Source organism: Pseudomonas sp. GW821-FHT02H09 (assembly GCF_059421425.1).
This window is the reverse complement of record NZ_JBWKVA010000028.1, coordinates 1-57,671: the sequence shown is the minus strand read 5'-3', so window position 1 is coordinate 57,671 and position 57,671 is coordinate 1. Positions and strand designations below refer to the sequence as shown.

The 57,671-nt window shown below is 59.4% G+C and carries 49 protein-coding genes and 2 pseudogenes (1 of these 51 running past the window's edge); 29 read left to right on the top strand and 22 right to left on the bottom strand.

Annotated elements, in window-relative coordinates:
* Positions 1–705, top strand: the 3' portion of a protein-coding gene (locus AC07VR_RS28455) for an AraC family transcriptional regulator (RefSeq protein ID WP_494995442.1). Its footprint begins 309 nt before the window's first position; the window shows 705 of its 1,014 coding nt (coding positions 310–1,014); the start codon falls outside the window, past its left edge; it ends in the stop codon at positions 703–705.
* Between the two features lie 12 nt (positions 706–717).
* On the opposite strand, the gene AC07VR_RS28450 is transcribed toward AC07VR_RS28455, so the two are convergent.
* Positions 718–1,602, bottom strand: coding sequence for a LysR family transcriptional regulator (locus AC07VR_RS28450; protein ID WP_494995441.1), 885 nt, complete (start codon positions 1,600–1,602; stop codon positions 718–720).
* Positions 1,603–1,738: 136 nt separating this feature from the next.
* Here AC07VR_RS28450 and AC07VR_RS28445 point away from each other — a divergent pair, with 136 nt between their 5' ends.
* From AC07VR_RS28445 to AC07VR_RS28410, 8 genes are all read left to right on the top strand, one after another.
* Positions 1,739–2,887, top strand: a complete 1,149-nt coding sequence (locus tag AC07VR_RS28445; protein ID WP_495013237.1) for a muconate cycloisomerase family protein — start codon at positions 1,739–1,741, stop codon at positions 2,885–2,887.
* A gap of 12 nt (positions 2,888–2,899) precedes the next feature.
* The gene (gene catC, locus AC07VR_RS28440; RefSeq protein ID WP_419118739.1) at positions 2,900–3,190 is read left to right on the top strand and encodes a muconolactone Delta-isomerase; all 291 of its coding nucleotides are present in this window, start codon (positions 2,900–2,902) and stop codon (positions 3,188–3,190) included.
* A gap of 52 nt (positions 3,191–3,242) precedes the next feature.
* A complete protein-coding gene (catA, locus tag AC07VR_RS28435; RefSeq protein WP_494995439.1) occupies positions 3,243–4,172 on the top strand; it encodes a catechol 1,2-dioxygenase in 930 nt (309 codons plus the stop codon).
* Between the two features lie 110 nt (positions 4,173–4,282).
* Positions 4,283–5,239 (top strand): AraC family transcriptional regulator, encoded by a 957-nt coding sequence (locus tag AC07VR_RS28430; RefSeq protein ID WP_495013236.1) that lies wholly within the window; start codon positions 4,283–4,285, stop codon positions 5,237–5,239.
* A 141-nt stretch (positions 5,240–5,380) separates the two neighbouring features.
* Positions 5,381–6,739 carry a benzoate 1,2-dioxygenase large subunit gene (gene benA, locus AC07VR_RS28425; protein WP_494995437.1) on the top strand — a complete coding sequence of 453 codons (1,359 nt, stop codon included), beginning with the start codon at positions 5,381–5,383 and terminating at the stop codon, positions 6,737–6,739.
* Positions 6,739–7,227: a benzoate 1,2-dioxygenase small subunit gene (benB, locus tag AC07VR_RS28420; RefSeq protein WP_494995436.1), complete on the top strand. Its 489-nt coding sequence runs from the start codon at positions 6,739–6,741 to the stop codon at positions 7,225–7,227. Before benA ends, benB begins: the two co-directional genes overlap by 1 nt.
* 10 nt (positions 7,228–7,237) lie before the next feature.
* On the top strand, positions 7,238–8,251 hold the full coding sequence (benC, locus tag AC07VR_RS28415; RefSeq protein ID WP_495013235.1) for a benzoate 1,2-dioxygenase electron transfer component BenC: 1,014 nt from the start codon (positions 7,238–7,240) through the stop codon (positions 8,249–8,251).
* A 27-nt stretch (positions 8,252–8,278) separates the two neighbouring features.
* Positions 8,279–9,058: a 1,6-dihydroxycyclohexa-2,4-diene-1-carboxylate dehydrogenase gene (locus tag AC07VR_RS28410; protein WP_495013234.1), complete on the top strand. Its 780-nt coding sequence runs from the start codon at positions 8,279–8,281 to the stop codon at positions 9,056–9,058.
* Between the two features lie 126 nt (positions 9,059–9,184).
* Here the strand turns inward: AC07VR_RS28410 and AC07VR_RS28405 are convergent, their stop codons facing one another.
* Entirely contained in the window at positions 9,185–9,658 is a 474-nt protein-coding gene (locus tag AC07VR_RS28405) for an Lrp/AsnC family transcriptional regulator (RefSeq protein ID WP_419118732.1), read from the bottom strand.
* A gap of 220 nt (positions 9,659–9,878) precedes the next feature.
* Here AC07VR_RS28405 and kynU point away from each other — a divergent pair, with 220 nt between their 5' ends.
* The 13 genes from kynU to AC07VR_RS28340 all read left to right on the top strand — a co-directional run bounded on the left by kynU (position 9,879) and on the right by AC07VR_RS28340 (position 27,687).
* Positions 9,879–11,129: a kynureninase gene (gene kynU, locus AC07VR_RS28400; RefSeq protein ID WP_494995432.1), complete on the top strand. Its 1,251-nt coding sequence runs from the start codon at positions 9,879–9,881 to the stop codon at positions 11,127–11,129.
* A 48-nt stretch (positions 11,130–11,177) separates the two neighbouring features.
* Positions 11,178–12,590 (top strand): amino acid permease, encoded by a 1,413-nt coding sequence (locus AC07VR_RS28395; RefSeq protein ID WP_494995431.1) that lies wholly within the window; start codon positions 11,178–11,180, stop codon positions 12,588–12,590.
* 376 nt (positions 12,591–12,966) lie between these two features.
* Entirely contained in the window at positions 12,967–13,536 is a 570-nt protein-coding gene (locus AC07VR_RS28390; RefSeq protein ID WP_495013233.1) for an acyl carrier protein, read from the top strand.
* Positions 13,537–13,546: 10 nt separating this feature from the next.
* On the top strand, positions 13,547–14,821 hold the full coding sequence (locus AC07VR_RS28385) for a beta-ketoacyl-[acyl-carrier-protein] synthase family protein (RefSeq protein ID WP_494995429.1): 1,275 nt from the start codon (positions 13,547–13,549) through the stop codon (positions 14,819–14,821).
* A 1-nt stretch (position 14,822) separates the two neighbouring features.
* On the top strand, positions 14,823–15,905 hold the full coding sequence (locus AC07VR_RS28380; RefSeq protein WP_495013232.1) for a beta-ketoacyl synthase: 1,083 nt from the start codon (positions 14,823–14,825) through the stop codon (positions 15,903–15,905).
* Positions 15,902–17,197: a beta-ketoacyl-[acyl-carrier-protein] synthase family protein gene (locus AC07VR_RS28375; RefSeq protein ID WP_494995427.1), complete on the top strand. Its 1,296-nt coding sequence runs from the start codon at positions 15,902–15,904 to the stop codon at positions 17,195–17,197. The genes AC07VR_RS28380 and AC07VR_RS28375 overlap by 4 nt, the downstream gene beginning before the upstream one ends.
* Positions 17,197–18,414 (top strand): beta-ketoacyl synthase N-terminal-like domain-containing protein, encoded by a 1,218-nt coding sequence (locus AC07VR_RS28370; RefSeq protein ID WP_495013251.1) that lies wholly within the window; start codon positions 17,197–17,199, stop codon positions 18,412–18,414. The genes AC07VR_RS28375 and AC07VR_RS28370 overlap by 1 nt, the downstream gene beginning before the upstream one ends.
* Before the next feature lie 44 nt (positions 18,415–18,458).
* Positions 18,459–21,329 (top strand): aminotransferase class III-fold pyridoxal phosphate-dependent enzyme, encoded by a 2,871-nt coding sequence (locus tag AC07VR_RS28365; RefSeq protein WP_495013231.1) that lies wholly within the window; start codon positions 18,459–18,461, stop codon positions 21,327–21,329.
* 9 nt (positions 21,330–21,338) lie between these two features.
* On the top strand, positions 21,339–22,076 hold the full coding sequence (locus AC07VR_RS28360) for a 3-oxoacyl-ACP reductase family protein (RefSeq protein ID WP_495013230.1): 738 nt from the start codon (positions 21,339–21,341) through the stop codon (positions 22,074–22,076).
* Positions 22,073–22,837: an SDR family NAD(P)-dependent oxidoreductase gene (locus tag AC07VR_RS28355; protein ID WP_495013229.1), complete on the top strand. Its 765-nt coding sequence runs from the start codon at positions 22,073–22,075 to the stop codon at positions 22,835–22,837. Before AC07VR_RS28360 ends, AC07VR_RS28355 begins: the two co-directional genes overlap by 4 nt.
* A 2-nt stretch (positions 22,838–22,839) precedes the next feature.
* Entirely contained in the window at positions 22,840–24,123 is a 1,284-nt protein-coding gene (locus AC07VR_RS28350; protein ID WP_495013228.1) for a DUF1302 family protein, read from the top strand.
* Positions 24,124–24,208: 85 nt separating this feature from the next.
* The gene (locus AC07VR_RS28345; protein WP_495013227.1) at positions 24,209–25,045 is read left to right on the top strand and encodes an outer membrane lipoprotein-sorting protein; all 837 of its coding nucleotides are present in this window, start codon (positions 24,209–24,211) and stop codon (positions 25,043–25,045) included.
* A 32-nt stretch (positions 25,046–25,077) separates the two neighbouring features.
* Positions 25,078–27,687, top strand: a complete 2,610-nt coding sequence (locus AC07VR_RS28340; protein WP_494995421.1) for an efflux RND transporter permease subunit — start codon at positions 25,078–25,080, stop codon at positions 27,685–27,687.
* Between the two features lie 129 nt (positions 27,688–27,816).
* Here AC07VR_RS28340 and AC07VR_RS28335 read toward each other — a convergent pair whose 3' ends face one another.
* The 3 genes from AC07VR_RS28335 to AC07VR_RS28325 all read right to left on the bottom strand — a co-directional run bounded on the left by AC07VR_RS28335 (position 27,817) and on the right by AC07VR_RS28325 (position 29,986).
* Positions 27,817–28,200, bottom strand: a complete 384-nt coding sequence (locus AC07VR_RS28335; RefSeq protein ID WP_494995420.1) for a MerR family transcriptional regulator — start codon at positions 28,198–28,200, stop codon at positions 27,817–27,819.
* A gap of 256 nt (positions 28,201–28,456) precedes the next feature.
* On the bottom strand, positions 28,457–29,032 hold the full coding sequence (locus AC07VR_RS28330) for an NAD(P)H-dependent oxidoreductase (RefSeq protein WP_494995419.1): 576 nt from the start codon (positions 29,030–29,032) through the stop codon (positions 28,457–28,459).
* A 69-nt stretch (positions 29,033–29,101) separates the two neighbouring features.
* Positions 29,102–29,986 (bottom strand): LysR family transcriptional regulator, encoded by an 885-nt coding sequence (locus AC07VR_RS28325; RefSeq protein WP_495013226.1) that lies wholly within the window; start codon positions 29,984–29,986, stop codon positions 29,102–29,104.
* Positions 29,987–30,220: 234 nt separating this feature from the next.
* On the opposite strand from AC07VR_RS28325, the gene AC07VR_RS28320 reads away from it, so the two are divergent.
* On the top strand, positions 30,221–30,985 hold the full coding sequence (locus tag AC07VR_RS28320; protein WP_495013225.1) for a sulfite exporter TauE/SafE family protein: 765 nt from the start codon (positions 30,221–30,223) through the stop codon (positions 30,983–30,985).
* Between the two features lie 75 nt (positions 30,986–31,060).
* Here AC07VR_RS28320 and AC07VR_RS28315 read toward each other — a convergent pair whose 3' ends face one another.
* From AC07VR_RS28315 to AC07VR_RS28295, 5 genes are all read right to left on the bottom strand, one after another.
* Entirely contained in the window at positions 31,061–33,247 is a 2,187-nt protein-coding gene (locus tag AC07VR_RS28315) for a glycosyltransferase (RefSeq protein ID WP_495013224.1), read from the bottom strand.
* Positions 33,240–33,926 (bottom strand): 2OG-Fe(II) oxygenase, encoded by a 687-nt coding sequence (locus AC07VR_RS28310; protein WP_495013223.1) that lies wholly within the window; start codon positions 33,924–33,926, stop codon positions 33,240–33,242. Before AC07VR_RS28310 ends, AC07VR_RS28315 begins: the two co-directional genes overlap by 8 nt.
* A 7-nt stretch (positions 33,927–33,933) precedes the next feature.
* Positions 33,934–35,337, bottom strand: a complete 1,404-nt coding sequence (locus AC07VR_RS28305) for a polysaccharide pyruvyl transferase family protein (protein ID WP_495013222.1) — start codon at positions 35,335–35,337, stop codon at positions 33,934–33,936.
* Positions 35,334–36,644 carry an ABC transporter ATP-binding protein gene (locus tag AC07VR_RS28300; RefSeq protein ID WP_495013221.1) on the bottom strand — a complete coding sequence of 437 codons (1,311 nt, stop codon included), beginning with the start codon at positions 36,642–36,644 and terminating at the stop codon, positions 35,334–35,336. Before AC07VR_RS28300 ends, AC07VR_RS28305 begins: the two co-directional genes overlap by 4 nt.
* 555 nt (positions 36,645–37,199) lie before the next feature.
* On the bottom strand, positions 37,200–37,514 hold the full coding sequence (locus AC07VR_RS28295) for a putative quinol monooxygenase (protein WP_495013220.1): 315 nt from the start codon (positions 37,512–37,514) through the stop codon (positions 37,200–37,202).
* 200 nt (positions 37,515–37,714) lie between these two features.
* On the opposite strand from AC07VR_RS28295, the gene mdaB reads away from it, so the two are divergent.
* From mdaB to AC07VR_RS28280, 3 genes are all read left to right on the top strand, one after another.
* Positions 37,715–38,305, top strand: a complete 591-nt coding sequence (gene mdaB, locus AC07VR_RS28290) for an NADPH:quinone oxidoreductase MdaB (protein ID WP_495013219.1) — start codon at positions 37,715–37,717, stop codon at positions 38,303–38,305.
* Positions 38,306–38,468: 163 nt separating this feature from the next.
* Positions 38,469–39,380: a LysR substrate-binding domain-containing protein gene (locus AC07VR_RS28285; RefSeq protein WP_495013218.1), complete on the top strand. Its 912-nt coding sequence runs from the start codon at positions 38,469–38,471 to the stop codon at positions 39,378–39,380.
* Positions 39,381–39,650: 270 nt separating this feature from the next.
* A complete protein-coding gene (locus tag AC07VR_RS28280) occupies positions 39,651–41,120 on the top strand; it encodes an N-acyl-D-amino-acid deacylase family protein (RefSeq protein ID WP_495013217.1) in 1,470 nt (489 codons plus the stop codon).
* Between the two features lie 135 nt (positions 41,121–41,255).
* Here the strand turns inward: AC07VR_RS28280 and AC07VR_RS28275 are convergent, their stop codons facing one another.
* Together AC07VR_RS28275 and AC07VR_RS28270 are read right to left on the bottom strand one after the other, a co-directional pair.
* Positions 41,256–41,960 carry a methyl-accepting chemotaxis protein gene (locus tag AC07VR_RS28275; protein WP_495013250.1) on the bottom strand — a complete coding sequence of 235 codons (705 nt, stop codon included), beginning with the start codon at positions 41,958–41,960 and terminating at the stop codon, positions 41,256–41,258.
* Between the two features lie 201 nt (positions 41,961–42,161).
* Positions 42,162–43,040, bottom strand: a pseudogene (locus AC07VR_RS28270) (methyl-accepting chemotaxis protein); the annotation flags it as partial.
* Positions 43,041–43,579: 539 nt separating this feature from the next.
* Between AC07VR_RS28270 and pmrG the strand changes: the two are divergent.
* Entirely contained in the window at positions 43,580–44,233 is a 654-nt protein-coding gene (gene pmrG, locus AC07VR_RS28265) for a lipopolysaccharide core heptose(II)-phosphate phosphatase PmrG (RefSeq protein WP_495013216.1), read from the top strand.
* Between the two features lie 287 nt (positions 44,234–44,520).
* Here the strand turns inward: pmrG and AC07VR_RS28260 are convergent, their stop codons facing one another.
* Positions 44,521–45,975, bottom strand: a complete 1,455-nt coding sequence (locus AC07VR_RS28260; RefSeq protein WP_494995406.1) for an ArnT family glycosyltransferase — start codon at positions 45,973–45,975, stop codon at positions 44,521–44,523.
* Between the two features lie 371 nt (positions 45,976–46,346).
* Here AC07VR_RS28260 and AC07VR_RS28255 point away from each other — a divergent pair, with 371 nt between their 5' ends.
* Positions 46,347–46,952: a hypothetical protein gene (locus AC07VR_RS28255; RefSeq protein ID WP_494995405.1), complete on the top strand. Its 606-nt coding sequence runs from the start codon at positions 46,347–46,349 to the stop codon at positions 46,950–46,952.
* A 558-nt stretch (positions 46,953–47,510) separates the two neighbouring features.
* On the opposite strand, the gene AC07VR_RS28250 is transcribed toward AC07VR_RS28255, so the two are convergent.
* The 3 genes from AC07VR_RS28250 to AC07VR_RS28240 form a co-directional block, all read right to left on the bottom strand.
* The gene (locus AC07VR_RS28250) at positions 47,511–48,929 is read right to left on the bottom strand and encodes a sodium:solute symporter family protein (protein ID WP_495013215.1); all 1,419 of its coding nucleotides are present in this window, start codon (positions 48,927–48,929) and stop codon (positions 47,511–47,513) included.
* A gap of 261 nt (positions 48,930–49,190) precedes the next feature.
* Positions 49,191–50,231, bottom strand: a complete 1,041-nt coding sequence (locus AC07VR_RS28245) for an alpha/beta hydrolase family protein (protein WP_495013214.1) — start codon at positions 50,229–50,231, stop codon at positions 49,191–49,193.
* A 15-nt stretch (positions 50,232–50,246) separates the two neighbouring features.
* A complete protein-coding gene (locus AC07VR_RS28240; protein ID WP_495013213.1) occupies positions 50,247–50,522 on the bottom strand; it encodes a sulfotransferase family protein in 276 nt (91 codons plus the stop codon).
* 23 nt (positions 50,523–50,545) lie between these two features.
* On the opposite strand from AC07VR_RS28240, the gene AC07VR_RS28235 reads away from it, so the two are divergent.
* On the top strand, positions 50,546–50,983 hold the full coding sequence (locus tag AC07VR_RS28235; protein ID WP_495013212.1) for a YciI family protein: 438 nt from the start codon (positions 50,546–50,548) through the stop codon (positions 50,981–50,983).
* Positions 50,984–51,093: 110 nt separating this feature from the next.
* Here AC07VR_RS28235 and AC07VR_RS28230 read toward each other — a convergent pair whose 3' ends face one another.
* The 6 genes and pseudogenes from AC07VR_RS28230 to AC07VR_RS28205 form a co-directional block, all read right to left on the bottom strand.
* A complete protein-coding gene (locus tag AC07VR_RS28230; protein WP_495013211.1) occupies positions 51,094–51,366 on the bottom strand; it encodes a hypothetical protein in 273 nt (90 codons plus the stop codon).
* A 35-nt stretch (positions 51,367–51,401) separates the two neighbouring features.
* Complete coding sequence (locus AC07VR_RS28225; RefSeq protein WP_495013210.1) at positions 51,402–51,800, bottom strand: DUF6124 family protein; 399 nt, start codon at positions 51,798–51,800, stop codon at positions 51,402–51,404.
* Positions 51,801–52,143: 343 nt separating this feature from the next.
* A pseudogene (locus AC07VR_RS28220) lies at positions 52,144–52,242 on the bottom strand (hydrolase); the annotation flags it as partial.
* A 203-nt stretch (positions 52,243–52,445) separates the two neighbouring features.
* Positions 52,446–55,544, bottom strand: a complete 3,099-nt coding sequence (locus AC07VR_RS28215; protein ID WP_495013209.1) for an efflux RND transporter permease subunit — start codon at positions 55,542–55,544, stop codon at positions 52,446–52,448.
* Entirely contained in the window at positions 55,541–56,653 is a 1,113-nt protein-coding gene (locus AC07VR_RS28210) for an efflux RND transporter periplasmic adaptor subunit (RefSeq protein WP_495013208.1), read from the bottom strand. The genes AC07VR_RS28215 and AC07VR_RS28210 overlap by 4 nt, the downstream gene beginning before the upstream one ends.
* Positions 56,654–56,683: 30 nt before the next feature.
* The coding region (locus tag AC07VR_RS28205; protein WP_495013207.1) for a TolC family protein at positions 56,684–57,671 on the bottom strand (988 nt) is incomplete at its 5' end.

Here is a 57,671-nt window from a genome sequence, read left to right as displayed (position 1 = left end):
CGCGATCAAGGGGTGATCATTTCCCCGAATGAAAGCCAGGTGCTGGCGATCTCCGGCGACTGTCGCAAAGTCCAGGTGGTGATCACTCGAGTCGCCATGAGTGAGTCCCTGGAGGGGATGCTGCAGCGCCCGCTGGATGCGCCGCTGCGTTTCGAGTCGGTGATGGATGCGGTCGACGGGGCCTCGGCCTCATGGTGGCGCATGGCGCGTTATTTCATTGCCGAGCTGGAACGCAGCAGTGAACTGTACGAGCAGGTGGCCTTCACTCGGGACATCGAAAGCTCTTTGATCAAAGGTTTGATCCTCGCCCAGCCGAACAATTATTCCGAGGAGCTGCGGGACGTGTTGGGGGTCAAGCTGCCGCATTATCTGATCAGGGCCAAGCAGTACATTCACGACAACGCCCGCGAAGCGTTGCATCTGGAGGACATCGAAGCTGCGGCCGGCGTCTCGCGTTTCAAGTTGTTCGAGGCGTTCAAGAAGTACTTCGCGCTGTCGCCGATGGTCTACCTGAAAAAATACCGGTTGAATGCTGTGCGTCAGGAAATCCTCGAGCATGGCTCGGCGCGCAATATCTCCGAGATCGCCATGGGCTGGGGCTTCACGCACCTTGGGCGGTTTTCCGCCGAGTACCGCAAGTTGTTCGACGAATCCCCGAGCATGACCGTGCAGCGTAACGAAGCCCGGCGCATGCGTGGGCTCTGAATATCCCGGCGTCTAGGCTTGAATCAGCAACTCTTCAATCAGTTGCAGGCAGTGATTGAGGCCTGGCGACTGGTCGGCGACACGGCGACTGAGAATGATCGGCGAGGTGGCCGTGGCTTCGAGCAACGAGGTGTAGCCGATATCGGCGCGGTGCAGCACCTGTACCGAGGCCGGCACCAGCGTCACGCCCATGCCGGCGGCGACCAGACCGATGGCGGTCTGCAACTCATTGGTCCACTGGGACACCTTGATACTCAGCCCATGGGCATCGAAGAGCGCGATCACATGGTCGGCATAGCTCGGCCTGGGATTGCCCGGATACAGCACGAAAGGCTCCTTGGCCAACTCGGCGAGCGTCGTCGGCCCGGCCAGCAGCGGGTGACCGGCGGGGAGGACGGCGACCAGCCGATCCTCGATCAGTACGCGTTGCTGAATCGCCGGATCGTCAATGCGGATGCGGCCGAAGCCGACATCGATCCTGCCGGCCTTGAGTGCCTGGACCTGTTGCAGGGTGGTCATCTCCGACAAGCCCAGTTCCAGCTCCAGGGCGTCGTTGTTGCGCAAGCGGCGAATCAGCTCTGGCAGCATGCCGTATAAGGTCGAAGGGGCAAAACCGATACCCAGCCAGGTCTTCTCGCCCAAGCCGATGCGACGGGTGTTGTCGCAGACCTTGCCCAGTTGCTCGAGCAAGACGTTGGAGTGTTCATAAAAATACCGTCCGGCTTCAGTCAGTCGCAGCGGGCGACCGCGCTCCAGCAGCACCACGCCCAACTCGTCTTCCAGTTGCTGAATCTGTCGGCTGAGGGGCGGCTGAGCGATATGCAGACGCTCGGCGGCACGAGTGAAGTTGAGGGTTTCCCCCAGGACCTGGAAATAACGCAGATGGCGAAGCTCCATGGGGACTCCTCAAAGAGTGCGGATCAGTGTGCTGCATACCCTTGGGGTATGGATCGAGACCAATTCTATATTGGAACGGCTAAAAAATGGGGGGCAGAATCGGGCAAAACAAGCAAAGAACCTGACGGGTATCGACATGCACGCTAGCGCCATTGAATCGATCGAGACGATCATCGTCGATCTTCCGACTATCCGCCCGCACAAGCTGGCGATGCACACGATGCAGAACCAGACCCTGGTGATCATCCGCCTGCGTTGCGCCGATGGTATCGAAGGCATCGGCGAGTCCACCACCATTGGTGGCCTGAGCTACGGCAACGAAAGTCCGGACAGTATCAAGACCAATATCGATCGCCACTTCGCACCGCTGCTGATCGGTCAGGATGCCTGCAACATCAACGCGGCCATGCTGCGGCTCGATCGCAGCATTCGCGGCAACACCTTCGCCAAATCGGGGATCGAAACCGCGTTGCTCGATGCCCAGGGCAAACGCCTTGGCCTGCCGGTCAGCGAGTTGTTGGGAGGGCGTGTCCGTGATGCCCTGCCGGTGGCCTGGACCCTGGCCAGTGGCAACACTGAAAAAGACATTGCCGAAGCCGAACAGATGCTCGATCTGCGCCGCCACCGGATCTTCAAGCTGAAGATCGGCGCCGGTGAAGTGAGCCAGGATCTGGCCCATGTCATTGCCATCAAAAAGGCCCTGGGTGATCGCGCCAGCGTCCGCGTTGACGTCAATCAGGCCTGGGATGAAGCCGTCGCCCTGCGAGCCTGCCAGGTGTTGGGCGACAACGGCATCGATCTGATCGAGCAACCGATCTCGCGCAATAACCGTGGCGGGATGGCCCGGCTCAACCTGTCCAGCCCGGCACCGATCATGGCCGACGAGTCCATCGAATGTGTCGAGGACGCCTTCAATCTGGCCCGCGAAGGCGCGGCCTCGGTGTTTGCCCTGAAGATCGCCAAGAACGGTGGCCCGCGTGCCGTATTGCGCACCGCTGCAATTGCCGAAGCGGCGGGGATCGGCCTGTACGGCGGCACCATGCTCGAGGGCGGGATTGGTACGCTGGCGTCGGCCCATGCCTTTCTGACGCTGGCCAGACTGACGTGGGATACCGAGCTGTTCGGTCCGCTGTTACTGACCGAGGACATTCTCACCGCACCACTGGTCTATCGCGATTTTCAGCTGCATGTGTCGAACGAGCCGGGCCTGGGCCTGACCCTCGACGAGGAGCGCCTGGCGTTCTTCCGACGCGACAAATCTTCCCCTGTCACTTCACACGCCTGAGGACATCAGACCATGTTGTTCCACGTAAAAATGACCGTGAACCTGCCGGTCGACATGAATCCCGAGCGCGCCGCGCAGCTCAAGGCTGACGAAAAAGCCCTGGCCCAGCGCCTGCAACAGCAAGGCAAGTGGCGGCACCTGTGGCGGATCGCCGGGCTCTACGCCAACTACAGCGTATTCGACGTCGACAGCGTGCAGGAGCTGCATGATCTGCTGATGCAGCTGCCGCTCTATCCGTACATGGCCATCGAAGTGAATGCACTGTGCCGGCACCCTTCGTCGATTCACGAAGATGACCGCTAGGCCAGATGACCTTTGTGCTCCAACCTAATAAATACAAGATGAGGAATAAATCATGTCAGTCAGAATTTCCCACACTGCCAGCGTCCAGAAGTTTCTCGAAGAAGCCAGCGGTAACCTCAACGAGGGTGGCAATCCACGGGCCAAGGCGCTGATCTACCGGATCCTGCGTGACTCGGTAAACATCATCGAAGACCTGGAAGTGACCCCGGAAGAGTTCTGGAAAGCGGTCAACTACCTCAACGAACTGGGCAAAAACCAGGAAGCCGGTTTGCTCGTGGCAGGTTTAGGCCTTGAGCATTATCTGGACCTGCTGATGGATGCCGAGGACGAGCAGGCCGGCAAGTCGGGCGGTACGCCACGGACCATCGAAGGGCCGCTGTATGTGGCCGGTGCGCCGCTCTCCAAATACGAAGCGCGTCTCGATGACGGTCTGGATCCGGGCGTCGTGTTGTTCATGCAAGGCCAGGTCCGCGACACCGACGGCAAGCCGTTGGCCGGCGCCATTGTCGATGTATGGCAAGCCAACACCGGTGGCACCTACTCCTACTTCGATGGCACGCAGTCGGAGTTCAACCTGCGCCGCCGTATCGAGACCGATGCCCAGGGACACTATCGCTTCCGCAGTATCGTGCCGTCCGGCTACGGCTGCCCACCGACCGGGCCGACCCAGCAGTTGCTGGATCAGTTGGGCCGCCACGGCCAGCGCCCGGCGCATATCCACTTCTTCATTTCGGCGCCCGGCCATCGGCACCTGACCACTCAGATCAACCTGTCCGGCGATCCGTACCTGCATGACGACTTCGCCTATGCGACCCGTGATGAGCTGATCGCCGAAATTCGTTTCAGCGAAGATCAGGAGATGGCCCGCGAGCTGGGTGTCGAGGGGCGTTTCGCGCAGATCGACTTTGACTTCACCTTGCAGTCCGCCGCCGAGCCGGTTGAACAGAAGCGTATGGAGCGGGTCCGCGCCCTGGAAGACTGACAGCCCATTGCCCGCAAAGCCGCGAGATAACCGACCGTTTATCTCGCGGCGTTGTTCGCGGCGTTGGCTGGCATAGAATCACAGCTGAAGAACAATAAGAGTGACCGGTTATGGAAAGTCGTCTGCTGAGCGAGCGCAGTATGGTGTTTGAGCGTGCCGACCCCTATGCGGTGTCCGGTTACGTCAATCAGCATGTCGGCGTGCATTGCATCCATCTGCCCAGGGCCTCCAGCCCTCAGGCCAGTCTCAATCATCGCAAATTCGCCAGCCTTGACCTGTGCCGCATCAGCTATGGCGGCAGCGTTCACGTCACCTCACCGGCACTGGAAACCATCTACCACCTGCAAGTGCTGCTCAGGGGCAATTCCCTGTGGCGCGGGCGTGATCAGGAACACTACCTGGCGCCTGGCGAATTGTTGCTGATCAATCCCGATGACCCGGTCGATCTGACCTATTCCGCAGACTGCGAAAAATTCATTCTGAAAGTACCGACCAGCCTGCTGGAGTCGGCCTGCCTGGAGCAGCGCTGGTTATACCCGGAGCCGGGTGTGCGCTTTATGCAGAATCGCTACAGCCTGGGAGAGCTGGAAGGCTTCGTCAATTTGCTGGCCATGGTCTGTATGGAAGCTGAAGCGGGCGAACCCATGCTCCAGGTCCAGGAGCATTACGCCCAGATCGTTGCGAGCAAGATGCTCAGCCTGATGAAAACCAACGTCAGTCGCGCCCATCTGAGCTCCCGTGGTGCCACCTTCGAGCACATCGTCGACTACATCGAGCAGAACCTGAAACAGGACATCTGCAGTGAAGAACTGGCGCTTCAGGCCTGCATGAGCCTGCGTTCGCTGTATTCGCTGTTCGAGCGCCATGCCCAAACCACGCCGAATAACTACATTCGCCTGAAGAAGCTGGAGCGGGTGCATGCCTGTCTCAGTGATGAGACCTGCAACGTGCGCAACGTCACGGAGCTGGCCATGGACTATGGCTTCCTGCACCTGGGACGGTTCTCGCAAAGCTATCGCCAGCAGTTCGGCGAACTGCCGTCGGATACCCTCAAACGTCGTCACTGAATCTGCGCTCCACCCCCTCTAAATCCCCGTCCCCCCCCAGTGCAGAAAACGGATAGCGATCTGCACTCAACGGATATTGCCGTTTGCGCCACCTCCCTAGCATGAGCCTCGCCTGAATAAAAACAACGGAGGGCTGTGGCCATGTCTTTGCGACCTGAATACCTTCATTCACTGCTTGAAGAAGACCCGGAACAAGGCGTCTATCGCTGCAAGCGAGAGATGTTCACTGACCCGCGGTTGTTCGACCTGGAAATGGAACACATCTTCGAAGGGAATTGGCTGTACCTGGCCCATGAGAGCCAGATCCCTAACAAGAACGACTTCTACACCACCACCATGGGCCGCCAGTCGATCTTTATCGCGCGGAACAAGGATGGCGTGCTCAATGCGTTCATCAACGCCTGCAGTCACCGCGGCGCGATGCTTTGCCGACACAAGACCGGCAACCGGGCGTCCTATACCTGCCCGTTTCATGGCTGGACCTTCAACAACTCCGGCAAGCTGCTCAAGGTCAAGGACCCGGCCGAAGCGGGCTACCCGTCGAGTTTCAACTGCGAAGGCTCCCACGACCTGACCAAGGTTGCGCGGTTCGAGTCCTATCGCGGTTTTCTGTTCGGCAGCCTGAACGCCGATGTAGTGCCGCTGGCCGAGCATCTGGGCGAGTCGGCGAAGATCATCGACATGATCGTCGATCAATCCGCCGACGGCCTTGAAGTGCTGCGCGGCTCATCCAGCTACATCTACGAAGGCAACTGGAAACTCACGGCCGAGAACGGTGCCGACGGTTATCACGTCAGCTCCGTGCACTGGAACTACGCGGCCACCCAGAGCCAGCGCAAGCAGCGCGAGGCCGGTGACTGCAATCCGACCATGAGTGCCGGCAGCTGGGCCAAGCAGGGCGGCGGTTTCTACTCCTTCGACAAGGGCCACATGCTGCTCTGGACCCGTTGGGCCAACCCGGAAGACCGTCCGTTGTACGAGCGTCGCGATGAGCTGGCCCAGGACTTCGGCCAGGCCCGCGCCGACTGGATGATCGAGAACTCACGCAACCTTTGCCTGTACCCCAACGTCTATCTGATGGATCAGTTCAGTTCGCAGATCCGCATCGCCCGGCCGATCTCGGTGAATCGCACCGAAATCACCATCTACTGCATCGCCCCGAAAGGCGAGAGCGACGACGCCCGTTCCAAGCGCATTCGCCAGTATGAGGATTTCTTCAACGTCAGCGGCATGGCTACTCCCGATGACCTGGAAGAGTTCCGCTCCTGCCAGGTGGGTTATCAGGGCAGCGCAGGCTGGAACGACATGTCGCGCGGCGCCATGCATTGGGTCGAAGGCGCCGATCCGGCAGCACAGGAAATCGATCTGCACCCGCTGCTCAGCGGCGTACGCACCGAAGATGAAGGTCTGTTCGTGCTGCAACACAAGTACTGGCAGGAGACCATGCTCAGGGCACTGGCCGCCGAACAATCGAAAACGATCCCCGTGGAGGCCGTGTGATGAGTATTTCCCATGACGCGGTGCGTGACTTCCTCTACCGCGAAGCGCGCTACCTGGACGACAAGGACTGGGACAACTGGCTGGAACTGTACGCCTCTGACGCGAGTTTCTGGATGCCGTCCTGGGACGACAACGACGAGCTGACTGAAGACCCGCAACGAGAAATCTCGCTGATCTGGTACGGCAACCGTGGTGGCCTGGAAGACCGGGTTTTCCGTATCAAGACCGAGCGTTCCAGCGCCAGCGTGCCGGACACCCGGACCTCGCACAACATCAGCAATATCGAGTTGCTGGAAGTCGCCGATGGCCAGTGCAAGGTGCGTTTCAACTGGCACACCCTGAGCTTTCGCTACAAGACCGTGGACAGCTATTTCGGGAGCAGTTTCTACACCCTCGACGTGCGCGGCGAAACCCCACTGATCAAGGCCAAGAAAGTCATCCTGAAGAACGATTACGTCCGTCAGGTCATCGACATCTACCATTTGTGAGGCCGCTGCCATGAGCCATCAAATTGCATTGAATTTCGAAGACGGGGTGACCCGTTTCATCGCCGCCAATGCTGGCGAAACCGTCGCCGACGCGGCCTATCGTCAAGGTATCAATATTCCGCTGGATTGCCGTGACGGCGCCTGCGGTACCTGCAAGTGTTTCGCTGAAGCCGGTCGCTATGATCTGGGCGAAGAGTACATCGAGGATGCGCTCAGCGAGGATGAGGCCGCTCAGGGTTACGTGCTGACCTGCCAGATGCGCGCGCAAAGCGACTGCGTGGTGCGAGTACCGGTGTCTTCGGACGTTTGTCGCACTCAGCAGACCCACTACAACGCCGCCATCAGCGAGATCCGCCAGCTCTCCGACAGCACCCTGTCGCTGTCGATCAAGGGTGAGGCACTGAGCAAACTGGCGTTCCTGCCGGGGCAATACGTCAACCTGCAAGTGCCCGGCAGCGAACAGACCCGCGCCTATTCCTTCAGCTCGTTGCAGCGCGAGGGCGAGGTCAGTTTCCTGATCCGCAATGTTCCGGGCGGGCTGATGAGCAGTTTCCTCACAGGTCTTGCGAAGGCCGGCGACTCGATCAACCTGGCCGGTCCGTTGGGCTCTTTCTATTTGCGGGAAATTCGTCGGCCGTTGTTGTTGCTGGCGGGCGGGACCGGGCTGGCGCCGTTCACGGCAATGCTGGAAAAAATCGCCGAGCAGGGCAGTGAGTATCCGTTGCACCTGATCTACGGCGTGACCAACGACCACGATTTGGTGGAAATGGAGCGGCTGCAAGGGTTCGCGGCGAGCATTCCAAACTTCAGCTTCAGTGCGTGCGTCGCCAATCCGGACAGCGGCCATCCGCTCAAGGGCTACGTCACCCAACATATCGAACCGCAGCACCTCAACGCCGGTGATGTCGACGTCTACCTCTGCGGGCCACCACCGATGGTCGATGGGGTCAGCCGTTACCTGGCCGAACAGGGCATTGCGCCGGCGAACTTCTACTACGAGAAGTTCGCTGCCAGCGCGGCCTGAGTCCAATCCCATGGTTGAGGAGATGACATGAGCAGTTTACGTTTCAAGGGTAAGGTCGCGTTGATCACCGGCGCAGCCCAGGGCATTGGCCGACGGGTCGCCGAGCGCATGGCGGCCGATGGTGCGCGGTTGGTGGTGGTCGATCGTTCTGAATTGATTTTCGAATTGCGCGATGAGCTTGCGGCCGGCAGCGAAGTGCTGGCGCTGACCGCCGATCTTGAGCAGTACGCAGAGTGCGGCCGGGTCATGGCCCAGGCTGTCGAGCGTTTCGGTCGGCTGGATATTCTGATCAACAACGTCGGCGGGACGATCTGGGCCAAGCCGTTCGAGCATTACAAACCGGATGAGATCATGAGCGAGGTGCAACGCTCGCTGTTCCCGACACTCTGGTGCTGTCATGCCGCGTTGCCCTACATGCTGGAGCAGGGCAGTGGGGCTATCGTCAACGTCTCGTCGATTGCCACCCGCAGCATCAACCGTGTGCCTTATGGCGCGGCCAAAGGCGGGGTGAATGCGCTGACGGCATGCCTGGCCTTCGAGACCGCCGAGCGCGGAATCCGGGTCAATGCCACAGCCCCCGGCGGTACTGAAGCACCGCCCCGGCGCATACCGCGCAACAGTGCCGAACAAACGCCGCAAGAGAAAATCTGGTACCAGCAGATCGTTGAACAGACCTGCGACAGCAGCCTGATGAAGCGCTACGGCACGGTCGATGAGCAGGCAGCGGCGATATTGTTTCTGGCCTCGGACGAGGCTTCTTACATCACCGGTATGACATTGCCTGTGGGTGGCGGTGATCAGGGCTGATCACCTGCGAGCACGGGCTTGAGGCAAAGAAAATCCAATGTGGGAGCGAGCTTGCTCGCGATAGCATCACCGCGGTCATTCGGATACACCGCGGTACCCGCATCGCGAGCAAGCTCGCTCCTACACTCACTTGCGTACCACCAGATCGAGCAACTCTTCTCGTTCCTTGATTTTCTGCAGGACGATTTCCGAGCGGATATCGGTGACGCCAGCGGTGCGGTTCAGCTGATTGACGATGAAGTCCGAGAAATGTTTCAGGTTGCGCGCCTGGACTCGCAGCACATAGTTGCTCGCCCCGGTAATCACGTAGGCGGTGACCACTTCCGGCCACAATTGGACCTTCTTGATGAAGGTCTCGTGCCAGTCCTCGACGTCCTGTCGCAATGACACATGGACGATGGCTTCGAGCTCGATTCCCAGCCGTTCGGCGTTCAGCACCGCGCGATAGCCGGTGATGATTCCCTCACTTTCCAGCAGCCGCAAACGGCGTAAACAGGCCGACGGCGACAGTGCGACTTTCTCCGCCAATTCCTGATTGCTGATACGGCCATCCTGTTGCAGGTGATGCAGGATTCGCAGGTCTGTCGAGTCGAGAGTCATGGCTAGAATAAATCCGCGTTTATTTGGGTTGGATTCGAATTTTCTTCGAGATAACTACTATACGGCCACTTATTTTGCACGAAAATTCTCCAAAGCTTCGTTCATTATCTCTCCACCGTGAAGGCGTAAATAACGCCTGAAACACGACACTCACACCCATGCTCGACCCGACTATCGCGATTTGCCCGGACGGCACCTCATTCAAAAAACAGGACACTCAATGACTACAAGAAACGATTGCCTGGCGCTTGATGCGCAGGACGCTCTGGCTCCTTTGCGTCAGCAGTTTGCGCTCCCCGAAGGCGTGATTTATCTCGACGGCAACTCTCTGGGCGCTCGCCCGGTCGCAGCGCTGGCGCGTGCTCAGGCGGTGATCGCCGAGCAATGGGGTAACGGTCTGATCCGCAGTTGGAACAGCGCCGGCTGGCGCGACCTTCCTGAACGTCTGGGCAATCGATTGGCGGGGCTGATTGGTGCCGGTGACGGTGAAGTGGTGGTGACCGATACCACCTCGATCAACCTGTTCAAGGTGCTCAGCGCTGCCCTGCGTGTGCAGGCTACGAGAGCGCCGACGCGGCGGGTGATCGTCACCGAGACCAGCAACTTCCCGACCGACTTGTATATCGCCGAAGGTCTGGCGGACCTGCTGCAGCAGGGCTATTCCCTGCGTCTGGTCAACAGCCCTGAAGAGCTGCCGCAAGCGATTGACCAGGACACCGCGGTGGTGATGCTCACCCACGTCAACTACAAGACCGGCTACATGCACGACATGCAGGCCCTGACCGCGCTGACTCACGAGTGTGGTGCGCTGGCCATCTGGGATCTGGCGCATTCCGCCGGGGCGGTGCCGGTCGATCTGCATCAGGCGGGCGCCGACTACGCCATCGGCTGTACCTACAAGTACCTCAATGGCGGCCCTGGTTCGCAAGCCTTCGTCTGGGTTTCGCCTGAGCTGTGCGATCTGGTTACGCAGCCGCTGTCTGGCTGGTTCGGCCATTCGCGGCAGTTCGCCATGGAGTCTCGCTACGAGCCGAGCAGCGGAATCGCTCGCTACTTGTGCGGCACCCAGCCCATCACCTCATTGGCGATGGTGGAGTGCGGTCTGGATATTTTCGCCCAGACCGACATGGCCAGCCTGCGCAGCAAATCCCTGGCACTGACCGACTTGTTCATCCAGTTGGTCGAGCAGCGCTGCGCCGCTCACGAGCTGACCCTGATCACCCCTCGCGAACACGCCAAACGCGGCAGCCATGTCAGCTTCGAACATCCCGAAGGTTATGCGGTGATCCAGGCCTTGATCGCCCGTGGCGTGATCGGTGATTACCGCGAGCCACGGATCATGCGGTTCGGCTTCACCCCGCTGTACACCTGCTTCACCGAGGTCTGGGACGCAGTGCAGATTCTCGGCGAGATTCTCGATCAGAAAACCTGGTCCCAGGAGCAGTTCCAGATCCGCCATAGCGTCACTTGACGTCAAGGTTTTGTATCCGTGCAATCACAATAAAAAGGGGCACACAAAGTGACCACCTCCGAAAAAGGTTTCGAAGCGATTTCCAATCGTGAGCAGGGCCTGCGGCGCCAGCTCACATCGGGTCAGATGAGCATGATCGCCATTGGCGGTGCGATTGGCACCGGCCTGTTCATGGGCAGTGCCTACGCCATTGGTTATGCCGGGCCGAGCGTGCTGCTCAGCTACGCGATTGGCGCGATCATCACGCTGCTGTTGATGGGCTGTCTGGCAGAAATGACCGTGGCCCATTCGACCTCCGGCTCGTTCGGTGCCTATGCCGAATTCTATGTCAGCCCGCTGGCCGGGTTTCTGGTGCGCTACGCCTATTGGGCGGCGATTGTGCTGGCGGTGGGCACGGAAGTGACGGCGGTCGCGATGTACATGAAGTACTGGTTCGCCAACGTGCCGGAATGGATCTGGATCGTCTCGTTTTCGAGCATCCTGATCGTGCTCAACGCCATCAGCGTGAAGACTTTCGGCACCTTCGAGTACTGGTTCTCGACCATCAAGATCGGTGCGATTGTCGGCTTCATCATCCTCGCGGTGTATGTGGTGTTCGGTTCCGGCAATCCGGATTACGGCGTGCATAACTACACGGCTCACGGCGGCTTCTTCCCCAATGGTTTGCAAGGGATGTGGGTCGCGGTGATCGTGTCGATCTTCAGCTACCTGAGCGTGGAAATGATCGCGGTGGCGGCCGGTGAGGCGCAGGATCCGGAGCGGGCGGTGAAGAAGGCCTTTCGCGCGACCATCGTGCGGCTGGTGGTCTTCTACCTGCTGACCCTGGCGTTGATGTTGGCGATTGTGCCGTGGGTTCAGGCCGGTCATGCCCAGAGTCCATTCGTCACCGTCATGCAGACCATCGGTATTCCCGGCGCAACCGGGGTGATGAACTTCGTGATTCTGATTGCCGCGTTGTCGGCGATGAACAGTCAGCTCTATATCACCACGCGCATGATGTTCAGCCTGTCCCGTGGCGGGTATGCACCCAAGTCCATGGGAGTGTTGAGCAAGACCGGGATCCCGCTCAATGCCTTGTTGCTGTCCAGTTCGGGCATCGCTTTGGCAACGTTGCTGAACGTGGTGTACCCGGAAAGCTCCTTCACCTTGATGATGGCGATCTCGATGTTCGGCGCCATTTTCACCTGGTTCATGATCTTCCTGACCCACTACTGTTTCCGCCGTTACCAGGAGCGCAACGGCGAGCGGAAACTGTCCTTCCGCATGCGGCTGTTCCCCTACACCACGCTGTTGGGGCTGGTGCTGATGGGCGCTGTGATGATCACCACCTACTTTACCGATGCCTTCAAGATGACCCTGGTATTCGGTGTGCCTTTTCTGCTGATCCTCACGGTTGTCTACTGGATCTTCTTTAGAAAATCCAAGGCAGCCACAGTATTGAATCCGCTGCCAAAGGTTTAGACGCAGGAGATGTGCATTGCCGGCCCGGCGGTTTTCAAAGACCGTCGGGCCGGCATTGTTTCTAAGCATTCTCGAAGTCAGCTAATTGCCACAACTCTCCCTCATCAGTTAATCCACTCTCTTTAAAATGTGTGAATGGTGGAACTACCGTTCCAGTTTTGCTCTTTCGGCTGCACTCTTTTTCTGTGCATCGAACAGGTGTTTAAAGTGCCGGTTTTAAGCGCAAAACAGTTCTTTAAAAAACCATGACCACACGTTGACTCTCCCCTCAAGGGGAGAGTTTAGACTCCGGCGCCGTTGGAAAAGACCCAGGGGGAATCAAACCTCTTGCGCTGTTTTTCAATAACCCTGCGCACAATTTATACGGAGATAAATGATGAACAATCCATTGGAGTTGGAGAGCGTTATTACGAGTACTCGCGAAATCCTCGCGCAGTTGCTGGTGATGGAGGTCGATGCTATCGATGAACACAGCAGTATCGTGGAAGACCTCAGTGCCGACTCTCTGGATATTGTCGACCTGAGCTTTCAGTTGGGTCGCACTTATGGCTGCACTTTGCCGAAAACCAGCGTGCTGGATCACGCGGTAGCGGTGTTTGGCGACGTCAGCCGGTTTGTCGACAAGGGCCGTATCACCGACGCCGGTGTGGAGCTTCTCGAACAAAGCCTGAGCGCCTATGCCCCGGGTCAGCTGCGGGGCGGCATGCAGCCGGCGGACGTGTTCGCTGCCACCACCGTGCGCAACTGGGCACAACAGTGCCACAGCGTCTTCAACTACCTGCCCCCGACATGCCCGGAGTGTGGCGCCACCCAAGCGCGTCTCAATGAACGCCGGCAGGTGGTCTGTTCCGGCTGCAGCGCTCGATTGGTCCCGATGGAAGGGGACGAAATCTCTCGCCAACTGGTGGAAAAATATGCCGCGTCCCGCTTGCAAGAAACGGCCTAGGAGTTTCTTCATGCGGCTGCGAGAAGTTTATGTCACGGGATACGGACTGGTGGCGCCCACGGCGATGGACGCAGCCACGCTGTTTTCGCGGATCAGCGAGAAGCGTTCGTGTATTCGTGAACATCCGGTGTTTGCCGAGCTTGGATTTGCAAATACCGCAGCCGGTTATATCGATCACCGTCAGTGGCAGGAAATGACCGCTGAGGTTCAGAGCGATGTTTTGACGTTACCGCGACAGAGTGTGCTGGCCGAGTATGTCGCCAGGCAGGCGTTGCAGCATGCAGGTCTGACCCCTTCGGCATTTTCTCAAGTCGCCAGCGGGTTGTTCCTCGGCTCAAACAAATACTGTGTGAGCCAGGATCTGCAGGAGGCCAGTCGATACATGGACGAAGCTGGCAGTGTGGATCTTGATCTGTATCTGCAAAACCACGAACTGGCGGGCGGAGCATTTTCTCGTCGGGTCGACCAACAGACTCTGCACCTTGCCCGATTTCTCGGCATTCGTGATCACATCTCTACCCACTCCGATGCCTGCGCTGCCGGGACCATGGCGATAGGCAGTGCGTATCGCGCCATCGAGCGCGGTGACATCGACCTGGCCATTTGCGGCGCCGTGGAGTTGATGTCCCACGAACTGTCGTACTACAGCTTCGACGGCCTTGGCGCAGTGTGCCAGCGCTCCGATTTCGCCGCGGATCAACAGAGCCGTCCGTTCATGCCGGATCGTTGCGGCTTTGTGCTCAGCGAAGGCTCGGCGCTGATCGTTCTCGAATCCAGGCCGCATGCCGAGCGTCGCAAGGCCACCCCGATTGGCCGCGTTTTGGGCTACGCCAATTATTGCGAGGCGCAAAAGATCACCTCCAGCAGCCGGGATGGCAGCAAGTACGCCCACTGCATGGCCGCAGCGATTGAAAATGCCGGTCTGACGAGCAGCGCAGTCGAGCATGTCAATACGCATGGAACGTCGACGCAGGCCAACGACCGCAGCGAAGCGTTGGCACTCAAGCAGGTATTCGGCGAGTCCGTGAGCAACGTGACATTCACCGCCAACAAATCGGCGGTTGGCCATTCCCTGGCGGGCAGTGGCGCCATTGAAGCAGTCCTGTCGCTGATCAGTCTGCGCGATGGCGTGTTGTTGCCAACGCTCAATTATGACCCGGACAAGGCTGAGTTCCCCGAGCTGAATTTTCTGAGCGAACCCTTGCATCAGCCCATCAATGTCGTGCTGTCCAACTCCTTTGGCTTCGGCGGCGTCAACAGTTCATTGGTTCTGGGGAGGGCATGAGATGAATACGCTGGATACAAGACCCGTTTACATTACTGCGGCCTCGGTGTTCAACGCGGCTGGCAGCGAGTGCGCAGACTTGCAGGGGCCGCTGACGACCCCGCAACCGCTGGATTTCGACCCTGCTCGATTGGCCTATTGCGTGACCGCGCCACGATTGCCCTCGGACATTTTCGATCGAAAGATTCAGCGCGGTATCGAGCCTCAAGGTGCGCGCTTGTTGTACTGCGCAGGGCGCATCGCCCCGGCGTTGGGTGCCTTGAATCTGCCTGCGCAGCGGATTGCGCTGATGGCGGCCATCCCGGAAGTCGATGGCCCCAGCTCTTGTTGGGATGCCGTGCAGGCCATCGGTGAGCAACCCGACACACTGCTCGCGCAACTCTTTGCCCATACGCCACCGCTACATGCACTGATGATGCTCAATAGCAGCGTCATGGCTCACGTCGCGCAAGCGCTGCACTGCAATGGCCCCATGGGTGGTTTCTGTTCCCAGGGCAATGCCGGTGTCGACGCCTTGATCGAAGCCTTTGAACACCTTGCCGAAGGTCGCGCCGAGGCGGCTGTCGTGGTCAGCAGCAGTCCGAACATCACCCCTGCGTTGTACCTGCGAGAACGTGCCGAGCGACCGGTCAATGCGGGTTCGCAGCCTTACGGGGAAGGCGCGGCCGCTTTGTTGCTGACATCCTCTGCACCGACCTGCGGCTCGATGGCGTTGCGCATCGCCGGATTCGCGCGTGGTTATAGCGCCTCGCCCGAGCGCTCAAGCGCGGTGGCGAGCAGGGTCATCGAGCAGGCATTGAGTCAGGAAAAGCTCTGCCTGAGCGACGTCGCACGCATCGTGGCGGATACCCAGGATGCGCGGCTCATGAGCCTGTTCGCAGAGACAGGGCGGGTTGTTCACAGCTCCCGGTACATGACTGGCGATCTGGGGGCAAGTGCCTTGCTGACTGAGGTCGCCCTGACGTTACACGACGATCGTAGTGAGCCTGCGCAAGCGCATTACACGCTGCTGCTCAATCACAGCCGTGCAGGGCATTGGGGCGCGCTATTGCTGGTGAATGAAATCATGGAGAAGCACGCATGAGTGCGACAAGGATCGTGATAACCGGTATGGGCGCCGTGACCGGATTCGGTTTCGAATGGCAGTCGATGTGGGAAAAAATGTTGCGCGGCGAACACTGCATCCGCCCCTGGCAGCCCGAAGGCGTGAAGGACGGAGCATTCCCGGTTCGCTATGCGGCGCCAGTGGATTCAGGCTTGTTGCCTGGTTATCTGCGGGACCATTCAGCCTGGCAGACGGCCTTGGAAAAGCGCAGCAAATTCGGCTGGATTGCCGCAAGCCAGGCGGTTACTGACAGTGGTCTGGAGCCCGCCGGGCTGCGCGAAGCAGCTGTCTTGTGTGCCTCCGGCGCACCTGCGCACATGCTCCAGGACATGCTGCTGACCTACTCCGGCGAGCCTGCTCAGACCCCGGCCTGGCGCCATCTGATGAGCCGGGTCGATCAAGTCAATCCGGCCGGTTCGTTGCGCCAGAGCAACGATCGGCTGGCACGGGTCATTGCCGACGGAATCGGTTGCGAAGGGCCGGTGATCAATATCAGCAGTGCCTGTGCCGGCGCGTCCCAGGCCATCGGCAATGCTTTCCAGATGATTCGTCGTGGCGAGGTCGAGGTGGCAATCGCAGGCGCAGCGGACTCGGTGTTGAGCCTGGACACCATGACCGCGCTGTATCTATTGGGCGCGGCAAGCAGTGAACAGCGCTGGGGAACCGAACTTTGCCGGCCTTTCGATCGCCACCGCAGTGGCTTGATTGCGGGCGAGGGCGGCGGCTTTGTGGTACTCGAAACCCTGGAGCGAGCGCTGGCGCGTGGCGCCGTTCCCTACGCCGAAGTGCTGGGTTTTGGCAGCAGCCTGGACGGTTACAAGGTGACCGCGCCCGACCCGCAAGGACGTGGCGCTGCCCTGGCCATGCAGACGGCGTTGCACGACGCCGGGATCGCGCCGCAACAGGTGGATCTGATCAACGCTCACGGGACGTCGACGCCACTTAACGATGCCGCCGAAACCCTGGCGATCAAGTCTGTGTTCGCTGAACGCGAGCACTATCGACGGTTGGCGATCAGTGCCAACAAGTCGCAGTTCGGGCATCTGATCGCGGCGGCCGGCGCACCGGAGTGCATCGTCACGGCACTGGCCTGCCGGTACGACCGAATTACGCCAACGATCAACCTGCACAGCGCCGATGAGCAGTGCGACCTGGACTACTGTGCCCATCAGGCGGTCAACCGCCGGGTCGATGTGGCACTGAGCAACTCATTCGGTTTCGGTGGTCTCAACACCTCCCTGGTGCTTGGCAAATATCGGGAGCACGCATGATGGGGGCTGCACACGCTCAGGTCGCGATTGCCGGTGCTGGCTGTGTATTGCCCAGCGGCTGGGGTGTGGAGCGTTTCTGGTCGGCGGTCTGTGAATCGCGCAGTGCAATTGCGCCCTTGCACTCCAGGCAGTTTCACAGCGCCCGGGTGACGGCCTTCGGACAAATTTCGGATGAAGATCACCAGCGCAGCCGTCAGGACCTCGCACAGAACCTGCAGCGCTATTGCGCGCCGGCGGTGATCTGGGGTGTCAGCGCGGTACGCCAGGCGTTGGCCGAAGCGAACCTTGCTCCGGGTCAGGACGGTTTGCGTTATGGCCTCTATTGCTGTCAGGGCGGATTCACCCACCCCTCGCTCGCCTCTTATGGCGAGTTGCTCCACGAATGCCGCAAGGGCGAGGGCGCCGACATGCGCCTGCTGGCCCGACGGATTCTGCAGGAGCGGGTGCAGGATCCATTTCTGGTGCTCAAAGGCCTGAGCAACATCTTGCTCGGTGTGGTCAGCCTGGCCCTCAAGCTTGAGTGCGAATGCAATGCCTACATGCAGGGCGTCTCCGGCAATCTGGCAGCGTTGCGCGAGGCCAGTGCGGCGCTGCAGAGCCGGCGTATCGACGCCGCTATCATCGTTGGTTCCGGGAGTGAACTCGACGCGCTGGCACTGTGCGCACTGGTGCAGGCGGGCATCATCAGCGCCGACGGTTCGCAAACGCTGCGACCTTTCGATGTGCAAGGGACGGGCGGCATTGCCGGAGAGGGCGCGGCGGCATTAATCCTGCGCCGACGCGAGGACCTGTGCGATGCCCCGCAGGTTTGCCTGGTGGGCATGACCGCCCACGTCGATCTTGAAGCGTTGAACCTGCCCGACAAGCAAGTCGATCTGCTGGTGTGCGCGGGCAGCGGCGATCCGCAGAAGGATCGTCAGCTGAGCCAGACCCTGGCCCGTACGGGCGCTGCACATATCACCAGTGGGCTGCCGGTGACCGGAATTCTCAGCGCGGCCCCCAGCCTGGTCGATCTGATTCTGGCCAGACGTGCCCTGCAGGCCCAGAGCGTGCCGCCAATTTTCGGCTTGCAACAGCCAGTCGCTGCGCATTTGCCCTTTGTGATGGGCGCCAGTCGCTCGGCGAACTTGCGCGACTGTCTGGTCATCAACCGCGACGACAACGGTTTCAGTGCTTGTTACCAACTCGAGTACAGCGTTCAGGCAGCCAGCGCCTGACGTTTTTTGTGAACCGCCTTCTTCTTTCAAGGGATATGACTGTCATGGATTACCGTAATTTCGTTCGCCCCAAGTTCGTTGACCTGCTGCAGGCACTGGGCCTGGAGTGCGAGTTCCAGCGGGCGCTGGGCAGTAAACTGTTCTATCGCGACCGTGACGGTGCACAAGTCACCGTCACCGATTTTCTCGGTGGTTACGGCGCAGCCTTGTTCGGGCACAACGATCCGCAGTTCGTCGACCAGCTCTGCACGCTGTTGCGTGACGACGTGCCTTTCAACGCGCAAATGTCGATACGCGGTCCGGCCGGAGAGTTGGGCCGTGCGCTCAGCGAGGCCTTCAATCGTGAGTTGAAGAACACCGAACGGTACATTTCGACCTTCTCCAACAGCGGTGCCGAAGCGGTGGAAATAGCCGTCAAGCATGCCGAGTATCGTCGTCAGAAAACCCTGCACAAGCAGTTCGACGATCTGGATTTTGCCCTGGCCAATCTGACGGCCAGCGACCGGGCTTATCGGGAACTGGATGTCGATGACCTTGACCTGCCTGCCGGGCTGCTACCGGCTCACCTGACGAGTGTAACGGTACGTCAGGTGGTCGAGGCGGTGCGTCAGTACAACCTGGCGCAGCTGCATGTCGAGCCGGTGTTCGTCGCGCTGCGTGGCAGCTTCCACGGCAAGCTGGTCAATACCGTGCAGCTGACTTACGGCAGGCAATATCGCCAGCCATTCGCCCGCTTCGGCTTGAACGTCGAGTTCATCGATCCGCAACAGCCGCATCAACTCCAGGAACTGCCGGCGCGTCATAGCCGGCACTGGCTGACCCTGCAGTGGAGCGGCGAGCAGTTACTGGTCGCTCGGCAGGCGTTCAGTGCAATCACTGCGGTGTTGCTTGAACCGATTCAGGGAGAGGGCGGAATCATCGAATTCGCCTCCGACTTCTACCTCGCGTTGCGGCGTCTGTGTAACGAACAGCAATGCCCGTTGATCGTCGATGAAGTGCAGTCGGGCTTCGGTCGTACCGGCACCTTCCTGGCCAGCAGCCATTTCAATCTGCAAGGCGACTACTACTGCCTGTCCAAGGCGCTGGGCGGTGGCTTGATGAAGATTGCGGCAACCGTGATTCGCAGCAGCCACTATGAAAACGACTTCAGCTATATCCACAGCTCGACCTTCGCCGAAGACGATGCGTCCTGCCATATTGCGCTGTCGGCCCTCAATCGGCTGTTCGCCAATGACAATGCCATGCTCAAGGATGTGCACAACAAGGGCGAGTACCTCAAGACCTCGCTGCTCGAGCTCAAGACGGCTTATCCCGATGTGATTGCCGATGTCCGCGGCCGAGGGCTGTTGCTCGGTTTCGAACTGCACGACCAGAGCGGCAACAGTTCGCTGGTGCAGGCCTCGGCCCAGTACAACGATGCACTGGGTTATCTCATCGCCGGCTACCTGCTGCAGTTCGAACGCTTGCGTGTGGCGCCATCGGGCAGCAACTCCAATGTGATCCGCCTGGAGCCGCCGGCCTGCATCACCTTCGCTGAAATCGACGGGTTGATCGGCGCGTTGCAAAATGTCTGCGACATGCTTCGCCGGGGCGACGCCTTCCCGCTGGCGGCGACTATCTGTGCCGATTCGATTCCGGTTGTGCCAGCGCGTGACGCCAGTTTCCAGAGGCCTGCCAGCGGCATCAAAGCCGACCAGGACACGCCGGTCGTCGCTCGCGTTGCCTTCATCAACCACTTGATCGATGCCGACATTCTTGGCGATGTCGATCCGTCGTTAGGCCAGCTGAGCGCCGAACAGAAGCGCGCTTTCATTACGCGCACTGCGCCGGAACGCCGGGCTGCGCCAGTCGGGCCGGTGCTGATTCGCTCGCGGCTCGGTACTGCGGTGGAGTTCACCTTGTATCCGTTGTGCATGGACTCCAACGCCATGGCGGACTACATCATCAGCGGTGACCTGGAGGTCATCCGCGAAGAGGTCGGCAACCGCATTCTCGACGCTCGCGCCGATGGTTACAGCGTCGCGGGGCTGGGGATGTACACCTCCATCGTGACCAACAACTGCCAGGCGCTGAAGATCCCGGGCATGGCGCTGACGTCCGGCAATGCCTTGACCATCGGCATGGGGCTGGAAGCCATTGAGCAAGGCTGCAAACAACAGCAGCTTGAACTGCACGAGCAAGCCGCAGCCGTGGTCGGGGCGGCCGGCAACGTTGCTTCGACTTACGCGTCCCTGCTGTCGGCCACCGTCGATCACCTGATCCTGATCGGCAGTGGTCGCGATGGCTCGGTGCGTCGCCTGGAGAAAACCGCGCAGCTGATCTACGCCGACGCCGCCCGGTCGATCCTCAAGGGCAACGCCGAACAGGATCGGCTGGCGATGCGTCTGCTCAAGCTCAACGGTATCGAGGAGTTGCTCCAGGAACATGGCAGCAGCCCGGACCTGGGTCTGCGTATCTCGCGGCTGGTGCAGGAGCGCGTCGGGGTGAATGCGTTCATCACCGTCACCAATGATCTGAAAGCACTCAAGCGAGCCCGCGTCGTGCTGTGTGCGGCGAACGCTGCGCAGCCGTTCCTGGATGCCGGACATTTTGCCGAGAACAGTGTGATTTGCGATATCGCGGTGCCGTTGAACGTTGACCAGGCGCTCTGCAGCCAGCGTGCGGATGTTCTGTACATGCATGGCGGCATTGTCCAGACGCCACTTGGCGATGGGCTTGCGCCAAATGTCCGGGCCTATCTGAAACAGGGTCAGTTGTATGCCTGCATGGCCGAGTCGGTCCTGATGGGGTTGTCGGGGATCAAGCAGCATTACTCCTATGGCGATATCAGCCGTGAGCAAGTGCAGCAAATCCGCGCATTGGCGGCGATTCATGGCTTCGGCCTTGCTCAGTTCAAGACCAACAACTCACTCTAAGGAACGGCCATGAACCAGAAAATAGCGGTAGTGACCGGGGGCAGTCGCGGCATCGGTAAAGCGATTGTCCTGGCACTGGCCGGCGCCGGTTATCAGATTGCATTCAGTTATGTGCGCGACGAAGAGGCGGCCATGCTGTTACGTGCCGAGGTCGAGGCCATGGGGCGCGAATGCCTGGCGTCGCAATGCGACGTCAAAGACGGCAACAGCATCAAGGACTTTTTCGAACGCGTCGAACAGCGGTTCGAACGCATCGATCTGCTGGTCAATAACGCCGGGATCACCCGCGATGGTTTGCTGGCGACGCTGTCGATCAATGACATCACCGAGGTGATCCAGACCAACCTGATCGGGACCTTGCTCTGCTGCCAGCAGGTCGTGCCCGGCATGATGCGCCAACGTAGCGGCTGCATCGTTAACTTAAGCTCGGTGGCCGCGCAAAAGCCCGGCAAGGGCCAAAGCAACTATGCCGCCGCCAAGGGCGGAGTCGAGGCGCTGACCCGTGCCCTGGCCGTTGAGCTGGCACCGCGCAACATCCGCGTCAACGCGGTTGCGCCAGGCATCGTCAATACCGACATGACCGCCGCGTTGCTGGGGGCCCACGAGCAGGAAATCCAGTCGCGCCTGTTGATCAAACGCTTCGCCGAACCACAGGACATTGCCGAGGCGGTGCTGTACATCGCCGAGCGCGGACATTACCTGACGGGTGAAGTGTTGTCCGTCAACGGCGGATTGAAAATGCCATGAGCGCGCTACGAACGTTTTTGATTACAGGTGCAGCCAAAGGCATCGGCAGGGCGGTAGCGGAAAGCTTCGCCGCCGACGCTGGAAACCGTCTGATCCTGCTCGATCTGGATCTGCCGCAGTTGCAAGGCTGGGTGGCCGGGCAGGCGTTTGCGGCGAGCATCGAAACCCATGGGGCCGATATCGCCGACCTTGCCGGTTTACAGGTCCTGTTCAAGACTCTGGCCGCGCGTCTGGGTTACATCGATGTATTGGTGAACAGCGCCGGTGTCTGCAACGAAAACGAGCCTGAGGACCTGGACAACTGGCACAAGGTGATTTCGATCAACCTGAACGGAACATTCTATGTCACCTCGCTGTGCCTGCCGCTGATGGCGGACCGTGGGCGGATCATCAACATGTCGTCGATTCTGGGGCGTGCCGGCAAGGTGCGTAACAGCGCTTACTGCGCTTCCAAGCACGGCATCATTGGCATGACCAAGGCACTGGCGATGGACCTGGCACCCCGCCAGATCACGGTCAACGCGATCCTGCCGGCCTGGATCGATACGCCGATGTTGCAGGGCGAGTTGGCGGCTCAAGCCCGTATCGCGGGGATCAGCCAAGAGCAGATCCTGCGCAACGCGAAGAAGAAATTGCCGCTGCGGCGATTCATTCAGGGCGATGAAGTGGCGGCGATGGTGCGTTACCTGGCGAGTCCCGAGGCGGCGGGCGTCACGGCGCAGAGCCTGATGATCGATGGCGGCGTCGGGTTGGGAATGTAGTCATGGCCAGAGAGCGATTCAGGCAGGGGCTGGTTGCCGTGCTGGCCTGTCTCGGCCCGCAGCTGGCCAGCGCCGACATCGTGCCGGCCCATGCCGATGCTGAAGTCGGCGTGGCCACCGCGCTGCGCTTGCATGGTGACGACCAGGTCACGCAGAAGGCCGTCTATTTCAAGGCCAATCTGGAGGACAACTGGGACAGTGGCTATTACAAGGCCAAGGGCCGGGTGCGTTATGACGCCCGCTATGACGGCAATAACCCCTACAGCCAGGAAGCCCGGGAAGACTACCGCTTCAGCGCCGACTGGCGGCATTTGTACTGGGGACAATACGTCGGTGACGGTGAGCTGACAGTGGGTTGGCAGCAGGTGGTCTGGGGCCGCGCGGATGAACTGCGAGTGCTCGATCAGATCAACCCGCTCGACTACCGCGAGGGCCTGACTGCCTTGCTCGAAGACAGCCGCATTGCGGTGCCTATGGTGCGTCTGACCCAGCCGGTGGGCGAGTGGGAGCTGGAAGCCCTGTGGATTACCGACTTTGTGAAGAACCAGGCACCGGCCCAAGGCAGTGAGTTCGATGCACCGCTGTTCGCCCGGCCGGACCCGGCAACGTTCATCGTCGATTCCACGCCCGACTACAACGCTCAACGCGGTTTCTCCTATGGCCTGAGCGCCAACGGCCGGATCGGCGCGGTGGACGCCAGCTTCGTCGCACTCAATGCCCGTCAGCAAGATCCGGTGTATGCGGTCGAGGGTGTGGCCGACGATCAGCGAATTCGCCTGGAACGGCAGTTTCCGCGTTACAGCATGGCCGGGGCCGGTCTGGCGATCGATGCCGGGCACAGTATCGTCGTGCGCAGCGAGGTGGCCTATTTCGATGACTGGAGAGTGACCAATCCCTTCCGCCAGTACGGCAGCGACGAGAGCCCGATGATCAAGTCACTGCTTGGCGTCGACTATCTGCTGCGCAACTGGCTGATCTCCCTGCAATGGCAGGAGCAGCAATTGCTCGACTGGCAGGTCGGGATGTTGCAGGTCAAACGTGCCGATCTCTTCACCCTGTCTGCCGAAGGCACACATCTGCGGGACCGGCTCAAGAGTCGGTTGGTGCTGGCTATGTCACCGCCGGCCAAAGACGACGCCTTGCTGCAGGGCATCTTCACCTACAAACCGGTCGACTGGCTCAAGCTGGGGCTGGAGGTGGATGTGTTTTTTGGCAAGCAGGACCGGCCATTTGGCGAGTACGACCAGCGCGATCAGGTTCGGCTTTCGGCGGGCTATTTGTTTTAACCATACAGCTTGTTCTGAACATACAGCGCCTGCGTGCACCGTGCGCTGGCGAGCAACTCACTCACATGATGAAAAGGAAAATTCTATGTTGCCGCTATTCAAGGTCCTGACCGCTGGTGTGTTGATGCTGACGAGCGCTTCGGTGTTTGCCGCCGAGGGCCAGGACGCTGACGAAATCATCCGCCAGGCCAGAGATCGCAACGACGGTAAGAGCTTCATGTCGCAGGTGTCGTTGATCCTGCTCGACAAGCAGGGCAATAGCCGGGTGCGCGAGTTCAACTACCTGCAGAAGGATTATCCGGACAGCGACAAGTTCACCATGTATTTCTCGGCGCCCAATGACGTGCGCGATGTCGCCTTCCACATTGAAAACCCCCACGAAGCACTGAGCACCGAAGATAGCCAGTGGATGTACTTGCCGGTCAGCCGGCAGACCCGGCGCATTTCGACCACCGACAAGCGCGGTGCCTTCATGGGCAGTGATTATTCCTATGCAGACCTGGACAAGATCCGGGCCAACGATTATCGCCAGACCCTGGTCGGCGAAGAGAACATTGCCGGTCGTGAGTGTTATGTCATCGAGCGCACGCCTGCGTCCGCGCAAGTCCTGGCCAAGACCGGCTACAACAAGCTCAAGGTCTGGATCGACAAAAAGAATCTGCTGGTCATGCGTCAGGATTTCTTCGATGTCAAAGGCGTGATGTTCAAACAGATGCGCACGCTGAAAGTCGAGGCTGTCGATAAGATTGACAGCATCACCCTGAGCGAGACCGAAGACTTCATCGCGGGCACTCGCTCCCAGCTGCGTTTCAACCAGTTGCAGTACAACGTTGAGCTGGACGACCGACTGTTTACCCAGACCGCCATCAAACGCGGCCTGAAGACCGGCGACCTGCCTGAATTCGCCGTGTCCGCTCGCTAAGCACTGCTCCGACCTTTGTGGAACGCATGATCATGGAACGATACCTGAACTTCGTTGAGCGCTATGCGCGGGCGATTGTATTTGTGCTGGTGGCGATCACCGCCTGGTTCACCTACACACTCGGCTCGCTGATGTCGGACACCAATCCCTATTTACTCAAGGAAACCCATCCGGCGCGCAAAACCATTCTCGACCTGCAGCACGAATTCACCGGTACCTACGACTCGGTCATGGTGGCGCTGAACAATCGGCAGAGTGTCTTCAACACCGACTCGCTCAATGCCCAGTTCGAACTTTCGCAAGCCCTGCGGCGGCTGATGCTGGCCAACGCAGAGGATGAAGTCGAACTTCAGCGCATTGTCGGCAAGCATGGGGCGGACAGTCGCGCCCAACTGCTGGCCGCGGACATTCTCAATGAGGGTTTTTCCCAGAACGATTACGCCCAGGCCAAGGTTTTGCTCGATCACGCCCGCAGTCAGGGCTGGGGCGAGCGCGATCAGCAGTTCCTCGGCTTTCTCGTCGAGCGGATCAACCCGATCAAGGAAATGGCCTCCATGGCCGACCTGGAAAACATCAGCCTGAGCCCCGATGGCGAACTGTGGATTCACAAGACCCTGCATGGCCTGGACATGGACCCCAAGGTCGTCGAAGCGCAGATCATGGGCAACGAGCAAATGGTCGGCGGGGTAGTTTCCGCCGACAAGAAAGTCGCCATGGTGGTCGCTGAACTGGGGACCAAACAGGACGACGCCCAAGCTCAACTACGCGCCTATCACCAGGTTCGTCAAATCATCGCGGACTACCAGGCCAAACATCCGCAATTCACCGATGAGGTGTTCATCGCCGGGATGCCGATCTTTATTGCGGCGCAGCAGGAGATCATCGATCACGACCTGGCGCTGCTGTTCCCGATCGTGTTCCTGCTGGTGACTTCGCTGCTGGTGTTCTTTTTCCGCAAGCCTTTGGGCGTGCTCCTGCCGCTGTTCAATATCCTCTTCTGCACCATCTGGACCTTGGGCCTGATGGCGCTGTTTCAGGTACCGATGGACTTGCTGACCAGCGTGTTGCCGGTCTTTTTGTTCACCATTTGCTGTGCCGACGCGATCCATGTGATGGCCGAGTATTACGAGCAGCTCAATGCCGGCAAATCCTTTCGTGAGGCCAACCGCGAGACCATGCGGATGATGGTCGTTCCAGTGGTGCTGACCACCGTCACCACTATTGCCACGTTCATGATTTCCACCACCAACAATATCGTCAGCATTCGCAATTTCGGTCTCTTCATGTCTATCGGGCTGACGGCGGCCTTGATCATTTCCCTGCTGCTGATCCCGGCGTGGATCTCCATCTGGGGCAAGGATCAGCCACCGCGCAAAGTAGTCCACAAAGAGTCGATCATCTCGCGCTACCTGGTAGCGTTCTGTGCGCGTTTGATCCAGTGGCGCAAGCCGGTTCTGGTCGTGACCCTGCCGTTGTTGGCGTTGATGACGGTATTCACCTTCATGGTCAATATCGAGGACTCGGGGATTGCCTACTTCAAGAAGGACAGCCCGCTCCGGGTCTCGGATGAGTTCATCAATCGGGCCCATGTCGCCGGCACTTCTCCGGGCTGGATCGCCTTCGACAGCAAGACCCCGCGAGGTGTCCTGACCACCGAGGTGGTGCAGTTCCTCGACAGGCTCGACCAATTCATCAAGTCCCAGCCGAACGTCAGTTACACCTATTCGGTGGCGACTTACGTCAAACGCATGAACCTGGTGCTCAATGACATGAAGCCCGACTATCTGCGTGTGCCGCAGGCGCTGGAACAGGTGAAGTCGGTCAATGACGAGGGGCAGACGGAAACCTTTGAGGTCGACGGCAACTCGCTGATCGAGCAACACATCATGATGTTCGAGAACGGCGGCGGCTCGGATTTGCAGAACGTGCTTAATGCCGACTATTCCAAGGCGCTGACGCTTTACACCATGACCTCCTCGGTCGCCAGCGACTATCAGGACATGCTTGATCGCCTGGATGCCTGGCTGCTGGTGAACAAGCCGGCCAACCTGCAAGTGACCCATGCCGGTACACCCTACATCTGGACTGGAGTGCTGCAGGAAATCACCCAGGGCCAGGTGCTGAGCTTCTCCCTGGCGCTGGTGGTGGTCACGCTGATGATGATGTACTGGTTGAAGTCGGTACGCCTGGGCATTCTTGGCATGCTCACGCTGCTGACCACGTCCGTGACGGTCTATGGCTGTATGTATCTGCTGGACATCGAGCTGAACATTGGCACGACGCTGGTGACGTTCCTGGTGGTGGGGGTGGTCGACTACGCCGTACACCTGCTGTCGCGGATCAAGTTGCTGGTTCAGCAAGGCGTGCATGTCGATGAGGCGATTCTCACGGCCATGCACAGCGTCGGGCGTTCGACCGTGGTCAACGTGGTGATTTTTTCGGTGGGGTTCCTGGCGTTGCTGTTTTCCGCCTACAAGCCGGTCATTGACCTGGGAACGCTGGTGGCGCTGGCGCTATTTTCCAGTGGAGTAATGACCATCTTGCTGGTGACATTGATTTCGCCGTGGTTCTTCGCCGCGATCGTGCCTGAGTCGCCCGTGGATGAACGTGAACACCCATTGCGTGATGGCGCCTTGAGTTAAGCGCAAGGGCTGCTGCTGCAGCAGGATGCGCCGGCATTGGGTTTGTAGTAACCACTCATTGCCGGCGTGCCTTGGCAGCGCAAAGCGGCTTAACAACTGTTTCAGTTCTGTGCAGCGGGGTGACGGTGTTCAGGCGATTTTGGCGATATGTTCGAACTGGCATTGATCCTGAGCGTCCTTGAGGCTGGCTTCGAATTCGACCAACCCCGAGTGCACCTTCTGCAACGCTTCAATCTGGGTCATCAGCTCCTGTTTTTTGTCCGCTATAGCCTTGTTCGCCAGGTCCCATGGCAGTTCCTGGCCCCTGTGATCCTGCAGGATCGCTTGCATTTCCTTGAGCTTGAAACCGAGTTGCTGGGCGCACTTGATGAACGTCAGCAGCTCAACGCTCTGCTGGCTATAAACGCGATATTTACCTTCGCGCTGTGGCGGCGGTAACAAGCCGATTTCTTCGTAGTGCCGGATACTCTTGACCGTCGTGCCCGACAGCTGGGCGGCTTTGCCGATATACATGAAAAGTCCTTTTTTATGTGCACAAAGAGGCCGAGCGTTCACGCGCCTGCCGCACCTGTATCAACTGACGTGATGACAGGCAATGTTCCAGCTGAACAGCTATCGATTGGCCCCGTGGTATCAATCGTTCCACGGATAGGCAAGCTTCGGCGCGGCATCTTTACACAAGCATGCCGAGGCGGGAACCCGGGCGTATTAAATGGCGCGGGTGTAGGGCGCAGGGCGCGACGAAGCCGGCATCGCCCGTAGCAAGGCTTCAGTGACTGGCGATAGCCTGGGCTTGCTTGAGCCAGGCGTCCCGTTGTGTCGACTTCGAGCCGAGGATCGGGCCGAACGTCAGGGTCTTCAATGGTTTGATGCCACAGAATTCCAGCGTGGTCTTGCGCATCTGGTGCAGCCCGGGCATGCGGTAGACCCACTTGTAGTACCACGGCGGTGTATCCATGGTCACCAGCAGGTGAGCGGTTCGTCCTTTCAGGAGTTTGTCCGGGAAAGCTTTGCCTTTGCGGTATTTGAAGGCAAAACCGGGCAGGAAAACCCGGTCGAAAAAGCCTTTCATCAAGGCCGGAATGCCGCCCCACCAGATCGGATAAACAAACGCCAGATGTTCAGCCCAGGTGATATCGGACTGGGCTTTGAGCAGATCGGGCTCCAGCATCTGAATCAGGTTGTAACCATCGTGCAGTACCGGGTCGAAGTTCAGAGCATCGAGTCGTAGCAGACGTACATCATGTCCGGCACTTTTTGCGGCCTCGACATAGGTATTGGTCAGGGCTCCACAGAAACTATCGGTTGAGGGGTGACCCAGAATCACCAGTACTCGCTTGCTCATCGTGACTAAATCCTGAAAGTGGAGCTTTCAGGGTAGAGTCTGCCCCTAACGGGAGAGTCAATGGGTGGCTCATTCAACGGACAAGGCCTCAAGCAAGGCTCTGGCATAACCGGGCAGGCTGTCGAATGAGCGCGCGCAGAGCAGCAGTTTTCGCTGAGCCCATTCTTCCTTCAGCGCGAAGCTTTTGAACGGTTGCTCGACCGTCCAGCGCCGGATCGCGGCCAGTGGCACGATCGCCACGCCAGCGCCGCGGGCGACCATACGAATCACCCCGTCGAAGCCTTCAGCGCGGATACGTATTTGCATGCGTACGCCGGTGTGCAGCGCCTGTTCTTCGAGATACACCGCCAGCGCGCTATTGGCGGCCAGACCAACGTAATCGTGAAGCAAGGTATCGCTGAAACCCGGCGGCCTGCCGTTGGCCAAGGGATGATCGGGCGGCATGATCAACACCAGCGGGTCGTCGCGAAAGGGCCGGGTCTGAAGGTCCTGGGTGTCCACCGCGTCGGAGACGATGCCAAGGTCAGCCGAGCCCTGACGCAAGGCGTGGGCGATACGCAGACTTGGCAATTCTTGCAGGTCGATGTCGAGGTTGGGATGGCTGCGCAGAAAGTCCGCCAGCAATTCCGGCAGGTATTCGGTGATTGCCGTGGTGTTGCACAACAACCGCACCTGACCTTTGACGCCTTTGGCGTACTCGGCCAGATCCTGCTGCATGTGTTCGGCCTGTTGCAGCAGCACCCGAGCATGTTGGGCCAAGGCCTTGCCGGCCGGCGTGGGACTGACGCCACGGCGTCCACGCTCTAGAAATGGAGTGCCCAGCGAAGCTTCCAGCGCCCGAATCCGGGCACTGGCCGCCGCCAGCGACAGATGGCTGCGGCTGGCACCTGCGGTGATATTGCCAGCTTCGAGAATGTTCAAGTACAGCCGCAGATCGGTCAGGTCAAAGTGCATGTAGGGTCGCCTTCGATGGATCGTTCCCAAGAGGCTGCCTCAGTATATTGGATCGTTCCCACGCTCCGCGTGGGAATGCCGCCCTGGACGCTCTGCGTCCGCCCCTTGTGACGCAGAGCGTCACGAGATGCATTCCCACGCAGAGCGTGGGAACGATAAGCCTCAACAATAACAAGAGGCTGTCTCAGTATATGGCGAATTTTCAAGGTCGAGCACAGGGCCCAGGATAGTGCCATGAAGACACTTGTCGCGTTCTACCAAAACCTCGGCCCGGCCTTGTCATTATTGGTCATTGGCACCTTTCTGCTAGCCGGGATGATCAAAGGTGTAATCGGCCTTGGTCTGCCAACAATTGCCATGGGCCTGCTGGGCCTGGCTATGGTTCCGGCGCAGGCTGCAGCGTTGCTGATCATACCGGCGACCCTGACCAATATCTGGCAATTGGCCTTCGGTGGGCATTTGAGTTCGCTGATCAAACGGCTGTGGCCGATGCTGTTGGCGATTTTTATCGGCACTGGGCTGGGTACGCTGTGGCTGGGTATCGATGGAGGCCGTTGGGTGGTGCGGGCACTGGGCGCGGCGTTACTGCTCTACGCCCTGAGCGGTCTGTTATTGCCGACGCTGCATGTGAACGCCAGCACCGAGCGCTGGCTTGGCCCGGTCTGCGGCGTGCTGACCGGCATCATCGCCTCGGCTACCGGAGTCTTCGTGATTCCGGCCGTGCCATACCTTCAGGCACTGGCTCTGAACAAGGATGAACTGGTGCAGGCGCTGGGCCTGTCGTTCAGCGTTTCGACACTGGCGCTGGCCGCCGGCCTGCTGTGGCGTGGGGCGTTGGGCGGTGGCGAGTTGAGTGCTTCGCTGCTCGCCCTGATACCGGCCGTACTGGGTATGTTGCTGGGGCAATGGCTACGCCAGCGAATCAGCGCCGTGCTGTTCAAACGCGTATTTTTCATTGGCCTCGGAGTGCTCGGAGGCCATCTTTTGATCAGCGGCTAGCGTTGTGTACGCAAAAGCAGGTCTTCTGCATCAGGGCCAGTTGTTGTGGGCGTTGATGTCCGGCAGTTCAGGCCGCTATGTCGGCTCTGCCAGTGGCGGAGCCGTTTCGTTCTTGCCGGGTGTGGCACTCGCACGGTGAGTATGAGGCGTCCAGGTTTGCCACTTGCTTTCGAAGTACGCCTGATTTTTATCCCAGAGGGCTTGATACTCGCCACTGACGATCAGCTTCTTGAACGATGCCTGTCCATAGTGATGGACGAATGCATCTTCGGCACAGACAGTACGGTAACCAGCGGCCTGAACCCTGCGACTGTAGTCATCATCCTCGAACAGACCGATGCCAAAGGCTTCATCCAGATACCCTACCTGGCGCAGAACGTCCCGGCGCATGGCGACGCAAAACATCGCCAGCATTGGAATGTCGAACACCTGACCTTTATGTTCGGCGGTGTAGCGGGATGCAAAGTCGTGCATCTGTCCGATACTGGTATACGGAACCGCGATTTTCGCCTCGTTACCGACCATGTTGGTGACGGGGCCGATCAGTCCGATGCCTGGATCCTGCAAGTGTTTGATCAGTGGCGTCAGCCAGCCTTTGGGCACCACCGTATCGTTATTGAGCAACAGCAGAGTCTCGCCTCTGGCCCGACGCAAACCTTGATTGTTGGCGGCAGAAAACCCGCGGTTATCGGCATTGAGGATGATATCGACATCAGGATTGTCGCGGCTCAGCTGTTGCAGGTAGGCGGGGGTGCCATCCGCTGAACCGTTGTCGACAATGATCAGCTGGTAACGGACCGACGTGGTGTTACGCACAATGCTGTCGATACACTCTCGGGTCAGATCGAGGTTGTTGTAGGTCACGACAATGATGGACGCCCGCACATCGAGCGCGCTGATGGCTTGTCGGGTGGTTTCGACGCGCTCTTTCCAGTCATTGCTGCGGGCGGTTTCCACCCGTTGCCGGATCCTGTCTTGTGCGGTTTCAGTCAAGGCGCGCTCGATCTGCACCAGGTACTCATCGACGTCGCTCGCGAAGTACAGAATATCTTTGTAGCGGCTCAACTCTTCGAGGGGCGCCGAAACCACTGGTTTTCCCGCACTCAGGTATTCGTAGAGCTTCACCGGATCCACGGCGTGGGTCACATTGTTGAGCAGAAAAGGGATCAGGCAGACATCGAAGCGATGAAGATAGAGAGGCATTTGAGCGTAAGGTTTTATTCCTGACAACAGCACATTGGGTTTGCCCTCGAGACCTGCGAGGTTGTCGACGAAGACGTCTCCCACCAGTACGAAATTCCAGGTCGGGCGTTTGTCTGCCAGCGCCGCGAGTAAGGGGAAGTCCAGCCACTGTGCCAGGGCTCCGTAGAAGCCAATCACAGGTCCCGCAAAGTCTGGTAGTAGATCGTTAGGCATGCAGTGCCGGTGGAAGAATTCAAAGTCCACTGCGTTGCGCACCAGAACGCATCTTTTGCAATGCCCGGACCATTTACGGTGCAGACGCGCCGCCGATACCGTTACCAGATCTGCCTGGGCGACGAGGTTCCATTCTTCGGTCACCAACCCGGCACCGATATTCGGAAAACCATCCCAGTCATCCATGCAATCGTATTGAATGGGCCAGCCGCGATCAGCGCGTAACTCAATGGCCAATGGGCTCCAGTAAGGAATGTGGATGAGTGAAAACGCATCCCGGATCTGGAAGTCCTCTATCAGCAGGTCGAGGGCACGTTGGTAGGCTTGGGTGTTCTCGGGCGTCAAGACTTTCTCGTAATAGATATCCTGAGCATCACGCTGAAGGGTCACTTCGAAAATGTTGTGCGCCACACGGGTCAGACTATAAGGCCGCCCCTCAGGAGGGACTCTCGAGGGCACGATATAAAACACTCGACTTCCCTGGTGCGCGAATTGGCTCATCAACTGCTGCGGTCGTTGAAACCTGGCGGCCCACTCAATATTCGCAAAGCACAGAATATCCAGCTTCTTGTGGGGGACTACTTCGGCTACGGAGCGCTGCGCAGGATGTCGCGCCGGGTCGCTGGGGAGCGTTAGCCCTTGAGCGCGAAACGCAACATCGGCACCGCCAGAAAGAGCCTCGAGCAATCCATAGCGCATCATGCAGGCAATGAAACGCAGTGGTCTGGTCACAAACCATGAGCGGCTACCCAGCAGGAAATCGACCCTGGCGAGCGCGGCATCGCGCTCCTGCAGTACTGCATCTCTTTCGGCCAGGGCTGTGTCGTGCTTGATCGGATCAGTCACGTGGGTACCTGTGCAATGCAGTGCAGTCATCATCCGGCCACATGGAGCTCTTCGAGCCCGGACGATAAAAGGTCGCGGTCAGGCTGCGACGAGATGAGCGGTAGCCGCTGACGACCGGTGAAACGGCATGCCAGGAGTGATTCGAACGCACCAGTACGGCGGAGTTGCCCACCTGCGGTTCGATGACGGCCGCAATGCTGGTCGGGTCTGAGCTGCGCAATATGTTCAGGCAGCCACCGTCGATGCGGTTCCAGGATTCATTGAAGTACAGGATGTGGGTGACCAGTTTGTCGCTCAGGTCGGGATGGGCGCCAAGGCTGGCGCCTGGACCGTAATGGAAGACATTCACCTCCATCGGTACATCGCGCAGGTCATGGTCGGTCAAGTGCGACAGGGCTTCCCGATAGGCCGAAGAGCAGAGGTCTTGAGCCAGTTTCTGCCATGCCTCGCTCAGCTCCTCAGGAAAAACAACGGCGTTGGTGCCCATCGACACCAGGCCCCGTGCCTCATAGTCATAGTTTTTTTCCCCGCCATAACCCGTCACGGTCTTGAAATGATCGTGGGGAAAGGTGGTCGCCAGGGCAAACGCGTCTTCTGGCGAATACAAATCACCAATTTCGGCCCATGAATACGGTTGAGTGTTCAACGCGCTGGATTGCAGCCGTGTCAGGTTTAGCATCCTGTCCTTACCTTCCTCTCAGGGTTCTGAGGCCACGTGCAATTGAGCGCAGTGGGGCGGTGATTCGAAATGAGCTGGAGTTTTGCAACTCAAGCACTTTTGCCTCGCTTCGTGCCAGGCGCTGGTGGAGGCTCGTTATCTGTTGCTGTTGAGTGCTCAACCTGGCGTGCAGGACAGCGCGTTCGCTTGCCTGGTCCACATCGACAGACGGGGGCGCGGCCTCGATGTACGGTGTGTCGCGGGGCTCTGCTGCCGTTTCGAGCAGCGTCGGCAAACCTTGCCAAAACGCGTCTAGCGCCCGCGTCGAAGAGGTCTTTCCCTGCTTGATGAGGGTCGCGACCTGGTCCCAGTGAGTGCTCACCTGCAGCGCAGCCGCCTGTGCCGCGGCGCAGGGCCGGGTTTTGCCGGCTCGATCGAGAAACCACTGTGCGTCAATGGTCTCGACATCGGGCAGGGCGTGCAGCGATTCGAAGTCGGCCAGGGCGGTGTATTTCCCGGCACTCAGATCGGCGGAACAAAACACCGGGACGCCAAAGGCCAGCGCGCTGATCGCCAGGTGATAGCTGTGACCGATAACGGCCTCTGCCCGGCTGAGGATTTCTGCCAGCAATAATGGCTCGGGCCATTCCGGCAGGCTGATTGCGTGGGGCAAATGCCGGGTGACTATCGAGGGGTGGTCACCAAGGACCGGGCCAATGGGCAGCGCCAGAAATTGATAGTGTTCGAACGCCTGCGGATATTGCTCGAACAAGCGCAAAAACGGCTCAACCATGTGGATGGCATGGATGACGATATACGGAGCGGTCAATCCTGCCTGCTCGCACAGATGGATGAATGGCCTGGAAGGTTGCTGGTCATCGATCAGGTTGGGTAAGCCAAATGCGGTATCGGGCAGGACTTCGACGTCAATCTCGCTCGAGATTGCAGCCAGGGTATCGCGTGACAGGCTGTCACGAACCCGCACGTACTGGCTTTGTTCCAGGGCCAGTTTCACTAGCGGTGCGGCCCAGTCGGGAATGCTGTTGCAGTGCATGCCGGGAGCGTTCCAGATCACGGGCGTTGCGTGTTGCAAAGCGATCAGCGCCGGGGTGAGCCAATATCCGGTGGGGTGGTGAATATCCGCTGAAGCAGGGCCATAGCCCTCAGCCACGAGCTTATCGAAGCGAATCAGAAAGCCGCCGCCGATCAACAAGCCGTCCAGATGCTCGGCCAGACCAGGCAGTTCGCTCAGAGACGTCACTGGATAGGGCCATTGCCCAGCGGGCCTGGAGTTGTACGAAAACCGCCGTAGATGTACGGCTCCCAGCCGTTTGCTCAGCTCGACTTGTGCAATGATCGGAAACAGTAGATCGCCATAATTCTCGACGTCGAAGGTGCCAACTATGGCGATCTGCCAGGTGCGTCCGTTCATGTACTCTCCGGGACATCGACATTACACATTTTTTTTATTTGACCCTGTTGTTCAGGAGGCTGGACCACGCTTTGCAAACCCAGATCTACGACGCCGAGGAAACCCCTGTTATTGGGCAGCATGTCGAATGACAGTAGCCCCACCTGTTTCTCGATCAGCTGTGAGGTGTCCTCAGTCCCGCCCTGTAGAAGCTTGAGGGTAATGTGGTAGCGACCTGCCGATAGACTGGCCGGGAATCGCACGCAGATCGAAGCCTGCCGCCAGCCGTCCTCGGCCGGTGCCATTTGCAGCGCAAAGTTCGCCCCACCGATGACCATCAACCGAGCCTCCTGGACCGTAAAACTGAGCGATGGCTGGGTGATGCCGTCGCGCAGCAAGGTTTCGACCCGGATCTCTATCTCATCGCCATACAGGTAGCTGGAGAAGAGTTCCCGGGTGTTTGTAAAGAAGGCAGAAGTAATGCGCCCTTCCTGTGTGCCGAAGGCAATACCCTCTTTGGCATCGCTTGAAACACCCAGAAAAGGTTTGCGCGTGACCGAAACGTCGCCGCCGCTTGCCCAGCGGCGCTGTTCATCACGCATATCAAGCAGGTACAACTCGGCCATTTCGTCGGGGGCACCGCTGGCGAATATTTGACCTTCGCGAAGATAAATGACGCGGTTGCAAAAGCGTCTGACCATGCTCATGTCGTGGGACACGAACAGCAGCGTAGAGCCGCTCTCGATCAAGCTCTCCAGCCGGTTCAAGCATTTGAACTGAAAGGACGCATCACCGACGGAGAGCGCCTCGTCGACGATCAGAATGTCCGGTTCCACACACACCGAGACGGCGAAGGCGAGCCGGACCAACATGCCGGTGGAGTAGGTCTTGGTCGGTTGGTCGATAAAATCGCCGATGTTGGCAAAGGCAGCGATTTCATCGAAACGGGTGTCGATCTCGGATTGGCTCAGGCCCAGTATTACACCGTTCAGGTAAACGTTTTCCCTGCCGGTGAACTCTGGATTGAAGCCGGACCCTAGCTCCAGAAGCGCCGCAATACGGCCGCGACCTTCAACGCTGCCCTGGGTGGGTGCCATCGTTGCGCAGATCAACTGCAACAGCGTGGACTTGCCGCTGCCATTGCGACCGATGATGCCGACGGTCTCGCCTTTAGCAATTTGCAGGGACACATCCTTGAGTGCCCAGAATTCACGGTAATAGCGTTTTCTGCCACGGGTCAGCATTTGCAGCATGCGATCCATCGGCTTGTCGTAGATTTGATAGCACTTGCTCAGGTGCTCGGCGTTGATCGCTATCTCAAAGGACATTGGCATAGTCCTCGGGTAGCACCGCTAACGACCTGAAAAAAACCGGCAATATATCTGCGATAAACCCGACTATCCGGTGCATTACCCATGCGCCCAACCACTCACGGTGATTCTCAAGGCTGGAAAACATACCGCCCGGTGTCCTTTCCCTCATCAATTAACCACCCGGTTCTAATTATTTTCCGCGCTCGTCCACTCGGACTGTTCGATTGGCCGAGTGCAGACAAAATGAGGGACTTGAGGCAACCTGAATCTGTTTGGCATCCATGCTCATTTAGCGTTTTATGACGGTTTTCGGATTGTATTGCAGCAAATTGCCATCATCCAGACAAAATGCAGATGTTCCAGCTGGATATTTGCGTTCGACAATGAATCGGTGACGTTCCTGTTACAGATTCAAGTGATAGCAGGTTTCTGGAATCGTGCTGATAATTTGCCGCTGGAGACCGCCTGAACCGGCGATTGCTACAGGTGAGAGAGGTACACAAACCCGGTGGGTTGGGGGGAAGGGAAGGTCTGAGGATGAAAGCTGCCTTTGAGGCAGCGATTAGCGGATCAGCGGCTAGCTGATGACGGGCTGAGCATATCGATGCGACGGATATCGAAATCGCGCTCCAGGTAATCCATGCGCTGGTCGAAGAACTGCTTCATGTGCGGCAGATTCGAATGCATGTCCAGGTGAGCCCGGGATTGCCAGATTTCGTAAAAGATAAACAGCGTTGGATCCTGCTGGTCGCGCAGCATGTGGTACTCGATGCAACCGGGTTCGGCGCGGCTCGGTTCGACATAATCGCAAAACAGCGCTTCGAACGCCTCGGCTTTTTCCGGTCTGGTTTTTGCCTGCAAGATAAAACCGTGCAAGTCACTCATGTCGCTCTCCTCAATTCCGGGTTCGGAAAGTCTACGACAACAATCCACCTGCAATTCGTGCGTATAGGTCAAATGAATTTTGACCGCTTCGGGCTTATTCCCTCGGCACCGCATCGATACCCTGCCGCCATCAACTTTCAACCTTCTCAATCCAGCGACTTATCCACAGCGCTGCGCATTGGACCTTGATGAGGCACCCCATGAAAAAAGTACTGTTGCTCAACGGTGGCAAGAAATTCGCCCACTCCGACGGGCGCTACAACTCGACGCTGCATGACACCGCGCTGAGCGTGCTGGATCGCGGCGGAATCGATGTGAAAGTCACCCACATCGATGAGGGCTACGACATTGCGGAAGAGGTGGCGAAGTTTGTCTGGGCCGACGTGATCATTTATCAGATGCCGGGCTGGTGGATGGGCGCGCCGTGGACCGTTAAAAAGTACATCGACGAAGTCTTCACCGAAGGCCACGGCAGCCTGTATGCCAGCGATGGCCGCACCCGTTCCGACGCATCGCAAAAATACGGCAGCGGCGGCCTGCTGCAAGGCAAGCAATACATGCTGTCGCTGACCTGGAACGCGCCGCAGCAAGCCTTCGACGACCCGGCCGACTTCTTCGAAGCCAAGGGTGTGGATGCCGTGTATTTCCCGTTCCATAAGGCCAACACCTTCCTTGGCATGACCGGACTGCCGACGTTCCTTTGCGTCGATGTGATGAAGCGTCCGGCCATTGAGGCCGACGTTGTCCGCTACGAGCAGCACCTGAGCGAGGTATTCGGCCTGCCGGCGTAAGGTTCCTTTTGCCCCGCATCGGGCTACTATCGGTGGCGAGGGGGCTTGCCCCAATGCCGCTGCCCGTGTAGGAGCGAGCTTGCTCGCGATATAGGACTCGCTCCTACAGGGCCCCCTCCCACAGTAAGTCACCCGCCGGGACAACTCGATACAGAGGACATACGTGAAAGCCAGATCCGATGAGTTGCAAATTTTCGTCTGCGTCATCGAGTGCGGGTCTATCTCGGCTGCGGCCGAACAGGTGGGGCAAACGCCCTCGGCGGTCAGCCGCACGCTCTCGCGGCTCGAGGCCAAGCTCGACACCACGCTGATCAACCGCACCACGCGGCGTATGGACCTGACCGAAGAGGGCAAATATTTCTTCGAGCGGGCCAAACTGATTCTCGAACAGATGGATGAACTCGAAGAGCGCTTGTCCTCGCGCCAGAAAACGCCCTCAGGTCGACTGCGAATCAACGCCGCCTCGCCGTTCATGCTGCACGCGGTCGTGCCATACATCAGCGAATTTCGCGCTCTGTACCCGGACATCCAGCTGGAACTCAACAGCAACGACCTGATCATCGATTTGCTGGAACAAAGCACCGATATCGCCATCCGTATCGGGCCTCTGGTGGACTCCACGCTGCATGCCCGCTCCCTGGGCTGCAGCCCGCTGCACATCCTCGCCAGCCCTGAGTACCTGGAAAAGCACGGCTCGCCGGCCACCGTGGCGGAACTGACCGGGCACTCGCTGCTGGGTTTCACCCAGACCGAAAGCCTCAATCATTGGCCGTTGCGTCATGCCCAGGGTGACCGCTGGCAGATTCAGCCGGGAATTTGCGCCTCCAGCGGTGAAACCTTGCGACATCTGGCGCTGGAGGGGCAGGGTATTGCTTGCCTGTCGCACTTCATGACTATTGATGACATCAAGGCCGGTCGCTTGAAGGTGGTCTTGGCCGAGGCCAATAGCGGCTATCGCCAACCGATCAATGCGGTGTACTACCGTAATTCGCAGCTGGCATTGCGTATTCAATGCTTCCTGGACTTCATTCAGAGCAAGCTGGCGGCCTATGCCATGACGGTGTTCGAAGGTTGATTGGCGATCGCTGCTCAGGATTGAATAGGGGCATCCGGATTTCTGCAGCAGGGGTCAGTCCTCGATACTCGCTCCATCGCTGATTCACGCAGGGAGTGACCTGCGAGAAAGCATTGGTGGCGATGCTAGCGGTGATAAGGCTTGAGACGTCATCTACTATGAAGAAAAACTGCCTCAGCCATCGCGCGGATCGTTTTGATCGCTCGTTACCGAGTCAATCCCTTCATTGCGATCGCACCGGTGCCGATTGCCTGCCGCTGGGAAACTGACATGAAGTACGACACATTGATCCGCAATGCCCTGGTCATCGACGGTACTGACACGCCGGGTTTTCCCGCCGATGTGGCGATTCTGGATGGCCGCATTCAACGCATCGGTGACATGAACGGTGCTTGCGCTGAAGAAGAAATCGATGCCGTCGGTCGAGTGCTGGCGCCTGGATTTATCGACGTGCACACCCACGACGACACGGTGGTGATCCGTCAGCCGCAGATGCTGCCCAAGCTCAGCCAGGGCGTGACCACAGTGATCGTCGGCAACTGCGGGATCAGCGCCTCGCCGGTGAGTTTGCGCGGCGAACCGCCGGACCCGATGAACCTGCTGGGTGCGGCCAGCGCTTTCGTCTATCCGACGTTCAGCGACTACCGGGCCGCGGTCGAAGCGGCGCACCCGACCCTGAATGTGGCGGCGCTGGTCGGCCACACGGCGCTGCGCAGCAATCACCTGGATGACCTGTATCGCACCGCCACGCGCGGTGAAATCAACGCCATGCGTGAGCAATTGCGCGAGAGCCTGGAGGCCGGCGCTTTGGGCTTATCCACAGGGCTGGCCTACGCCAGTGCTTTTTGCGCACAGACCGATGAAGTGCTGCAACTGGCTGAAGAGCTGACAGCCTTCGGCGCGATTTACACCACCCATTTACGCAGCGAGTTCGAGCCGGTGCTGGAGGCGATGGACGAGGCTTTTCAGATCGCTCGTCACGCCAGCTCGCCGGTGATCATTTCCCACCTCAAATGCGCCGGTGCCGGCAATTGGGGGCGCAGCCCGCAGCTGCTCGCATCCCTTGAGCGTGCCGCGCTCAGCCACCCGGTGGGTTGCGATTGTTATCCCTATGCGGCGAGTTCTTCGACCCTGGACCTCAAGCAGGTTACCGACGCTTTTCGCATCACCATCACCTGGTCGACACCCCATCCTGAGGTGGGCGGCCGCGACCTGATGGATATCGCCGCCGAATGGGACCTCCCGCTGCTGGACACAGCCCGCCGCCTGCAACCGGCCGGCGCGGTGTATTACGGGATGAACGAGGCCGATGTGCGGCGCATCCTGTCGCACCCGTTATCGATGATCGGCTCCGACGGTTTACCGGAAGATCCGTTCCCGCATCCGCGTTTATGGGGCACTTTCCCGCGGGTGCTCGGGCACTTCAGTCGCGATGTGGGGCTGTTCCCGCTGCACACCGCCGTGCACAAAATGACCGGGCTTTCGGCTGCACGTTTCGGCCTGGTCGAACGGGGTGAAATTCGCGAAGGGCATTGGGCCGATCTGGTGTTGTTTGACCCGGCGCGGGTACGTGACGTGGCCGACTTCAAGGACCCGCAACGGGCAGCAGAGGGAATTGATGGGGTATGGGTCAACGGCGTGTGCAGTTATGCGGATGGTCAGGTGAATGGACGGCGTGAAGGACGTTTTTTGGCGCGGGCGGGGGATCTGCGGCGCAGGTTTGTTCCACATAAAGGTTGATCAATGCACAAGCTGCGGCGAGGGCGCCTGCTCCCGTTCGGCCGGTTCGCGCTCGGGCGAAGCAGTCCATTGCGGGCAAGCCTCGCTCCCACCGTTGACCGCGTAATCCTGTGGAAGCGGCTTGTCCTCGCCAGGTCAAACCCGGAAGCGGCTGACCATCGTCTGCAACTGGTTGCCCAGTCGCGCCAGTTCAACGCTCGATGCCGCGGTTTCATCGCTGGCGGCGGCGGTCTGTTCGGACACATCGCGTACGTTGATGATGCTGCGGCTGATCTCTTCGGCCACGGCGCTCTGTTGCTCGGCGGCAGCGGCGATCTGCTGGTTCATCGACTGGATGCTGGACACCGTGCGGGTGATGTTTCCCAGCGAGGTACCGGCCTTGCGGGTCAGCTCGACGCTGCTGTCGGTCAGGTTGCGGCTGTTGTTCATCACCGCGGCGACTTGCTTGGTACCGTTCTGCAAACCAGCGACCAGCCCTTCGATTTCTTCGGTGGACTTTTGCGTGCGCTGAGCCAGGCCACGGACTTCGTCGGCGACTACCGCGAAACCGCGACCGGCTTCACCGGCGCGGGCGGCTTCGATGGCCGCGTTGAGCGCCAGCAGGTTGGTCTGTTCGGCCACGGCTTTGATCACGTCCATGACGCTGCCGATCTTGTCGCTTTCCTGTTGCAGCACGGTCATGGCGTCGGTCGAGCGCGCGACTTCGGTGGCCAGGCGTTCGATCTGCGCGATCGCTTCACAGACCACTTTGTCACCTTCGCGGGCCTGGCCGTCAGCGTCGGAGGCGGCTTGTGAGGCCTGTTCGGCATTGCGCGCGACTTCCTGCACGGTGGCGGTCATTTCGTGCATGGCGGTGGCGACCTGATCGGTCTCGATCTTCTGGCTGTTAACCCCGGCGCTGGTTTGTTCGGTGACGGCCGACAGTTCTTCGGCAGCGCTGGCAATCTGCGTGACGCCGTCGCGAATGCCTCTGATCAAGTCACGCAAGGTCACACCCATGCGTGCGATGCCTTGCTGCAATACGCCAAGCTCGTCGCGACGGGTGACATGCACATCGTGGGTCAGGTCGCCCGAGGCGATGCGTTCAACTACGGCCAGGGTTTCGCGCAGCGGGCGGGTAATCTGTCGGGTGATGATCACGGCGGCCAGAATGCCGACCAGCAACGCCAGCAGGGTGCTGATCAATTGCAGGCTACGGGCTCGGGTGCTTTCGGCATCGCGGCGGTCCAGCTGGATCTGGTACAGCTCATCGCTGCGGGCAACGATGTCGTTGCCTTGATCGGTCATTTCCTTGCGGGCCTGATCCGCGTCACCGTCCGCTGCTTTAAAGGCCTGCAGCGCGCTGCGATAGCCGATCAGGGCGCTTTCCAGCTGACGCAGTTCGTCCTGTTGAGTGCCGCTAAAATGCAGGTTGAGGTCATTCAATCCGGCGATGGCGGCGTCCAGTTGAGCGACGGCTTTGTGTTCGGTTTCAGGGTTGGTGTCGGCGGTGTAGCCACGCACTTCGTAGCGGGCGAGCTGGAACGCCTCTTTGGCTTTGCTGATCGCCAGGAATTGCTCGAAGCGCTGATCGCTCAAAGGCATTTGCTGTACGTGGGTGTTGATCGCGGCGATCAGTGTGTTGGCGCTCTCGGCGTTATTGCCCATGGTCTGGCGAGCGGCGTTGCCTGCGCGGTAGGCGCTGCGCATTTTGTTCAGCGATTGCTGGTAAGCGTCGATGGTCGCGCTTTGCTGCTTGAGCAGCTTGAGGTTCTCCGGGCTCTTGAAGCTATTGAGCAGGGATTTTTGCTGGGCAACAAACCCGTCGAGGGTGGTTTGCACATTCTGTGCGGCGGTCTCGTCGCCGTTGGTCAGCATGTATTGCAAACGGCTGACGCGCAGTTTGGTCAAGCCGGCGTTCAGTTGGGTGATATCGCTCATCCAGTTGCTACGATCGATCAGACCGCCAAGGCTGGTCCAGCCTGTCAGGGCCAGGACCGTAGTGAGCGCCAGTACCACGCCGAACCCCAGGCCCAGTTTCAGGTTGACGCTGATATTGCCGAACCAGCTATTCATTGCAATTACTCCAGGAACGTTGCGAGTGTTGGTCGTCAGTTGGCTGGAAGTTTGTTGTTTTTGGTAGCCAGCAAGGTTTTGGTGTAGTGGTGTATCGGCAGCGTACGCGAGAGCTGAAACGGTTTTTGTCCTGCCTTCATGGACGATGGGGGCGAGCCGTCTCTATTGCGTGCTGCGTTTGATCTACAGGGGAGGAGTGGTCGAAAATACCGGTGCCCGGACGTGCTTGTTCTTTGAGCTTTTTTTCACATTCATTTCACTGGGGCCCGACGTCGCGCCCCATAGAGTCTTTTGTTCACTTGGGCGCCCGAATCACGGGTTGTTCGTTTTCAATAGCGCAGTTGCCATGGGTGTTTTGTACCTTTGGTACGGCTCGCTTATAGATTTTTCGCCACAGGGGCAACTTGATCGTGGGATTAAGATTTGGTTTAAGTGGCGCTACGAAATATAGAACTATTGCCGTAGTACTGTTGTGTGCGTTGTTTGTTATTGCGCTGACTGTTGTTCTTTTAAGGCCGGCGGCGGTACCTGATCTGGTCCATGGCAAAACCTCCGGGTTAGTGCAACTGAGGGCGGATTGGGCCAAGGGCGAGATGATTGTGCTGGTTCGTCACGCCGAGCGCTGCGATCACTCCAGCGCCACTTGCCTTGGCAGTGCCGATGGCATTACCGAGCGCGGCCGCGACGTCGCCGTCGCGGTAGGTTCGCAATTTGAACATTTGGGTCTGGACAAGGCTGACATCTACCACAGCCCTTTGACCCGCGCAGCGCAGACATCTTCCTTCATGTTCAAGACGGTCGATGCGGGCCAGGATTGGCTGATCAACTGTAAAGGCCATATGTTGAAGGACGTCCTCAGCCACAAGGTCGCCGGCCGAAACCTGATTCTGGTGACGCACAGTGAGTGCATGTCGGAACTTGAAAAAAACATGAAGTTCGCTTCATCGACGCTGGGCTATGGCGCATCGCTGTTTATTTCAACTGCGCTGGCGACTGGAAAGCCTCAGATGCTCGGCTTCATTGACGCGTCCGACTGGAGTTCAGTCATTCCCCAATAACGAGTCTGACCGGCTGAAAATCGTCGCCTTCCCAGCTGTTTACGCTGGCTATCAGCGGTTGCACGGGCACCGCTGGATAGCAGCCAATACACCGTTGTTGGCCATAGCGAAGCGACAGCCACCGGTTTGTCCGCGCTCAGGATGCTGCGATCAACGCCAAGGGCGGCGATGCCATGATCAATACTCAGGTCCAGGAAAAGCTCGTGTGATTCTGGCGAAATACAAAAAAAACGGCACCTGATGAAGGTGCCGTTTTTTTTTCCTGCAGTTAGCGTGGGTCTATGGGTCTATTGCCCAACGAAATAATAATCCTGCTTGCCCACAATCATTTTTTTCAACACTTTCAAGGACGCTGGTGGTTCAGTGTTACTGGCCATGAGCGCCACATGATTGGGTGATGCCGTGAGAAATTCACTCAGCTCAGCTTCGGTCTCCAACCCCTTGAGCAGGCTCTGGGTATAAAACACGCTGGCTCCGGCTGTACGTTCATTCGCCTGATACAGCGCGACCTCTTGTCCGTTGGCCTGCATTGTCTGAATTTGCTGTGTCAGCGGCAGGAAGGACAATTTGCGGTCAGCGCGAGGCGCAGCCCATTGCGCGGCCGCCAGGTAGATGCAGATCACCAGGCTCAGCACACCGACCACCAAGCCTCGACGGTGCCGGGCAAGCTTGCCGATAAACGTCGTAGCGTTGGTACGTTCGCGCAGTCGCTCGAACAGCACCGAGGCGTATTCAGCCGCCAGCACGGCAGCGGCGGGCGTCAGTGACATCAGGTACACCGTGCGTTTGCTGGAGGCGAAGCACAGCAAGGTGAACTGCGCCAGAATCCAGAGGGTGAAAAACAACAGGTAACGATTGCTCATCAGGCTTTTGCGGAAATGCCAAAGGCCCAGGTACACCAGAATGTTCCATGGCAGAAAGGCCTCTGGCAGCTTGGCCAGATAGTAATAGAACGGTTCATAGTGTCCGGCCAACTCGAACGAGCCACCGAAGCGCCCGATGCTGTTGGTCCACAATACTTCCTCTACCGCCTGCAAACCGCCTCGCTGATAGAGCATGAACAGCCAGATCACCAAGGGGATCAGACCGAGCAATGTCAGCAGGCCCGGACGTACCCAGTCCGACAGCTTGAGCCGTTTCTCGATCACGCTGTCGGCCACCAGATAGGCGAAGATCACCACCCCCGGCATTGCCAGCCCCAGCACACCTTTACTCAAGCTCGCGATGGCGATGCCCAGCGCGAACAGCAACCAGGTCGCCATGACTGACTGTTGTTCAGCCTGTCGCCGGTTAGCCTGAAAAAACGCCAGCAAGGCCATCGTCACGCCAAGGCTGAGTAGCGCATCCTCACCAACCCCGCGAACATTGCTCCAATAACTGGCCATGGTCGCCAGCATGATGGCCGCGGACCAGGCGATGGTCGTCGGCCGATCGAACCTGCGCAGCATGGTGTACAGCAGCATCACACTAAACAGCCCGGCGAAGGCCGAGGCCAGCCGCACCGCCCAAGGCGTGCCGCCAAACGCGCGGATAGCTGCGGCGTCGATCCAGAGGCTCAGCGGTGGCTTTTCCAAAAAAGGCTGGCCAAATAGTCGGGGCGTCACCCAGTCGTTATCCAGGTGCATCTCCATTGCAATCCCGGCGACCCGGGCTTCGGTAGAACCTTGCAGCTGGTGATTGCCAAGGGCAAAAAAGAACAACAGGCAAGTGAGCAGGAATAAGAGTGGGGCGGGTCGGGACATAGGCTTCTGGCTACCAAGGAAAGGAATAGGGCCGAAGAACATTCAGGCAGTCGGGAAAGTATACGGGACTAGTTCTCAACAAAGTGTGAACAACGGTGTGATGTAGTAACTCGGCATGTCGACGCCTGCGTTCTCAAACGCTTGGCAAAGATACCCCAGAGCGAAGCTTTTCTGATGATCGCTCGCTCAGTGGGCGCGGGATTACCAATGGATGGCAAAAGGTTGCCTGGTGGCGGAGAACAGCAATAAAGCACCTGCAGAATAATTCACCACCGACTCATGTTCGGTGAGCGTGCCGTTCATCGCCAGCCAAGAACCTAACTTCAAGACCTCTGTCTCATTGGAATGAATCCAAAGCGCCGGGAGGCATCATGTTTATAAAGAAGAAAAATTTGATGGTTATGGCTGTATGCACCTTGATGCTCGCCGGGGCATCCATGCTTCCTGGTGAGCTATCTCCCATCTCCTCTGCTTATGCAAAAGGCAGCGGTGGTGGTGGCGGTCACGGCGGTGGTAATGGTGGTGGTAATGGCGGTGGTCATAGTGGGGGGGCTGGTGGTGCTGGCCATTCTGATGGCGCGGGCGGGATAGGCATGGGCAAGGGGTTAAGTGGCGATCGAGCTGCAGATCGTGCTGAAAAGGCTGCAGATCGAGCTGAAGACCGTGCTGGAAAGGTTGCAGGTCGCGCTGAAGACCGTGCTGAAAAGGCTGCAGATCGCGCTGAAGATCGTGCTGAAAGGGCTAAAAAGGCTGGGGTCGCTGAAAAAGCCGTGAGGGATAGGGGCATCAGCGGCAAGCATTCTGGAAGCCTGCGCAATAATAACAAAGGTCATGGTTCGGTCACTTCCGGAGTGGCGCACTCTAAAGCTACCAGAGGGGTGGCCAAGGCCACTTCGATTGCTAAAACCACGCCAGGCGAACACAACACAAAAGGTTTGAGCAACGCCGCCACCTCAACGATGAAGAACGACCGCTAGTTGCTGGTTTGACCGGTATTCACTGCAGTGTTCTCGGTGAATACCGGTCATTTCACATCTGAGACACCCTGCATACAGGTATGACTGGGCATTTTGGTATTTCTGATCAATGTGCTCGTCTACCTGTTATCTGCGATTTGGCTTATTGAGATACCGCCAGAATTGGCGCGGTTGTCTGGCTCCCCAATTTTGGGGAGTGAACCACCTGCTGGCTCAAATTTACGCCATCGAGTTCTTGAGGCGTTACCGGGGCTGCTTGCTCAGCCAGAGTCAAGGTCAGAATCAGAACAGCAAAGCCTACTATCACTGGGAATGATCCGCGCCAGAATACGATGCGTCGGCGGCGCTGGTTTGCGTTCATTTGTGCTATCCCCTTTCAGCTCTATGGCTGCCATATGGCGAAAACATTCCGTTTGTTTATCACTATGCCGCCTCAATGTAGTTTCTGCCGTCGATAATTGCCAGCCCGCGAAAACCTGCTGATTGCCGGTTGTTGTTGCTGGGCGCCAATCAGATGATCGGCTTACATCGCGTGTCGCGCTACGCTTCACGACCGAACTACTTCAAGCCAATCTCCACAACCACCCGCTCCACCTGCTCGGGCGGCGTGCCTCGACGGCTGAGGTGGCTGATGCTCATGATCACCAGTGGGGTGAAGAGGGCGATGTAGGCGTTGTCGATGCCGAACGGGTTGCCTGCCAGGAACCAGCCAACGGTGGCAACCAGGGAGGCGATGATGCTCAGAAATGCGCCTGCGGCGGTGCCGAATTTCGGTGCGTAGAACACCATCAGCACCAGCACGGCCAGGGAGGCACGGAGGGCTTTGCCGAGGAAGGCGATCATCAGTACTTTGTCTGAGGTCAGCGCCAGAGCGATGGGCAGCAGGCCGACGGCGATGGTTGCCAGGCGTACGAAACGCAGGGATTTGACGTCGCTTTTTTCCGGGTTGAACCAAGGCTCGTAGAAGTCGCGCAGCAGCAAGGTGGCCGAACCCATGCTAACGGCCGAGATGGTGCCGAACAGCGAGCCTGCCAGGCCAGCGACCACCAACCCAGCCGTCAGTTGGTCCATGCTTGCGATCAGGCGCGGGAAGGCTTGCAGCGAATCGACCGCGGGGAACAACACCGCGCTGCACATGCCGATCAGTGCCGCGCCGATGCCGAACGGGATCATCAGGATTGCGCAGTAGAAGCAGGCGCGCTGGGCCTTGCCGGCATGGCTGACCGTGTTCACCGCCTGAATCACGTATTGGGTGGAGAAGATCGAGCCGATTCCGGCAATCATCCAGGCGACGATCTGACCCCAGCCGATGGCGGTCCAGTCGAACATTCGCTCCGGCAATTGAGTCTGCAACGCACTGATCCCGCCGACCTGTTTCAGGCCGAACCACAGCGCCAACGCGACGCCGAGGTATTTGAGACTGGCGTGCACGAAGTTGGTGTAGATCACCGAACGCATGCCGCCGATGCTGACATACAGCACTGAGACCACGCCGACGATGATGATCGCCAGGGTGCGATCCACTTGCAGCACGCTGGCCAGGACCGCGCCGCCGCTGGCGTAGATCGAGACTGCGACGATTTCCAGGGCGAAGATGGTGATGATTGACGTAGCGAAACGGGTTTTCTGACCGTAGTTGTGCGCCAACACGCCGGAGATGGTGTTGTCGCCCAGCTCCTTGTATTTGCGCGCCAGCAACCAGGCGAACAACACAAAGCCCAGTGCTAGTGCGAAGAGGTTCCAGGCGGCGGAGATCCCGACTTTGAAGCCGGTCTGGGCGGTGCCAATACTGACCGCCGTGCCGATGAATTCCGACAGCATCAAAAAGCCGATCAAAAATGCAGGAAACTGCCCGCCGCCGGTGGTGTAGTTATTGGCACTGCGAGAGTGCCGGCGAACACCGAAACTGATCAGCGCAAGGCTGAGCATGTAGATGCCGGTGATGGAAAGGACGATCCAGGAAGAAGTGGACTGCATGTTTGTCACCCGATCAACGTGTTGAAGGTCGAAGGGGATACCGCCGAAACGCTTTCGCATGTGCGGATCATATGTATATCCTCTAGGTATTATTGTAATTGCAGATAGTTTCCTCTCCTGTGTTTTCGGTCGTCTAATATTGAGTAAGTATGGTTTGGTACTTAGAAGGTATTGTGGGGGACAGTTGCTTCTCTCAAATCAAGGCCGCCGATTTCGCCGAGTACGCAATGCCGTTCACTCAAGGATTGTCGACTGACTTTTTCAGGGAGCCGTGGAGCAGAGGGGAGGGTGGCTGAGTAGTTCTGGCCAGCGGCGAGCCCAGTCGCTTTCATGGCCCATGCCCGGCACGATATGGCTGTGCGCGCATCCACTGGCAGTGGCGCTGACAAACCGTTGCGCGATCACCGGTGGCACGACGCTGTCATCGGCACCACTGAAATGAAGCTGCGGAATCGACGCGACCTGGCGTGCAACATCGATGGCATTGAGCGACTCAGGCATCGCCGACACCTGATGCAGGCGGTTGACTTCGACAGGGTCGAGGTTACCGGCCACGGTGCGCAGCGAGGCGATATCGTGACGTCTGGCGGCGATCAACACCACCAGTGCACCACCGCCCGAATAGCCGACCAAATGGATGCGCTGACCGGGTACTCGTGCGGCGTAGTGCGTGACTGCCTGGTCCATTGCGGCGACCACCTCCTCTGAAAAACGCCTGTGGGTCCAGTAGGCTTTTTCACAGCGTGGGTTGACCGCCAGCGGCGTGAATTGACAGGGGCGTGCCAGGTACACGACGTTGGGTGCCGGGTCTGCCACCGCCAACGCCAGGCCCTCGGCCTGATGCGGTGTCGGATTTTCAGACGGCACGGTACGCGAGCGCCAGGCCATGCCGTCGCCCTCGATGTAGAGGGTCAGCGGCAGGTCTGGACGGGTTATCCGGTAAAAGCTGGTCAGCACAAAGCTGTCGGTATCGACCTGGTCACGCCGCAAGTTACCGGTGTGCGCCAGGGTTTCGGCGTGCCGGTTCGGATCGGCGCAACCTGTGAGGATTCCGAGCAGCGCACACACGCAGGCGAACACCGTTAGCAGGCGCTGTGCCAGCGCCGCCAACAGCGGTCCGAGCTGTTCGGCATGCGCGCGACAGCGACCTTTCGAGGTTTTGTAGAGGGGCTGCCGCATTTGATTGACGCTCGCGGTGCGCACCACGCGTTGGGTCTTGTGGAAGTCCATGCAGGCCTCATTCCAAGGCAGGTCAATGAAGTCGATCAAGCGCTTCGCCTGTCCTTCCAGATCGTCGACCACCGCTCCGTAGTCCACTTAAATAAAGGATTCGACGGGTAGCATCTGGCGCCAGTGAACCCTCAAGCTCTGGTAGTCGCGATAGAACTGCCCCAATTCGGCGTGGTCGTAGCTGAACAGTTGCTCACCGCCGAATTGCTTGTTGTAACAGGATAGGCAGGTATCGACCGGATTGCGGCGGTAGTGAATGATGCATGCACCGGGCAAGATCAACGGAATCAGGCCGGCATAGACAAAATTGCCCGGCATCTTGTCGACCAGGCGATCCCGACCGTCGGCCAGGAAGTGAGTCACACAAATCCAGCGGAGATAAGACGATGCGATTCATGATTATTGTGAAAGCCAGCCAGGATTCCGAAGCCGGCGTGATGCCCACCAAAGAATTGTTGACCGCAATGGGCAACTACAACGAAGAGCTGGTCAAGGCCGGCATCCTCATCGGCGGCGAAGGCCTGCACCCCAGCAGCAAAGGCACCCGCGTGCGCTTCTCGGGCGAGAAGCGCACGGTCATCGACGGCCCGTTTGCCGAAACCAGGGAACTGGTCGCCGGCTACTGGCTGTGGCAGGTGAAGTCGAAGCAGGAAGCCATCGACTGGGTCAAACGCTGCCCCAACCCGATGCCGGGTACGGACGCCGAGATCGAGATTCGCCAGGTGTTTGAGGCGGAGGATTTCGGCGCCGAGTTCACACCGCAACTGCGCGAGCAGGAAGAGCGTGTGTGGGCACAGGCGAAAGAGCAAGCGAAGAAGTGCTAATACAGATTCCGCATCTGCGTGATCGCTCAGGCCAGGGGTCGTGGTCTGCTCCTGATTACCTAAAATTTCCTTCAACCCAAAAAACGGGCGACCCTGAGGTCGCCCGTTTTTTATGGCGCAATCTGCGCCTGCAAGCGTCGCCCGACGACGTCCATTAAATCGCAGCCATCGCGCAGCGGGATGGCCAGCACCCGCGCGAAGTCGTGCAGCAGCGCGGCGTCGCTGTGAGTCTCCCCGCGCAGGGCGAGGTTTTCCAGCAGTTGGGTCACGGTGCGGATACGGTAGGCCGCGGTTTCGTGCAGTACGTCGAGGGGCGCTTCGGTGTCGATCACCAGGGAAGGGATGGTGCAGTCCAGGCCGGTGATGGCCATGTATCGAGCCATGGGCAAAACTCCATTCGATAAAACAGCGCCACCACTCAGTGGCGGGAGGTTGGCTCGACCCCGGACGCCTGCGCATCGGGCGGGTCGAGGTTGTCCAGCGCTCTGTTCACCAACAACTCGCTCAGCACGACCATCTGCTGAATCGCCAGCGCGACATTGCGGCGAGAGCCTTCAAGCTTGAAGGCCAGGTCAGTGCTCATGACGTTGAGCGACGCGAGCGTCTCACAGGCGTGAACCAACAACGTTTCAGTATCGACGTCGGGGGCAACGGCGAAGATAGTGCCTGGACGCTTGTCGAGCTTCGGTTGATCGAGGGGGGATTGCAGGTGGTAATCGAGGGCGCGCTCGGCGGCTTCGTGGAGTTTGCTGGAATCGGGGGCGTCGGAGGTGGAAAGGTTTGGGATTTCGGGAGGGTCGGGGGTGATTTTTTTCACGGGTAAAGCTCCTTTAGCAATTCAATGAACTGCCAATCTCACTTCCACATGAGGGTGGCAGCTGTACGCAGGTGTGGAAGACCGGGGCTAAAGGAACCCGGCGCACTCGAAAGTGCCCCGCGCACAGCTGCCATAACACAATGATGCAGGCATAAAAAAACGCCAACATGTGTTTATGGGCGCTTGAACGCCTTTAGCTACAGAACGGACTTCCACATCCGGTCGCTGATTTTGCAGCGACCCGCGAAGATTATCTTCGTGGGTCATCCTGCGCAAGTTCACCCAAGGCGTTATAGGTTGCAGGAAACGTCTGAAGCTCACAGATTGCGACTAATCGGGACTGTCAGATTTTTTGTGTCCGACCCAGCGACGAGCCCACCGTCAAATCCGTAATCAACGTCGGCTGCAACCCTGCATCAAACAGCGCAAACCCAGCCGCCACTCGCTCCTGCGCGGGGATCACCTAAACCCCAGATACAACGAAGCCCGCACAAGGCGGGCTTCGTTGGTGCTTCGTTGGTGCTTCGTTTGGTGGGCCGGGGTAATTTGAATCTGCTCGGTAGCCTATTGATTTATAACATTAATATCGGGTTTGATTTTTTAGTTGGAATACCGTGCGAAATTGCACAAGTGCTATGGCACTCATCACTCAGAAGCGAGCGCGGCGTCCCCCCGTAGCTGTTGGGTGTCAGCGGTCGTCTGGCGACCCACCTTGAACCATGCGGCGTACAGCGCCGGGACGAAGAAGATCGTCAGTAGCGTCGCCACGGTAAGGCCGCCCATGATCGCAATTGCCATCGGTCCCCAGAACACACTGCGCGTTAGCGGGATCATTGCAAGCACGGTGGCCAGCGCCGTCAGCATCACTGGACGGGCCCGGTGAATGGCGGCATCCAGCACGGCATTCCACGGGTCGCGCCCTTCGGCGATCTCGGTTTGCACCTGGTCGATCAGGATCACCGAGTTGCGCATGATCATGCCACCCAGTGCGATGATGCCGAGGATCGCGACGAAGCCCAGCGGCGACTGGAACACCAGCAGCGCCGGCACCACGCCGATCAGGCCGAGCGGTGCAGTCAGCATCACCATCCACATGCGGGAAAAGTTCTGCAGTTGCAGCATCAGCAGCAACAGGATGGTGATCAGCATCAGCGGGGCCACGGCGAGCAGCGCCTTGTTGGCCTTGTCACTTTCCTCAACCGCTCCGCCCACGTCTATGCGATAGCCCGTCGGCAGCTTGGCTTCGATGTCCTTAAGCAACGGCTGGATCTCCTGCGTCACCGATACACCTTGCTCGCCATCCTTCACGTCGGCACGCACCGTGATCGCCATGTCGCGGTTGCGGCGCCACAGCACCGGCTCTTCCAGCTCAGAGCGCAGCTGTGCGACTTGCGACAGTGGCACCACCGTGCCCTGGCGCGTGTAGAGGTTGATGTCTTTCAGTGTGTCGAGGCTCAAGCGCTCTTCAGGCACGGCACGGGCCACGATGTCGATCAGGTCCTCGTGCTCACGCAGCTGCGACAGGGTTGCGCCGTTCATCACGGTCTGGGTCGCCAGTGACACGTCAGCCGGCGTGAGGCCAAGCGCGCTCGCCTTGTCCTGATCAAGTTCCACTTTCAGCGTGCGCACCGGGTCGTTCCAGTCGAGTTGGAGGTCGCGCACCTTCGGACTGGCCCCGACCACCTTCTCCACATCGCGGGCGATCTGGCGCACCACCTGGGTATCGGGGCCGACGACGCGGAACTGCACCGGGTAACCGACGGGCGGCCCCAGCTCAAGCCGGGTTACCCGCACCCACGCCTGCGGGAACTGCTGGTCGGCCGCGGCCATCAACCGCGCACGCACCCGCTCGCGGGCATCCAGATCCTTGGTCATCACAACGAACTGGGCAAATCCAGGATTCGGCAACTCGGGGTTGAGCGAGAGATAGAAGCGCGGTGCGCCGGCGCCGGTGTAGGCGGTGAAGTACTTGACTTCCTCGTCCTTCGACAGCTGCGCCTCCATCCGCTTCACCTGCTCAGTGGTCGCCGCGAAGGACGAACCTTCTTTCATGCGCAGGTCGACGACCAGCTCAGGGCGCGAACTGTTGGGGAAGAACTGCTGGGGCACAAACTTCATGCCGGCCAGAGCAAGCGCCAGGGCGCCAAACGTTGCGCCGATGACAACCCAGCGACGCTCAATGGCGGTGTCGATCAGACCGCGCAGCTTGCGGTAGAAACTCGAGTCATACGGATCGCCGGCATGCTGGTGCTTGCCGAAGTCATTGGGCAGCATCTTGACCGCCAGGTACGGCGTGAAGATACCCGAGCAGATCCACGAGAACAGCACCGCGGCGCCGACGATCCAGAAAATGCCACCCGCGTACTCGCCGGTGGTGGACTTCGAGAGGCCGATGGGCAAGAAGCCCACGACGGTGATTAGTGCACCGGTCAGGCGCGGCATGGCGGTGGACTGGTAGGAGAACGCGGCCGCCTTCACGCGGTCCATGCCGGCCTCCATCTTCACCACCATCATTTCGATAGCGATGATCGCGTCATCGACCAGCAGGCCAAGAGCAATGATCAGTGAGCCGAGCGAGATCCGCTCAAGGTTCCAGCCCATTGCCAGCATCACCAACGCCACGCCACCCAACACCAGCGGCACCGAGGTCGCGACCACAAGGCCTGTGCGCCATCCCAGACTGGCCAGGCTCACCGCGATCACGATGATCAGCGCCTCCATCAGCGACCGCTCGAAGTCCCAGATCGCGTCCTTCACAGTGGAGGGCTGGTCGGCCACGCGCTCCAGTTCCACGCCGTGCGGCAGCTCGGACTGGATCTTGTCGACCGCTGTCTCCATCGCTTTGCCGAGGTCTACGATATTGCCGTCGTTGGTCATCGTGATGCCAAGCATCAGCACCGGCTGGCCATTGTGGCGGACCGTGTAGGTTGGCGGGTCCTCAAAGCCACGCGAGACGGTCGCGATGTCGCCGAGCTTGATCAGCCGGCCGCCCGCGGCGATGGGCACGTTGCGGATAGCCTCTTCGCTGGCGAACTGGCCGCTCACGCGCACCATGACGCGGTCGCCGTTGGTGTCGATCTGGCCTGCGGGCAACAGGGCGTTCTGGCTCTTGAGGCTTTCGGCGATGGCCAGCGGTGTAATGCCCAGCGCTGCCAGGCGTTCGTGCGAGAACTCGACGTAGACACGCTTGGCCTGCTTGCCGATGACATCGATCTTCTTGACCATCGGTACCTTCAGCATGCGGCGCTTGATGTCCTCGGCCGCGTCCGACAGGTCGGCGTGGCCGACGCCGTCACCCTTGACCGCGTACATCAGGCCATACACGTCGCCGTACTCGTCGTTTACGATCGGGCCAATCACGCCGTCAGGCAGCTCACGGCTCAGGTCGTTGAGTTTCTTGCGCGCCTGGTACCAGGCCTCGCGCTGGTCGGCCTTGGAGGTGCCGCCGCGCACGGTGAGCGTCATGCCAGCGTAGCCTTGTCGCGCGTAGGTGACCACCTTCTCGAAGTTGTCGATCTGCTCGAATTTCTTCTCCATGCGATTGAGGACCTGGTCTTGCATCTGCTGGGCAGTTGCGCCCGGCCAGATGACGATCGCGGTCATGGAGGGCACGGAAAAGTTCGGATCCTCGAGCTGACCGAGCCTGGTGAAGCTGAAGGCGCCGGCCACTGCGACAATGAGGAGCATGAACAGGACGATGGCGCGATGACGCAGCGCCCAGTCGGTGAGGTTGAAATTGTTCATCGGGCGGCCTGCTGCGTGGTGTTTGCGTCAACAATCGCCGCGCCGGGCAACGCGACCTTCAGTCCGGACGTCATCTTCTGGACCCCGGCAGTGACGACCAATACGCCGGCCTGCGGCCCGGAGACGAGCACCTCGTCGTTGCGGTAGCCCCAAACGGCCACGCGCTCCAGTTCGACGGTGCCTACCGGATCCTTGCCCGCGGGTGTGACCACCCACAGCGCTGGCTGGCCGCCACTTTGCGTCAGTGCCGTGGCCGGCACCGCCGCCACGGAGATACTTGTCATCATGCGCTCGGCCGTTACCGTGGCAGTGGCGCCCAGCGGCAGCGCCTGCACCGGCTTAAGCCGCGCGCGATAGGTGCGCGTCTGCGCCGCGGCCTGTGGCGACAACTCGCGCAGCGTGACATCGAAGGTCTCGTTTGGCGCACTGGCCAGCGAGGCCTTGAAACGCGCCTCCTTGAAGACTGACAGCTGATCCTCGGGCACATCGACGACGATCTCGGATTCATCCGGATTCGCAATCGAGACAACCGGTTGGCCCTCCGCCACGATTTGCCCCGCCTCAAAGCGCACAGTAGTGACGACGCCGCTTCGAGAGGCGCGCAGCACGGTGTATTTGAGCCGGTTGCGCGCGAGCTCAAGCTTTCGCGCCTCGGCCTCGGCGGTCGCATGCGCGGTCTGGGCATTGGTATGCGCACGCTCGTCGTCGGCCGCACTGACCGAGCCGTCAACCTTTAGCGCGGTCAGGCGCTGGCGGTCCGAGTCGGCCTGATGCGTCTGCTCGACGGCAACCGCCCACTGTTGCTGCGACGCTTGCTCAGCGAGGCGGTAGTCGCTGTCATCCAGCGCAGCCAGTATGTCGCCTTCGTGCACAAACTGGCCTACATCGACCTTGCGCTGGGCGACCTTGCCGCCCACGCGGAAGGCCTGGTCGACTTCATGCCGCGACTGTACGGTGCCCACGTAGCGACTGATGTCGCGGGCATTGTCATAGTTGATTTCAACGGTGCGTACTGGCCGTGGTGCCTGCACGGTGGGCTGGTCCGGGCTACACGCGGACAGCATGACGGCGACGGCCAAGGCGCCGGCCGCAGTAAGGGAGGTTTTCAAGGCGGTTCCTCTTTGAAAAACGACAGATTCTTAGGAAAGTGGTGGCCGGTCGGCTGCGGTGGAGGTGGCGGGTTGTTCGAACACCTGCCAGCCCCCGCCCAGTGCCTTGTAGAGCTGCACGCTGTCGAGCAGCAGGCGGGTGTTGCTGTCGTTGGCGTTCAGGCGTGCCGCCAGGCGCGCCCGCTGCGAATCCAGCAGCGGCAACAGATCAATCTGCCCTCTATCGTAGAGCGACTGCGCGTGACTCAGCGCAGCCTCCGCGGACTCGGTGGCCGACTGCAACGACTCGGCGCGGTGGCGCTCTTGCGCCTGCGTGACGAGGGCGTTCTCCACATCCTCGAGCGCCCGTACGATGCCGTCCTCAGCGCGCAGTAGTGCCTCACGCTGGCCGCTCTCGGCGACCTCGTTGATCGCGCGCGTGCGCCCGGCGTTGAAGATCGGCATGGTGAGCAGACCCGCCACGTTGGTGAAGCGGGCGGCGCCGAAGTCCAGACCGTTCATCTCAAGGCCCTGCCGGCCGTAGGATGCACCAAGGAACAGCCGCGGAAACCACTCAGCCGCGGCTTCTTTACGGCGCGCATTGGCGGCATCGAGCTGCGCCATCAACGCCAATACATCAGGCCGGCGCTCTAGCAGGGTGGCGGGCTGCCCCTGCCGGGCCTCGGGGGCCACCGCGTTGCCAGGCGAGGGCTGGATGCTCGTGGCATTAAAGGCCTGGTCACCGATCAGCACTGCGATGCGGTGCCGCGATACGGCTGCCAGCGTTTCCAACGGCGGGATCTGCGCGCGCGCCGATTCGGCATCGGTCTGCGCGCGCTCGACGTCGAAGGAGGTTGCCAGCCCTGCACGGTGGCGCGCGGTAACCAGGCGCAGTGTCTCGTCCTGCGCCGTAGAGATCGCGCGTAATGTTTCGGCCTGGCGCAGTGCGCCGACCAGTGTGAAGTAGTTGCTGGCGACGTCGCTCATCACCAGCAGGCGCACGCCGCGCACGCCGTGCTCCGCGGCCAGTGCCTCGGCC

Coding starts and splice junctions, on each gene's coding strand:
- AC07VR_RS28405 (WP_419118732.1), bottom strand. CDS start 9,658: ATGACTCTCGACTCGACAGACCTGCGAATCCTGCATCACCTGCAACAG.
- AC07VR_RS28215 (WP_495013209.1), bottom strand. CDS start 55,544: ATGAACAATTTCAACCTCACCGACTGGGCGCTGCGTCATCGCGCCATC.
- AC07VR_RS28350 (WP_495013228.1), top strand. CDS start 22,840: ATGGCCAGAGAGCGATTCAGGCAGGGGCTGGTTGCCGTGCTGGCCTGT.
- AC07VR_RS28235 (WP_495013212.1), top strand. CDS start 50,546: ATGCGATTCATGATTATTGTGAAAGCCAGCCAGGATTCCGAAGCCGGC.
- kynU (WP_494995432.1), top strand. CDS start 9,879: ATGACTACAAGAAACGATTGCCTGGCGCTTGATGCGCAGGACGCTCTG.
- AC07VR_RS28370 (WP_495013251.1), top strand. CDS start 17,197: ATGGGGGCTGCACACGCTCAGGTCGCGATTGCCGGTGCTGGCTGTGTA.
- AC07VR_RS28380 (WP_495013232.1), top strand. CDS start 14,823: ATGAATACGCTGGATACAAGACCCGTTTACATTACTGCGGCCTCGGTG.
- AC07VR_RS28255 (WP_494995405.1), top strand. CDS start 46,347: ATGTTTATAAAGAAGAAAAATTTGATGGTTATGGCTGTATGCACCTTG.
- AC07VR_RS28375 (WP_494995427.1), top strand. CDS start 15,902: ATGAGTGCGACAAGGATCGTGATAACCGGTATGGGCGCCGTGACCGGA.
- AC07VR_RS28450 (WP_494995441.1), bottom strand. CDS start 1,602: ATGGAGCTTCGCCATCTGCGTTATTTCCAGGTCCTGGGGGAAACCCTC.
- AC07VR_RS28230 (WP_495013211.1), bottom strand. CDS start 51,366: ATGGCTCGATACATGGCCATCACCGGCCTGGACTGCACCATCCCTTCC.
- AC07VR_RS28335 (WP_494995420.1), bottom strand. CDS start 28,200: ATGTATATCGGCAAAGCCGCCCAGCTGTCGGGCACGACGGTCAAGAGT.
- AC07VR_RS28275 (WP_495013250.1), bottom strand. CDS start 41,960: ATGACCGCCACCGTGCAGGAAGTCGCGCGCAATGCCGAACAGGCCTCA.
- AC07VR_RS28300 (WP_495013221.1), bottom strand. CDS start 36,644: ATGTCCTTTGAGATAGCGATCAACGCCGAGCACCTGAGCAAGTGCTAT.
- AC07VR_RS28295 (WP_495013220.1), bottom strand. CDS start 37,514: ATGAGTGACTTGCACGGTTTTATCTTGCAGGCAAAAACCAGACCGGAA.
- AC07VR_RS28305 (WP_495013222.1), bottom strand. CDS start 35,337: ATGAACGGACGCACCTGGCAGATCGCCATAGTTGGCACCTTCGACGTC.
- benA (WP_494995437.1), top strand. CDS start 5,381: ATGTCTTTGCGACCTGAATACCTTCATTCACTGCTTGAAGAAGACCCG.
- AC07VR_RS28345 (WP_495013227.1), top strand. CDS start 24,209: ATGTTGCCGCTATTCAAGGTCCTGACCGCTGGTGTGTTGATGCTGACG.
- benC (WP_495013235.1), top strand. CDS start 7,238: ATGAGCCATCAAATTGCATTGAATTTCGAAGACGGGGTGACCCGTTTC.
- AC07VR_RS28430 (WP_495013236.1), top strand. CDS start 4,283: ATGGAAAGTCGTCTGCTGAGCGAGCGCAGTATGGTGTTTGAGCGTGCC.
- AC07VR_RS28320 (WP_495013225.1), top strand. CDS start 30,221: ATGAAGACACTTGTCGCGTTCTACCAAAACCTCGGCCCGGCCTTGTCA.
- AC07VR_RS28340 (WP_494995421.1), top strand. CDS start 25,078: ATGGAACGATACCTGAACTTCGTTGAGCGCTATGCGCGGGCGATTGTA.
- AC07VR_RS28330 (WP_494995419.1), bottom strand. CDS start 29,032: ATGAGCAAGCGAGTACTGGTGATTCTGGGTCACCCCTCAACCGATAGT.
- AC07VR_RS28390 (WP_495013233.1), top strand. CDS start 12,967: ATGAACAATCCATTGGAGTTGGAGAGCGTTATTACGAGTACTCGCGAA.
- AC07VR_RS28360 (WP_495013230.1), top strand. CDS start 21,339: ATGAACCAGAAAATAGCGGTAGTGACCGGGGGCAGTCGCGGCATCGGT.
- catA (WP_494995439.1), top strand. CDS start 3,243: ATGTCAGTCAGAATTTCCCACACTGCCAGCGTCCAGAAGTTTCTCGAA.
- AC07VR_RS28310 (WP_495013223.1), bottom strand. CDS start 33,926: ATGCTAAACCTGACACGGCTGCAATCCAGCGCGTTGAACACTCAACCG.
- mdaB (WP_495013219.1), top strand. CDS start 37,715: ATGAAAAAAGTACTGTTGCTCAACGGTGGCAAGAAATTCGCCCACTCC.
- AC07VR_RS28280 (WP_495013217.1), top strand. CDS start 39,651: ATGAAGTACGACACATTGATCCGCAATGCCCTGGTCATCGACGGTACT.
- AC07VR_RS28445 (WP_495013237.1), top strand. CDS start 1,739: ATGCACGCTAGCGCCATTGAATCGATCGAGACGATCATCGTCGATCTT.
- AC07VR_RS28325 (WP_495013226.1), bottom strand. CDS start 29,986: ATGCACTTTGACCTGACCGATCTGCGGCTGTACTTGAACATTCTCGAA.
- AC07VR_RS28365 (WP_495013231.1), top strand. CDS start 18,459: ATGGATTACCGTAATTTCGTTCGCCCCAAGTTCGTTGACCTGCTGCAG.
- AC07VR_RS28385 (WP_494995429.1), top strand. CDS start 13,547: ATGCGGCTGCGAGAAGTTTATGTCACGGGATACGGACTGGTGGCGCCC.
- catC (WP_419118739.1), top strand. CDS start 2,900: ATGTTGTTCCACGTAAAAATGACCGTGAACCTGCCGGTCGACATGAAT.
- AC07VR_RS28260 (WP_494995406.1), bottom strand. CDS start 45,975: ATGTCCCGACCCGCCCCACTCTTATTCCTGCTCACTTGCCTGTTGTTC.
- AC07VR_RS28355 (WP_495013229.1), top strand. CDS start 22,073: ATGAGCGCGCTACGAACGTTTTTGATTACAGGTGCAGCCAAAGGCATC.
- benB (WP_494995436.1), top strand. CDS start 6,739: ATGAGTATTTCCCATGACGCGGTGCGTGACTTCCTCTACCGCGAAGCG.
- AC07VR_RS28410 (WP_495013234.1), top strand. CDS start 8,279: ATGAGCAGTTTACGTTTCAAGGGTAAGGTCGCGTTGATCACCGGCGCA.
- AC07VR_RS28250 (WP_495013215.1), bottom strand. CDS start 48,929: ATGCAGTCCACTTCTTCCTGGATCGTCCTTTCCATCACCGGCATCTAC.